This window comes from Pseudomonas xionganensis, from assembly GCF_009763245.1.
Taxonomy (GTDB): domain Bacteria; phylum Pseudomonadota; class Gammaproteobacteria; order Pseudomonadales; family Pseudomonadaceae; genus Aquipseudomonas; species Aquipseudomonas xionganensis.
In genome coordinates this window covers 383251-439270 of record NZ_WKJZ01000002.1, presented here as the reverse complement: position 1 = coordinate 439270, position 56020 = coordinate 383251, and the positions used below count along the sequence as shown (strand labels likewise).

52 protein-coding genes, 1 tRNA gene and 1 riboswitch (1 of these 54 cut by a window edge) are annotated in these 56020 nt (G+C 63.3%); of the genes, 29 read left to right on the top strand and 24 right to left on the bottom strand.

Annotation, left to right across the window (positions count from 1 at the left end):
• Both GJV18_RS14645 and yaaA read right to left on the bottom strand, forming a co-directional pair.
• Positions 1-365, bottom strand: the 5' portion of a protein-coding gene (locus GJV18_RS14645; protein WP_160346862.1) for a multidrug transporter. The gene continues 100 nt to the left of window position 1, outside the view; the window shows 365 of its 465 coding nt (coding positions 1-365); its start codon is at positions 363-365; its stop codon lies off the left edge, out of view.
• Between the two features lie 3 nt (positions 366-368).
• The gene (gene yaaA / locus GJV18_RS14640) at positions 369-1148 is read right to left on the bottom strand and encodes a peroxide stress protein YaaA (RefSeq protein WP_160346860.1); all 780 of its coding nucleotides are present in this window, start codon (positions 1146-1148) and stop codon (positions 369-371) included.
• A gap of 141 nt (positions 1149-1289) precedes the next feature.
• Between yaaA and dmeF the strand changes: the two genes are divergently transcribed.
• From dmeF to moaE, 5 genes are all read left to right on the top strand, one after another.
• Positions 1290-2258, top strand: a complete 969-nt coding sequence (gene dmeF / locus GJV18_RS14635; protein ID WP_160346859.1) for a CDF family Co(II)/Ni(II) efflux transporter DmeF — start codon at positions 1290-1292, stop codon at positions 2256-2258.
• 299 nt (positions 2259-2557) lie between these two features.
• Entirely contained in the window at positions 2558-3949 is a 1392-nt protein-coding gene (locus tag GJV18_RS14630) for a PhoH family protein (RefSeq protein WP_160346857.1), read from the top strand.
• Between the two features lie 148 nt (positions 3950-4097).
• Positions 4098-4574, top strand: coding sequence for a cyclic pyranopterin monophosphate synthase MoaC (moaC, locus tag GJV18_RS14625; protein WP_160346855.1), 477 nt, complete (start codon positions 4098-4100; stop codon positions 4572-4574).
• Positions 4571-4813 (top strand): MoaD/ThiS family protein, encoded by a 243-nt coding sequence (locus GJV18_RS14620; protein WP_160346853.1) that lies wholly within the window; start codon positions 4571-4573, stop codon positions 4811-4813. The genes moaC and GJV18_RS14620 overlap by 4 nt, the downstream gene beginning before the upstream one ends.
• A 2-nt stretch (positions 4814-4815) precedes the next feature.
• On the top strand, positions 4816-5274 hold the full coding sequence (gene moaE, locus GJV18_RS14615; RefSeq protein ID WP_160346851.1) for a molybdopterin synthase catalytic subunit MoaE: 459 nt from the start codon (positions 4816-4818) through the stop codon (positions 5272-5274).
• A 227-nt stretch (positions 5275-5501) separates the two neighbouring features.
• On the opposite strand, the gene GJV18_RS14610 is transcribed toward moaE, so the two are convergent.
• Together GJV18_RS14610 and upp are read right to left on the bottom strand one after the other, a co-directional pair.
• Positions 5502-6767, bottom strand: a complete 1266-nt coding sequence (locus tag GJV18_RS14610; protein WP_160346849.1) for a uracil-xanthine permease family protein — start codon at positions 6765-6767, stop codon at positions 5502-5504.
• Between the two features lies 1 nt (position 6768).
• Positions 6769-7407, bottom strand: coding sequence for a uracil phosphoribosyltransferase (gene upp / locus GJV18_RS14605; RefSeq protein WP_160346847.1), 639 nt, complete (start codon positions 7405-7407; stop codon positions 6769-6771).
• Positions 7408-7655: 248 nt separating this feature from the next.
• On the opposite strand from upp, the gene GJV18_RS14600 reads away from it, so the two are divergent.
• Positions 7656-8213 (top strand): hypoxanthine-guanine phosphoribosyltransferase, encoded by a 558-nt coding sequence (locus GJV18_RS14600; RefSeq protein ID WP_160346845.1) that lies wholly within the window; start codon positions 7656-7658, stop codon positions 8211-8213.
• A 140-nt stretch (positions 8214-8353) separates the two neighbouring features.
• Here the strand turns inward: GJV18_RS14600 and dauA are convergent, their stop codons facing one another.
• Complete coding sequence (gene dauA / locus GJV18_RS14595; RefSeq protein WP_160346843.1) at positions 8354-10063, bottom strand: C4-dicarboxylic acid transporter DauA; 1710 nt, start codon at positions 10061-10063, stop codon at positions 8354-8356.
• A gap of 181 nt (positions 10064-10244) precedes the next feature.
• On the opposite strand from dauA, the gene GJV18_RS14590 reads away from it, so the two are divergent.
• The 3 genes from GJV18_RS14590 to GJV18_RS14580 all read left to right on the top strand — a co-directional run bounded on the left by GJV18_RS14590 (position 10245) and on the right by GJV18_RS14580 (position 12744).
• Positions 10245-10532, top strand: a complete 288-nt coding sequence (locus GJV18_RS14590; RefSeq protein ID WP_160346841.1) for a PA4642 family protein — start codon at positions 10245-10247, stop codon at positions 10530-10532.
• Between the two features lie 313 nt (positions 10533-10845).
• On the top strand, positions 10846-11439 hold the full coding sequence (locus GJV18_RS14585; RefSeq protein WP_178113457.1) for a TetR/AcrR family transcriptional regulator: 594 nt from the start codon (positions 10846-10848) through the stop codon (positions 11437-11439).
• 195 nt (positions 11440-11634) lie between these two features.
• The gene (locus tag GJV18_RS14580) at positions 11635-12744 is read left to right on the top strand and encodes an NADH:flavin oxidoreductase (RefSeq protein ID WP_160346839.1); all 1110 of its coding nucleotides are present in this window, start codon (positions 11635-11637) and stop codon (positions 12742-12744) included.
• A gap of 133 nt (positions 12745-12877) precedes the next feature.
• On the opposite strand, the gene GJV18_RS14575 is transcribed toward GJV18_RS14580, so the two are convergent.
• A complete protein-coding gene (locus GJV18_RS14575) occupies positions 12878-13324 on the bottom strand; it encodes a PAS domain-containing protein (RefSeq protein ID WP_160346838.1) in 447 nt (148 codons plus the stop codon).
• Between the two features lie 107 nt (positions 13325-13431).
• Between GJV18_RS14575 and GJV18_RS14570 the strand changes: the two genes are divergently transcribed.
• The 13 genes from GJV18_RS14570 (at position 13432) to GJV18_RS14510 (ending at position 26460) form a co-directional block, all read left to right on the top strand.
• Positions 13432-13884: a flavodoxin gene (locus tag GJV18_RS14570; protein WP_160346836.1), complete on the top strand. Its 453-nt coding sequence runs from the start codon at positions 13432-13434 to the stop codon at positions 13882-13884.
• Complete coding sequence (locus GJV18_RS14565) at positions 13884-14351, top strand: cupin domain-containing protein (protein WP_160346834.1); 468 nt, start codon at positions 13884-13886, stop codon at positions 14349-14351. The genes GJV18_RS14570 and GJV18_RS14565 overlap by 1 nt, the downstream gene beginning before the upstream one ends.
• Before the next feature lie 100 nt (positions 14352-14451).
• Entirely contained in the window at positions 14452-15234 is a 783-nt protein-coding gene (locus GJV18_RS14560; RefSeq protein WP_160346832.1) for a class II aldolase/adducin family protein, read from the top strand.
• The gene (locus GJV18_RS14555) at positions 15231-16115 is read left to right on the top strand and encodes an alpha/beta fold hydrolase (protein WP_160346831.1); all 885 of its coding nucleotides are present in this window, start codon (positions 15231-15233) and stop codon (positions 16113-16115) included. The genes GJV18_RS14560 and GJV18_RS14555 overlap by 4 nt, the downstream gene beginning before the upstream one ends.
• Positions 16115-16645, top strand: coding sequence for a DUF1569 domain-containing protein (locus GJV18_RS14550; protein ID WP_160346829.1), 531 nt, complete (start codon positions 16115-16117; stop codon positions 16643-16645). Before GJV18_RS14555 ends, GJV18_RS14550 begins: the two co-directional genes overlap by 1 nt.
• Before the next feature lie 108 nt (positions 16646-16753).
• Positions 16754-17665 carry an SDR family oxidoreductase gene (locus GJV18_RS14545; protein ID WP_160346827.1) on the top strand — a complete coding sequence of 304 codons (912 nt, stop codon included), beginning with the start codon at positions 16754-16756 and terminating at the stop codon, positions 17663-17665.
• A 527-nt stretch (positions 17666-18192) separates the two neighbouring features.
• Positions 18193-18699, top strand: a complete 507-nt coding sequence (locus GJV18_RS14540; protein ID WP_160346825.1) for a TRAP transporter small permease subunit — start codon at positions 18193-18195, stop codon at positions 18697-18699.
• A complete protein-coding gene (locus GJV18_RS14535; RefSeq protein WP_160346823.1) occupies positions 18699-20024 on the top strand; it encodes a TRAP transporter large permease in 1326 nt (441 codons plus the stop codon). The genes GJV18_RS14540 and GJV18_RS14535 overlap by 1 nt, the downstream gene beginning before the upstream one ends.
• Positions 20025-20388: 364 nt before the next feature.
• Positions 20389-21435 (top strand): TRAP transporter substrate-binding protein, encoded by a 1047-nt coding sequence (locus GJV18_RS14530; protein ID WP_160346821.1) that lies wholly within the window; start codon positions 20389-20391, stop codon positions 21433-21435.
• Positions 21436-21611: 176 nt separating this feature from the next.
• Entirely contained in the window at positions 21612-22145 is a 534-nt protein-coding gene (locus GJV18_RS14525; protein ID WP_160346819.1) for a cytochrome b, read from the top strand.
• A gap of 229 nt (positions 22146-22374) precedes the next feature.
• Positions 22375-23748, top strand: coding sequence for a glutamine synthetase family protein (locus GJV18_RS14520; protein ID WP_160346817.1), 1374 nt, complete (start codon positions 22375-22377; stop codon positions 23746-23748).
• Between the two features lie 145 nt (positions 23749-23893).
• Positions 23894-25282, top strand: a complete 1389-nt coding sequence (locus GJV18_RS14515) for an aldehyde dehydrogenase family protein (protein WP_160346815.1) — start codon at positions 23894-23896, stop codon at positions 25280-25282.
• A gap of 8 nt (positions 25283-25290) precedes the next feature.
• The gene (locus GJV18_RS14510; RefSeq protein WP_160346813.1) at positions 25291-26460 is read left to right on the top strand and encodes an iron-containing alcohol dehydrogenase; all 1170 of its coding nucleotides are present in this window, start codon (positions 25291-25293) and stop codon (positions 26458-26460) included.
• 239 nt (positions 26461-26699) lie between these two features.
• Here GJV18_RS14510 and GJV18_RS14505 read toward each other — a convergent pair whose 3' ends face one another.
• Together GJV18_RS14505 and GJV18_RS14500 are read right to left on the bottom strand one after the other, a co-directional pair.
• Positions 26700-28235 (bottom strand): sigma-54-dependent transcriptional regulator, encoded by a 1536-nt coding sequence (locus tag GJV18_RS14505; protein ID WP_160346811.1) that lies wholly within the window; start codon positions 28233-28235, stop codon positions 26700-26702.
• 62 nt (positions 28236-28297) lie between these two features.
• Positions 28298-28594, bottom strand: a complete 297-nt coding sequence (locus GJV18_RS14500) for an I78 family peptidase inhibitor (protein ID WP_160346809.1) — start codon at positions 28592-28594, stop codon at positions 28298-28300.
• A gap of 247 nt (positions 28595-28841) precedes the next feature.
• Here GJV18_RS14500 and GJV18_RS14495 point away from each other — a divergent pair, with 247 nt between their 5' ends.
• On the top strand, positions 28842-29771 hold the full coding sequence (locus GJV18_RS14495) for an ABC transporter ATP-binding protein (RefSeq protein WP_160346807.1): 930 nt from the start codon (positions 28842-28844) through the stop codon (positions 29769-29771).
• The gene (locus tag GJV18_RS14490) at positions 29768-30529 is read left to right on the top strand and encodes an ABC transporter permease (protein WP_160346805.1); all 762 of its coding nucleotides are present in this window, start codon (positions 29768-29770) and stop codon (positions 30527-30529) included. The genes GJV18_RS14495 and GJV18_RS14490 overlap by 4 nt, the downstream gene beginning before the upstream one ends.
• Before the next feature lie 62 nt (positions 30530-30591).
• Here the strand turns inward: GJV18_RS14490 and GJV18_RS14485 are convergent.
• From GJV18_RS14485 to GJV18_RS14430, 12 genes are all read right to left on the bottom strand, one after another.
• Positions 30592-30665 (bottom strand) — tRNA-Gly (locus tag GJV18_RS14485).
• 85 nt (positions 30666-30750) lie between these two features.
• Entirely contained in the window at positions 30751-31635 is an 885-nt protein-coding gene (locus tag GJV18_RS14480) for an alpha/beta fold hydrolase (protein WP_160346803.1), read from the bottom strand.
• Between the two features lie 396 nt (positions 31636-32031).
• Entirely contained in the window at positions 32032-32724 is a 693-nt protein-coding gene (locus GJV18_RS14475; protein ID WP_160346801.1) for a pseudouridine synthase, read from the bottom strand.
• 2 nt (positions 32725-32726) lie between these two features.
• Positions 32727-32939, bottom strand: coding sequence for a cysteine-rich CWC family protein (locus GJV18_RS14470; protein WP_160346799.1), 213 nt, complete (start codon positions 32937-32939; stop codon positions 32727-32729).
• On the bottom strand, positions 32936-34408 hold the full coding sequence (locus tag GJV18_RS14465) for a sensor domain-containing diguanylate cyclase (protein WP_160346797.1): 1473 nt from the start codon (positions 34406-34408) through the stop codon (positions 32936-32938). Before GJV18_RS14465 ends, GJV18_RS14470 begins: the two co-directional genes overlap by 4 nt.
• 228 nt (positions 34409-34636) lie before the next feature.
• The gene (gene atzF, locus GJV18_RS14460; protein WP_160346795.1) at positions 34637-36451 is read right to left on the bottom strand and encodes an allophanate hydrolase; all 1815 of its coding nucleotides are present in this window, start codon (positions 36449-36451) and stop codon (positions 34637-34639) included.
• Positions 36452-36627: 176 nt separating this feature from the next.
• Positions 36628-40311: an urea carboxylase gene (uca, locus tag GJV18_RS14455; RefSeq protein ID WP_160346793.1), complete on the bottom strand. Its 3684-nt coding sequence runs from the start codon at positions 40309-40311 to the stop codon at positions 36628-36630.
• Positions 40312-40467: 156 nt separating this feature from the next.
• Positions 40468-41103 carry an urea amidolyase associated protein UAAP2 gene (locus GJV18_RS14450; protein ID WP_160346791.1) on the bottom strand — a complete coding sequence of 212 codons (636 nt, stop codon included), beginning with the start codon at positions 41101-41103 and terminating at the stop codon, positions 40468-40470.
• An 11-nt stretch (positions 41104-41114) separates the two neighbouring features.
• Positions 41115-41843 carry an urea amidolyase associated protein UAAP1 gene (locus GJV18_RS14445; RefSeq protein WP_160346789.1) on the bottom strand — a complete coding sequence of 243 codons (729 nt, stop codon included), beginning with the start codon at positions 41841-41843 and terminating at the stop codon, positions 41115-41117.
• Between the two features lie 10 nt (positions 41844-41853).
• Positions 41854-42648, bottom strand: a complete 795-nt coding sequence (locus tag GJV18_RS14440) for an ABC transporter ATP-binding protein (RefSeq protein WP_160346787.1) — start codon at positions 42646-42648, stop codon at positions 41854-41856.
• Positions 42645-43460: an ABC transporter permease gene (locus GJV18_RS14435; protein WP_160346785.1), complete on the bottom strand. Its 816-nt coding sequence runs from the start codon at positions 43458-43460 to the stop codon at positions 42645-42647. Before GJV18_RS14435 ends, GJV18_RS14440 begins: the two co-directional genes overlap by 4 nt.
• A gap of 133 nt (positions 43461-43593) precedes the next feature.
• Complete coding sequence (locus GJV18_RS14430) at positions 43594-44661, bottom strand: putative urea ABC transporter substrate-binding protein (RefSeq protein ID WP_160346784.1); 1068 nt, start codon at positions 44659-44661, stop codon at positions 43594-43596.
• Between the two features lie 67 nt (positions 44662-44728).
• Positions 44729-44838, bottom strand: a riboswitch (guanidine-I (ykkC/yxkD leader).
• Between the two features lie 309 nt (positions 44839-45147).
• On the opposite strand from GJV18_RS14430, the gene GJV18_RS14425 reads away from it, so the two are divergent.
• Positions 45148-45597 carry a hypothetical protein gene (locus GJV18_RS14425; RefSeq protein ID WP_160346782.1) on the top strand — a complete coding sequence of 150 codons (450 nt, stop codon included), beginning with the start codon at positions 45148-45150 and terminating at the stop codon, positions 45595-45597.
• Here the strand turns inward: GJV18_RS14425 and GJV18_RS14420 are convergent.
• The gene (locus GJV18_RS14420) at positions 45594-46517 is read right to left on the bottom strand and encodes a LysR family transcriptional regulator (RefSeq protein ID WP_160346780.1); all 924 of its coding nucleotides are present in this window, start codon (positions 46515-46517) and stop codon (positions 45594-45596) included. The genes GJV18_RS14425 and GJV18_RS14420 overlap by 4 nt on opposite strands.
• 97 nt (positions 46518-46614) lie before the next feature.
• Here GJV18_RS14420 and GJV18_RS14415 point away from each other — a divergent pair, with 97 nt between their 5' ends.
• Both GJV18_RS14415 and GJV18_RS14410 read left to right on the top strand, forming a co-directional pair.
• Positions 46615-48402: an alkyl/aryl-sulfatase gene (locus tag GJV18_RS14415; protein WP_160346778.1), complete on the top strand. Its 1788-nt coding sequence runs from the start codon at positions 46615-46617 to the stop codon at positions 48400-48402.
• Between the two features lie 175 nt (positions 48403-48577).
• A complete protein-coding gene (locus GJV18_RS14410; protein ID WP_160346776.1) occupies positions 48578-48832 on the top strand; it encodes a DUF1145 domain-containing protein in 255 nt (84 codons plus the stop codon).
• 110 nt (positions 48833-48942) lie between these two features.
• On the opposite strand, the gene GJV18_RS18780 is transcribed toward GJV18_RS14410, so the two are convergent.
• Positions 48943-49581 carry an ion channel gene (locus GJV18_RS18780; protein ID WP_178113456.1) on the bottom strand — a complete coding sequence of 213 codons (639 nt, stop codon included), beginning with the start codon at positions 49579-49581 and terminating at the stop codon, positions 48943-48945.
• A gap of 151 nt (positions 49582-49732) precedes the next feature.
• Between GJV18_RS18780 and lapG the strand changes: the two genes are divergently transcribed.
• Both lapG and lapD read left to right on the top strand, forming a co-directional pair.
• Positions 49733-50386 (top strand): cysteine protease LapG, encoded by a 654-nt coding sequence (gene lapG, locus GJV18_RS14400; protein WP_233280194.1) that lies wholly within the window; start codon positions 49733-49735, stop codon positions 50384-50386.
• 22 nt (positions 50387-50408) lie between these two features.
• Positions 50409-52343: a cyclic di-GMP receptor LapD gene (lapD, locus tag GJV18_RS14395; protein WP_160346774.1), complete on the top strand. Its 1935-nt coding sequence runs from the start codon at positions 50409-50411 to the stop codon at positions 52341-52343.
• Positions 52344-52622: 279 nt separating this feature from the next.
• On the opposite strand, the gene GJV18_RS14390 is transcribed toward lapD, so the two are convergent.
• Both GJV18_RS14390 and GJV18_RS18740 read right to left on the bottom strand, forming a co-directional pair.
• On the bottom strand, positions 52623-52961 hold the full coding sequence (locus GJV18_RS14390; RefSeq protein WP_160346773.1) for a tryptophan synthase subunit beta: 339 nt from the start codon (positions 52959-52961) through the stop codon (positions 52623-52625).
• Positions 52962-53026: 65 nt separating this feature from the next.
• The coding region (locus GJV18_RS18740; protein WP_160346771.1) for a cadherin-like domain-containing protein at positions 53027-56020 on the bottom strand (2994 nt) is incomplete at its 5' end.

Below are 56020 nucleotides of genomic sequence, written 5' to 3'. Positions count from 1 at the left end.
TGGGCGCCGGGCAGCAACTCGCTGGGACCGCTGTAGCGTGGCGACTCGTACAGGCGTTCGGCCAGGTTGGTGCTGTCGCCTGGGCGGTAGGCGGCGATCTGCCAGCGCAGCTCCAGCAGGGCGGCGCTGCTGCCGTTGGTCAGGTTCAAGGCCAGAGGGCGGTCGGCCGGACAGCTGTCCGGGGCGTACTCTAGGCGCAGCTCTAGATGGGCCAGATGACGGTTTTCCCGGCTTTCCTCCCAGAGCACCCAGCTGGCCACCAGCCCCAGGCCGACCAGCGCACCGAGGGAGATGGGCAGGGCCTTGCTCGGGTAGCGAATCAGCAGGACCAGCCAGCTCAGTACCAGGATTGCGCCAATCAGCATCACTCAGGCCTCGGGGTCGTCACGCAGGAACACCAGACTATCAGGCTTGGAGTGCTCGGCCGAATAACGATAGCCCTGGTAGTTGAAGTCCTTGAGGCCAGCCGGGTCGGTCAGGCGCTCCTTGATCACATAGCGGGCCATCAGGCCACGGGCCTTCTTGGCGTAGAAACTGATGATCTTGTACTGGCCGTTCTTCAGGTCCTTGAACTCGGTGTCGATCACCCGGGCGTTCAGCGCCTTGCGTTTGACTGCGCTGAAGTATTCGTTGGAGGCCAGATTAAGCAGCACCTCATCACCCTGGGCAGCCAGGGCTTCGTTGAGCCAGCCGCTGATGCGCTCGCCCCAGAAGTCGTAGAGGTTGTTGCCGCGGGCATTGGCCAGCTTGGTGCCCATTTCCAGGCGATAGGGCTGCATCAGGTCCAGCGGGCGCAGCAGGCCATAGAGGCCGGAGAGCATGCGCAGATGATCCTGGGCAAAGTCGAAGTCGGCTTCGGAAAAATCCTCGGCATTCAGCCCGGTGTACACGTCGCCCTTGAACGCCAGCAGCGCCTGCTTGGCGTTGGAAGGGTTGAAGGGCCGCGCCCAGCTGCCAAAGCGCGCAGCGTTGAGACCGGCGAGCTTGTCCGACAGGTGCATCAGCTCGGCGATCTGTGCCGGGCTGAAGCCCTGCAGCTGCTCGATCAGCGCCTGGGCGTGATCCAGGTGCTCGGGCTGGGTAAAGCGTGGGGTCACCGGCGGGGTGTCGTAATCGAGGGTCTTGGCCGGGGAAATCACCATCAACATAAACTGTGCTCCTTAAAGTATGGGGGCGATTCTAGAAGCACGGGGGCGGGGGAGGCTACCTATGGGGTCGATTGATGCGCTTGACCCGGGGGCGGCCCCGGGGTTGTAGTTTGCCCAGGTACTCGATGCCAAGGAGCTGTTATGACTGCCTGCAACCATTCGCGCTGGGAGCCTTCCCACGATTACCGTCCGCTGGAAACCACCGCCGAGCGTCAGGCCTGGCGTGTGGTGGCGCTGACCGGGGCGACCATGCTGGTGGAGATCAGCGCCGGCTACGCCTTCAACTCCATGGCCCTGCTGGCCGATGGCTGGCATATGGCCTCGCATATGCTCGCCATCGGCCTGACCGCCCTGGCCTATCTGCTGGCGCGCCGCTATGCCAATGATCCGCGTTTTGCCTTCGGCACCTGGAAGATCGAGGTGCTGGCCGGCTTTGCCAGTTCCCTGATGCTGATGGTGGTGGTGGCCATGCTGGCCTTCGAGTCGTTGTGGCGCCTCTGGCAGCCTCAGGTGATTGCCTTCGAGATGGCCTTGTGGGTGGCGGTGATCGGTTTGCTGGTCAACCTGGCGTCGGCCTGGCTGCTGCGCGATCAGCATGGACATCACGGCCATGCTCATGGCGATCACGATCACGATCACGATCACGATCACCCACACCCGACCGCACCCGGCAAGGATCTAAATCGCCATGCCGCCTTTGTCCATGTGCTGGCCGATGCCCTGACCTCGGTGGCGGCCATTGTCGCCCTGCTCGGCGGCCTATGGCTGGGCTGGAGCTGGCTCGACCCGCTGATGGGCGTGATCGGCGCCGTGATCATCGCGGTATGGGCCAAGGGCCTGTTGCTGGAAACCGCCAGGGTGCTGCTGGATCGGGAGATGGACAGCCCCATTGTCGCGCAGGTGCGCACCGCGCTGGCGCAGGAAGCGGACACCGAAGTGGCGGATCTGCATCTGTGGCGGGTGGGGCGCAGCCAGTACGCCTGCATTGTCAGTGTGGTGACCCATGGCGACGCCTCAGCGGATCGCTACAAGGCCCATCTGGCGGGGATTTCGGCGCTGGTGCATGTGACCGTGGAGGTCAACCGCTGTGCTGTTGCGGCAGGCGTCTGAGGCGAATTTTCGAGGGTTTTGCGCCCGGCTGGACTTCCGACTTTAACGGTGGCCGGGCAGGGCGCCAAGGGCTTTTTGTCGCACCGACAAATAAACCTGCAAAGCGGTAAAAAAACGTTTTTCTGTCATCTCTTTTGCGCTAATACAGAAGACAAGACCGCCGAACCCTGCAGACAGGTGGCGGCCATTGGCCCTCACCTTGCTTGTATCTTCTCGGCCCTGCACCGAGAAGTCGGCGGCCCCCTCCGCGGCGCAGCTCGCCCTTGCGCCGCTTGGCTACTAGAAGAAGGTGACCGAGTATGGATGACCACGGACGCGCCAAGCCCACCGCTCCAACCCTGTATGCCCTCGACACCAATGTGCTGATCCACGATCCCAATGCGCTGCTGAATTTTCAGGAGCACCATGTCGCCATCCCGATGACCGTACTGGAGGAACTGGACAAGCTGAAGACCGGCAAACAGGGCGTGGCGGCCGAGTGCCGGCAGGCCATCCGTCTGATCGACAAGATCCTCGGCGGCGCCACCCCGGATGAGGTGGAGCACGGTGTGCCGATCCAGCGCGAGAAGAGCGGCCCCTGCGGTTTCCTCTCGATTCTGATGAGCAAGAGTGCCTCGCCCATCACCTGGCTGCCGGAAGACCTCAACGACAACAAGATCATCAATCAGCTGGTGGAGCTGAAGACCCGTCGTCCTGGCCTGGATGTGGTGCTGGTGACCAAGGACATCAACATGCGCCTAAAGGCGCGGGCCTGCGGCATCGAGTCGGAGGACTACCACACCGACCAGCTGGTGGACGATGTGTCGTTGCTGTCCCAGGGCTACCACGACATGGGCGGCTCCTTCTGGGATCGGGTGAGCAAGGTGGAAACCCGCCAGGATCATGGCCGCACCTGGCACCGCGTGCAGCTCACCGACAACCTGCCGGCGGTGCACGTCAACGAATTCCTGCTGGATGAACAGGGCTTTGTCGGCTGGATCAAGGCGATCAAGGACGACGAGCTGGTGATCCTCGACCTGCACCAGGAGCCGCTGCTGCACCAGGAAGCCTGGGGCCTGCGCCCGCGGGATATCCACCAGGCCCTGGCGCTCTATGCCCTGCTCGACCCGGATATCCACCTGGTCAACCTGTCCGGCGCCGCCGGTTCCGGCAAGACCATCCTGGCCCTGGCTGCGGCCATCGAGCAGACCATGGTCAGCAAGCGCTACCGACGCATCATCGCCACCCGCAGCGTGCAGGGGCTGGATCAGGAAATCGGCTTTCTGCCCGGCACCGAGGCGGAGAAGATGGAACCTTGGCTCGGCGCCATCACCGACAACCTGGAAGCCCTGCATATGGACGATGAAAGTACCCATGGCAGCGTCGACTACATCCTGCAGAAGGTGCCGCTGCAATTTAAATCGCTCAACTACATTCGCGGGCGCAGCTTCCAGCAGAGCCTGATCCTCATCGACGAGTGCCAGAACCTCACCCCGCATCAGATGAAAACCATCATCACCCGCGCCGGCAACGGCTCCAAGGTGGTCTGCCTGGGCAATCTGGCGCAGATCGACACCCCCTACCTGTCGGCGCCCAGTTCGGGCCTGACCTACCTCACCGAACGCTTCAAGGACTTTGCCCACGGCGTGCATATCACCCTGCAGGGCGTGCCGCGCTCTATCCTCGCCGAGTACGCGGAAACCCATATGTAGCAGGCCTCGCAACCCTCTCCCGGATGCGGGAGAGGGACATTGATCAACCAGAGTCCCAACGCCCCGGCTTATGCTCGGGGCATTTTTATGCCTGCCATATCCTGACCTGCGGGTTTACAATCGGGCCATCCCTTTCTGGAGTCAGCCCGTGCTTACCCATCTCGATGCCCAGGGCCATGCCCATATGGTCGATGTCACCGACAAGGCCAATACCTTCCGCGAAGCCAGTGCCGAAGCCCGGGTGCGCATGCGCCCGCAGACCCTGCAGATGATCGTTCAGGGCGAACACCCCAAGGGCGATGTGTTCGCCGTGGCGCGTATCGCCGGTATCCAGGCGGCGAAGAAGACCAGCGATCTGATTCCGCTCTGTCATCCGCTGCTGTTGACCGGGGTCAAGGTCGAACTCAGCGCGCAAGGCGAGGATGCCGTGCATATCCGCGCCACCTGCAAGCTGGCCGGGCAGACCGGGGTGGAAATGGAGGCCCTGACCGCCGCCAGTGTGGCCGCCCTGACCATCTACGACATGTGCAAGGCGGTGGACCGCGCCATGGTCATCGAGCAGGTGCGCCTGCTGGAGAAACTCGGCGGCAAGAGCGGCCACTACAAGCTGGAGGACGAGGCATGATCCGCGTGCAGTATTTCGCCCGTTATCGCGAGGCCCTGGGCCTGGATGGCGAGCAGTTGAACGGCGAATTCGCCAGCCTCGATGAGCTGCGCCAGCACCTGCTGGGCCGTGGTGGGGTGTGGGATGTGCTGGCCGAGCAGAACCTGATGTGTGCACGCAATCAGGAGCTCTGCAGCCTCGACGAGCCCTTGCAGGCCGGCGATGAAGTGGCGTTTTTTCCAACAGTAACAGGCGGTTAAAGATGGGCATTCGTGTGCAGTCCGCGCCCTTTGATCCGGGCCTGGCCCTTAATGCCCTGCATGCCGCCAACTTAGGCATCGGTGCGGTGGTCAGCTTTGTCGGCTATGTGCGCGACTTCAATGAAGGCCGCGAGGTGGGCGGCATGTTTCTCGAACACTTCCCCGGCATGACCGAGAAATCCCTAGGCAAGATCGCCGAGGAGGCGGCCCAGCGCTGGCCGCTGCTGAATATCGAGATCATCCACCGGGTCGGTCGTCTGGAGCCGGGCGAGCCCATCGTCTTTGTCGGCACCAGCAGCGCCCATCGCCAGGCCGCCTTCGATGCCTGCATCTTCATCATGGATTACCTGAAAACCCGCGCACCCTTCTGGAAAAAGGAAGACACCGCCGACGGCCCGCGCTGGGTTGACGGCCGTTGCAGCGACCAGGCCGCCGCCGAACGCTGGCAGGACAAGGGCTAAGCCGTCAGGCTTTTGAGCGCGGGGCTTAGAAGGCTCCGTCGTTCGGGCGCCGCGCTATCGCGCAACAAACTCTGTAGGAGCCAGCTTGCTGGCGATGCTTCTGATCTGCCGGGATCGCCAGCAAGCTGGCTCCTACAAGGCATTGCTGCATGCAACAGACCCTAGACACAGCCATAAAAAATGCCGCCTGAGGTCACCCCCAGGCGGCATTTTTGTTGCCGGACGGCTTAACCCTGTTCGGTGTCCAGGTTGCGGTTGCTCCAGCCCTTGCCGCCGGGCAGCAGCAGGTTGAGCAGGATGGCGACGATGCCGCACAGGGAGATGCCCTTGAGGCTGACGTCGCCGGCGCCGATCACCATGCCGCCGATGCCGAACACCAGGGTTACCGCGACAATCACCAGGTTGCGTGCCTCGGACAGGTCCACCTGATGGCGGATCAGGGTATTCAGGCCCACCACCGCGATGGAGCCGAACAGCAGGCAGAGAATACCGCCCATCACCGGCACCGGGATGCTCTGCAGTATCGCCCCGAACTTGCCGATAAAGGCCAGCACAATGGCGATCAGCGCCGCCCAGAGCATGACCTTGGGGTTGAAATTCTTGGTCAGCATCACCGCCCCGGTGACTTCCGAGTAGGTGGTGTTGGGCGGCCCGCCGAGCAGGCCTGCGGCCGAGGTGGCCAGGCCGTCGCCGAGCAGGGTGCGGTGCAGGCCCGGCTGTTTCAGGTAGTTCTTGCCGGTCACCGTGCCAATCGCCAGTACATCGCCGATATGCTCGATGGCCGGGGCGATGGCCACCGGCAGGATAAACAGGATGGCGCCCCAGTGCAGTTCCGGGGCGACGAAGTTGGGCACCGCCAGCCAGGGCGCTGCGCTCACTGCGCTGAAATCCACCACGCCGAAGAAGATGGCCAGGCCATAGCCCACGGCGATGCCGCAGAGAATCGGCACCAGGCGGAAGATGCCGCGGCCGATCACCGCCACGATCAGGGTGGTGATCAGGGCTGGCAGGGAGATCATCAGTGCCACGTCGCCGGGCACCAGCTGCACGCTGGCGTCACCGGCCTTGCCCATGGCCATATTGGCCGCCACCGGGGCCAGGCCCAGGCCGATCGCCATGATCACCGGGCCGATCACCACCGGCGGCAGCAGGCGGTCGATAAAACCGGTGCCCTTGAGCTTCACCGCGCCGGCCAGAAGCATATAGGCAAAGCCGGCGGCGACCAGGCCGCCGAGGGTGGCGGGCAGGCCGAAGTCGGCCTTGGCCGCCATGATCGGGGCGATAAAGGCAAAGCTGGAGGCGAGAAACACCGGCACCTGGTTCTTGGTCACCAGGTGGAAGATCAGGGTGCCGATACCGGCGGTGAACAGCGCCACGTTCGGGTCCATGCCGGTGATCAGCGGCATCAGCACCAGGGCGCCGAAGGCCACGAAGAGCATCTGCGAACCGGCCAGGGCCTGGCGCCAGGTGGCGTCCTGCATATGGTCCTGCATATCAGGCTTCCTTCTGTTTGGTGCCGAAGATCTTGTCCCCAGCATCGCCCAGGCCGGGAATGATGTAGCCGTGCTCGTTCAGGCGCTGGTCGATGGAGGCGGTGAAAATGGTCACGTCCGGGTGGGCGTCGTTGACCACCTTGATGCCTTCGGGGGCGGCGACCAGAACCATGGCGCGGATTTCCTTGCAGCCGGCCTTTTTCAGCAGGTCGATAGTGGCGACCATGGAGCCGCCAGTGGCCAGCATGGGGTCGATGATCAGGGCCAGGCGCTCGTCGATTTCCGGGGCGAGCTTTTCCAGATAAGTGTGGGCCTGCAGGGTTTCCTCGTTGCGCGCCACGCCCACGGCACTGACCTTGGCCCCGGGGATCAGGCTGAGCACACCGTCGAGCATGCCGATACCGGCGCGCAGGATCGGTACCACGGTGATCTTCTTGCCGGCGATCTTCTCCACTTGCACGGTGCCGGCCCAGCCCTGGATTTCGTAGTTTTCCAGAGGCAGGTCCTGGGTCGCTTCATAGGTCAGCAGGGCGCCAACCTCCTGGGCCAGTTCGCGAAAGTTTTTCGTGCTGATATCGGCACGGCGCATCAGGCCGAGCTTGTGGCGGATCAGCGGGTGGCGGATCTCATGGACGGGCATGGGGCGTCTCCAGCGGTGGGCGTCAAAAATCGCGTTAGAGTAAAGCATTGGCCATGCCAATAAACCTCTGTGCGCGTGGAGATTGGCAAATTTAGCGGCTAAATTTCCTCCGCTGGCAGACTTTTCTGCACTTTGTCCGCCAGGGGTTGCTCCGCGCCCTGCGGATGCGTACCTTTGCCGGCTTTTATTTTGACGCATCGATCAGGTTTGCTGGTTTGTGCGCAGCCGCTCATCCAGGAGAACACAGCATGTCCGTCGATCTCGCGCATATCCGCCAAGTCATGGCCGAAGCCGATTGCCTGTACACCGAAGCCCAGGTGGAGGCTGCCATCGACCAGCTCGCCGAGGTGATCAATGGCCAGCTGGCCGAGAGCAACCCGGTGGTGTTCTGCGTGATGAACGGCGGTTTGATCTTCTCCGGCAAGCTGCTGCCCAAGCTCAACTTCCCTCTGGAGCTGTCCTACCTGCACGCCACCCGCTACCGCAACGAAACCAGCGGCGGCGAGCTGTTCTGGAAGGCCAAGCCGGAAATCTCCTTTATCGATCGTGATGTGCTGATCATCGATGACATCCTCGATGAGGGGCACACCCTGGGCGCCATCATCGACTTCTGCCGCCATGCCGGTGCCCGTGCCGTGCATACCGCCGTGCTGATCGACAAGGACCATGACCGCAAGGCCCGCCCGGACCTGAAGGCGGATTTTGTCGGCCTGCCCTGCATCGACCGTTATATCTTCGGCTACGGCATGGACTACAAGGGCTACTGGCGCAACGCGCCGGGCATCTACGCGGTCAAGGGGCTGTAAGCGTTCTGAACGTTGGGGTGGATGGGCCTTAGACCTGTCCACCGCACTAGCCTCTGGTGGATAAGCTTCGCGTTATCCACCCTACGGATTACCGGCCTGTGCAGGGTGGAAAACCGCGTAGCGTTTTCCACCAGGACGCATCAGGGCCCCAGCCAGCGCAGGGCCTTTTCCCGGGCCTGCTGCAAGTCGCGCACATAGGCCAGCTCGCCGTCGCGGCGCTGGATGCCGGCGCGGCGTAGTTGCAGGCGCACCTGGGGCGTCGGCCCGCTCAGAATCAGCCCCACGCCCTGCTCGCGGTAGTCGCGCAGCACATTGTCCAGGGCCGCCAGGGCGGTCATGTCCAGCAGCGGTACGGCGCTGATATCGACGATCACCACCCTTACCCCCGGGGTAAAGCGGCGCAGTACGCTCAGGGCTTTTTCCGCCGCGCCGAAAAACAGCGGGCCACGGATGGCGTAGGCCAGCACATGCTCGGGCAGATCCGCCAGGGCCTGGTGAAAGCCCTTGGTCAGCGGCTCGGTATCGGTCAGGTCGCTCATGCGCTTGATAAACAGGCCGGCGGCCAGCAGCAGGCCGACGCCCACCGCCAGCACCATATCGAACAGCACGGTCAGGACCAGGCAGGTCAGCAGCACCAGCACATCGCTGCGCGGGGCGATGCGCAGGGTGTGGCCCACATGCCGCACCTCGCTCATGTTCCAGGCCACCATCAGCAGCAGGGCGGCCAGGGCGGCCATGGGCAGGTAGCTGAACAGCGGGGCGAGAAACAGAATGGCGATCAACACCACGCCGGCATGGATGATCGCCGCCAGGGGCGAGAAGGCCCCGGCGCGCACATTGGCCGCGGTACGGGCGATGGCGGCGGTGGCGGTGATGCCGGCGAAGAAGGGCGCCAGCAGATTGCCGATGCCCTGGCCGAGCAGTTCGGCATTGGGGTCGTGCTTGCTGCCGGTCATGCCATCGGCCACCACCGCGCACAGCAGCGATTCGATGGCGCCGAGCATGGCGATGGCGAAAGCCGGGGCGAGCAGCTGGCGCAACAATTCGAAGCTCAGCAGCAACGGCTGACCATCGGGCCCCGGCAGCTGCCAGGGCAGCAGCGGGCTGGGCAGAAAGGGCGGGATGCCGGGATGCTCGATGCCGTCCAGGCTGTAGCTGAAACGCTCGCCCAGGGTCGCCACCGGCACACCGCCGGCCTCCAGCAACAGCGCGAGCAGGGCGCCGACGGCCAGTGCTGCCAGATGCCCGGGCACTTTCGGCACCCAGCGCGGCCAGATCAGCAGCACCGCCAGGCACACCAGGGCCACCAGGCAGTCCCCCGGTTGCAGGCTGGGCAGGGCCTGCCACAGGGCGCTCCAGTGCTGCAGATAGTGGGCGGGCTGGCTGCTCAGGCTCAGGCCGAGCAGGTCCTTGAGCTGCAGGGTGGCGATGACGATGCCGATGCCGGCGGTAAAGCCCAGGGTCACCGGGTAGGGAACAAACTCGATCAGGCGTCCGGCGCGCATCAGCCCCAGGCAGATCAGGATCAGTCCGGCTAGCAGGGTGCACAGCAGCAGGCCGCCCAGGCCGAATTGCTGGGTGATCGGCAGCAGAATCACCACAAAGGCCGCCGTGGGGCCGGACACGTTAAAGCGCGAGCCGCCACACAGGGCGATCAGGCTGCCGGCCACCAGCACCGTATACAGTCCGTGCTGCGGCGCCACGCCCACGGCTATCGCCAGGGCCATGGCCAGGGGAATGGCAATAATGCCCACCGTCAGCCCGGCCGTCAGGTCGCCGCGCAGGCGCTGCCAGGTAAAGCCGGCGCGCAGGCTTTGCCGCCAGGCGGCGAACAGTGGGGGTAGGGGCATGGCGACTCCAGGCTGGATGCCTTGAGTATAGAGCGGCCCGCGCCGCCCTGGACTGGACCTAAGTCGCCTGGGGCAGGCCCCCGGGCCGTGCTACAAGACAGGGTTGTACGGCATGCGTTGAGCCCCGGGGTGGCCAGGGGTAAACTGCCGGCCCCACCGAGCCCGCAAGCTGGAGTAGATGATGCGCAAAGACAAGAAACAGGTGATTGGCGAAGAGATCAGCGACGAGTCGATCAAGCTGTTCCTGGCCGTGGAGCCGGCCGACGACACCCCGCCGTCCCTGCACAAGCTGGTCAAGGCCTACCGTGGCCTGCGCATCGACGACTTCGAGCGGTTTGTCGGCTTCTTCAAGGCCGCCGGCTATGACCTGAATACCAAGGACGCCAAAGGCAACGACTTTATCGCCCTGATCCAGGATCAGCGCTTTGCCGAGCCCTATATCGACGTGATCAAGGCCGCCCGCGGCTGATTGGCGCTCTTTATCGCGGGCATGATCGTTCCCATGCTCTGCGTGGGAACGCAGCTCGGTAGGCTGGACATGGCGAAGCCATGTCCAGCAGCGCGCTCTGGGGTGGTGGACAAACCTTCGGTATGTCCACCCTACGACTTCGTTTCCTTGCCTGCTTTTGCCTCTGATGGTTCCCACGCTGGAGCGTAGGAACCATCATTGAGCCGCGAGTTGATCGCGGCCAAGCCTCTCTAAACCTGCTCCACTTCTTATCGATAATCACCCAGATCAATAGTGCTGGGCGGGGGAGACGACCGGTCATATCCTGCCCGGCATGAACTCCAGTATCCGACTCGACAAGCGTGACCTGATCCTCGCCAAAGGCGCCGAGGTAATGACCCGGCGTGGTTATCACGGTGCCGGTGTGCAGGAGATCGTGCAGGCGGCGGGGGTGCCCAAGGGCTCCTTCTACCACTACTTCGCCAGCAAGGAAGACTTCGCCCTGCAGGCCCTGCAGCAGGTCTACCAGCCGCGCCTGGCCCGCTATGCCGAGGCACTGGGCAATCCTGCACTGAGTCCGCGCGAGCGCATCCTCGCCTATTACGGCGAGCTGGTGCAGCACTTCGCCCGCCAGGAGCGCCTGGAATACCACTGCTTTATCGGCAGCCTGAGCTTCGAGATGGCCGAGCTGTCGCCGGCCCTGGGGGTCGAGGTGGACGCCATCCTGCAGCGCTCGGCGGATATCCTCCAGGCCTGCCTGGAGCAGGCCCAGGCCGCCGGCGAGCTGCCGGCGCATGAGGACTGCCGCAACCTGGCCGGTTTTATCGCCAACGCCTGGCAGGGCGCCCTGACCCGGCTCAAGGTGGCCAGCAATACCCGCGTACTCGATGACTTTATCCAGCGTCTGCAGCTGTTGCTGCGGGCCTGATTTTTTAAAACACCAGAACCTGTTCAAAGCCTAGCGAGCTAGAGCCAGGCAAGGCGAAAACGGGCGAAGAAGCGCAGTTTACTGAAGTAAATGAGCATTCTGAGCCCGGTTTCAACGCAGCATGGCCGACGCGCAGCAGGCTTTGCTCAGGTTCTTAACGAGACGACCGGTCAACTTACCGGCAGAGGAATGACGATGAGCGATCCTGTAAAAGCCCTGTTCCAGCCTTTCAACCTGGGCACCCTGGAATTGCCGACCCGTGTGGTGATGGCGCCCATGACCCGTTCCTTCTCCCCGGGTGGCGTACCCAACAGCAAGGTGGTCGAGTACTACCGTCGCCGCGCCGCCGCTGGCGTTGGCCTGATCGTCACCGAAGGCACCACCGTCGGCCACAAGGCCAGCAACGGTTACCCCAATGTGCCGCGCTTCTACGGTGAAGATGCCCTGGCTGGCTGGAAGAAGGTGGTCGAGGCAGTGCACGCCGAAGGCGGCAAGATCGTTCCGCAGCTGTGGCACGTGGGCAATGTGCGCAAGCTGGGCACCGAGCCGGACGCCAGCGTGCCGGGCTACGGCCCGAGCGAGAAGGTCAAGGACGGCAATGTGGTGGTCCATGGCATGACCCAGGACGACATCAAGGAGGTCATCGCCGCCTTCGCCCAGGCCGCCAAGGATGCCCAGGCCATCGGCATGGACGGTGTGGAAATCCACGGCGCCCATGGCTACCTGATCGACCAGTTCTTCTGGGAAGGCAGCAACAAGCGCACCGACGAATACGGTGGCGACCTGGCAAGCCGTTCGCGCTTTGCCATCGAGCTGATCCAGGCCGTGCGCGCCGCCGTTGGCCCGGACTTCCCGATCATCTTCCGCTTTTCCCAGTGGAAGCAGCAGGATTACAGCGCCCGCCTGGTGCAGACCCCGGAAGAGCTGGGGGCCTTCCTCAAGCCGCTGTCCGATGCCGGTGTGGATATCTTCCACTGCTCGACCCGCCGCTTCTGGGAGCCGGAGTTCGAGGGCTCGGACCTCAACCTGGCCGGCTGGACCCGCCAGCTCACCGGCAAGCCCACCATCACCGTCGGCAGCGTCGGCCTGGATGGCGAGTTCCTGCAGTTTATGGTCAACACCGACAAGGTGGCCGAGCCGGCCAGCCTGGAGAACCTGCTGGAGCGTCTGAACAAGCAGGAGTTCGATCTGGTGGCCGTGGGCCGCGCCCTGCTGGTGGACCCGGACTGGGCGGTGAAGGTGCGCGACGGCCGCGAGCAGGACATCCTGCCCTTTAGCCGCGAAGCCCTGACGACCCTGGTCTGATCCCCGCGTTTCCAGGCGCGCCGCAAAACGGCGCGCCTTCCCTCAGGCCCCGGCACATCGGGGCTTTTTTTCGTGTGGGCGAAGTTTGTTGCCACTCGTGGTATTACTTTTATCCCTCATAGCTAATCGCCAACTAGGATTTGAGCGCCGCCAGCTCGGCCTTGAGGGCGGCCACCTCGGCTTCCAGCTCCTTGACCCGCTCCTGGGCCTCGACCTGTTCGGTGACGTTCTTCTGAATGCCGATGTAGTAGGTCAGCTGGTCGGCATCGTTGACCACCGGGGTGATCGACAGTTCGTTCCAGAACGGGCTGCCATCCTTGCGGTAGTTGCGGATGATCTGCCGGCACGGGCGATGAGCCTTGACCGCCTCGCGGATGGCGGCCAGGCCCGGCTGGTCGCGGTCGCCGGCCTGGAGGAAGCGGCAATCCTGATAGAGGATGTCTTCGCTGGCATAGCCAGTGAGCTTTTCAAAGGCCGGGTTGGCATAGATAAGGATGTTGTCGTCGCCTTCCTGTTCGGCCACGACGATGCCGTCGTTGGAGGCGTTGATCACCAGTTGCAGCAGTTTGGCACTGATCATGAGCAAGTTTCCCGGTCTATGTCCGCTGCATTCTAAAACATCCGGGCTGCCTGTCCACTTGCGGCATAATGCCGAGCCTGTGTGATTTCTGTTTTGGGAGCAGTTTTATGAAAGTTGCCATCCTGTCCGGCTCGGTTTATGGCACGGCCGAGGAAGTGGCTCGGCACGCCGAGCGCCTGTTGAACGCCGCCGGTCATCAGGCCTGGCATCAGCCCCGGGCCACCCTGGAGGCGCTGCAGGCCTTCGCCCCCGAAGCCTTTTTGACCGTGACCTCGACCACTGGCATGGGTGAGCTGCCGGATAATCTGCAGCCGCTGTACTACGCCATCCGCGATCATCTGCCGGCCTGGAGCGGCCTGCCTGGCGGGGTGATCGCCCTGGGCGACTCCAGCTATGGCGATACCTTCTGCGCCGGCGGCGAGCAGGTGCGCGAACTCTATGCCGAGCTCGGGATAGTCGAGGTGCTGCCGATGCTGCGCCTGGATGCCAGCGAAAGCGTCACCCCGGAGAGCGATGCCGAGCCCTGGCTGGCCGATTTCACGCAGGCGCTGAACGGCTGATGCATCCGCGCGCGCAAGAGCTGATCGAGGCGCTGCAGCTTGAGGCCCACCCCGAGGGTGGCTACTACCGCCGCCTGTATCAGTCGTCCGCGCACCTGGAAGGCGGCCGGCCCTGTGCCACGGCTATCGTCTTTCTGTTGCCGGCGGGGCAGGTCAGCCGTTGGCATCGGATTGACGCCGATGAGCTCTGGCATTTCTACGAGGGCGCGCCTTTGCAGTTGCTGGTGGCCGAGCAGCCCGATGCGCTACGCACCCCGCGTCTGGGCCCGGTGGCGCTGGGCCAGTTGCCGCAGCAGCTGGTGCCGGCCCAGGCCTGGCAGGCCGCGCGCAGCACCGGGGCCTTCAGTCTGGTGGGCTGTTCGGTGAGTCCAGGCTTCGATTTCGCCGGCTTTAGCCTGCTGGCCGATGATGCCCAGGCGCAACGTGACTGGCCCATGCTGGCGCAGCTGTATCCCGAGCTGCTTTGACCCGCAAGGCCAGCAGCCTGGCCGCCACGGCAACTTCGCTTTTGTGCAAGCCTCGCTAGACTCTGGCTACGCCATAACAACAAAAGCCGAGGAGCCCTGCATGACCGTTGCCCATGACCTGCCTGTTGTCAGCCTCAAGGATCAGGTGTCTGCCGCCGAATGGCAGGCCCGCGTCGACCTGGCCGCCTGCTACCGCTTGATCGCCCTGTATGGCTGGGATGACCTGATCTTCACCCATATCTCGGCAAAAATTCCCGGCAGCGAAGACTTTCTGATCAACCCCTACGGCCTGATGTTCCACGAGATCACCGCTTCCAGCCTGGTGAAGATCGACCTGGCCGGCAACAAGCTGATGGACAGCCCCTTCGACATCAACCCGGCCGGCTACACCATCCACAGCGCCGTGCACGAGGTGCGCCACGACGTCGGCTGCGTGCTGCATATCCACACCCCGGCCGGTATCGCCGTGTCGGCGCAGAAGCAGGGCTTGTTGCCGCTGTCGCAGCAGTCGCTGTTCGTCCTCGCCAGCCTGGCCTACCACGGCTATGAGGGCGTGGCCCTGAACCATGACGAGAAGGCCCGCCTGCAGGCCGACCTGGGCGACAAGAACTTTATGATCCTGCCCAACCACGGCCTGCTCACCGCCTTCGGCACTATCGCCGATGCCTTCCTCGGCATGTTCACCCTGCAGCGCGCCTGCGAGATCCAGGTGATGGCGCAAAGCGGTGGCGCTGAGCTGATCCATATCCCGCAGCAGGTGCTCGACGGCGCGGCGGCGATGATCGCCGGGGTGATGAAAAGCCCCCAGGGCATGGGCGGCGCGCTGCCCTGGCCAGCCCTGTTGCGCAAGCTCGATCAGCAGATGCCGGGTTACGCGGCATGAGCGGCCTGCCGGGCATTGCCCTGGCCGATTGGCGCAGCGCGGGCCAGGATTTGCGCTTTAACGGCCATGCCATCCGCTACTGGACGGCGGGGCAGGGCGAACCGCTGCTGCTGATCCACGGCTTTCCCACCGCCAGTTGGGACTGGCATTACCTGTGGCAGCCGCTGGCGCAGAAGTACCGGGTGATCGCCTGCGATATGCTCGGCTTTGGCGACTCGGCCAAGCCGCGCGGGCATGCCTACAGCCTGCTGCAGCAGGCCGATCTGCAACAGGCGCTGCTGGCGCATTTGGGTATTGGTGAGCCGGTGCATGTGCTGGCCCATGACTATGGCGACAGCGTGGCCCAGGAGTTGATTGCGCGGCATCAGGAGGGGCGCGTACAGCTCGCCAGTTGCGTGTTTCTCAATGGCGGGCTGTTTCCGGAAACCCACCATCCGGTGCTGGTGCAGAAGCTGCTGCTCAGCCCCATTGGCCCACTGATCGGTCGGCTGTTTAGCCGGCAGAAGCTGGCGCAGAACTTTGCCAAGGTATTTGGTCCGCAGACCCAGCCCAGCGCGCAGGAACTCGACGACTTCTGGAACCTGATCGCTGCGGGTAACGGCCCTGCGGTGATGCATCGCCTGATCCGCTATATGCCCGAGCGCCGCGTCAACCGCGATCGCTGGGTGGCGGCGATGCAGGCCACGGCGCTGCCACTGCGGGTGATCGACGGCGCCGTCGATCCGATTTCCGGGGCGCATATGGTGGCCCGTTATCGCGAGCTGATTGCCAAGCCCGACACCGTGCTTCTCGATGGTATCGGCCACTATCCACAGACCGAGGCACCGGAGCAGGTGCTGGCGCACTACCTGGAGTTTCGTCAACGCCTGGAGGCCGAGTGATGCAGCGACGTACCGTCTTGAAGGGCGCCGCCCTGGGCAGCCTGGCGGCCCTGGGCGCGGGCTACTGGGCATTGCCCACCGGGCCGGCGCCGGCGGCCCTGAGCCTTGAGGGGGCGCAGCAGGTGCTGGCCGAGCTGGTCGATAAAAAGCTGGTCAGCCTCAAGGGCTGGAGCCCGACCGAGGTGTTCAACCACTGCGCGCAGAGCATCGAGTACTCCATCAGCGGTTATCCCGAGCTCAAGCCTGCCTGGTTTCGTGGCAGTGTCGGGCCGCTGGCCTTTAGCGTTTTTGCCGCCCGCGGAGCCATGCGCCATCCGCTGGATGAAGCCATCCCCGGCGCCGCGCCCTTGAACCAGCCGGGCAGCCAGGCCCAGGCACTGCAACGTCTGCAGCAGGCCTTTGCCGATTTTGCCGCCTACCAGGGCGAGCTGCAGCCGCACTTTGCCTATGGCGCGCTCAGCCATGCCGATTATGCCCAGGCCCATGTGCTGCATCTCTACAACCATCTCAGCCTTATTCGGCCAGCCTGACTATCCCGCTGCTTTATCGCGCACCATTCAGCACGACTCGTATCTATTGTGACCAGGGCGCGCCTGCTGGACACTCGGAGCATTGTTAATCTGCCGAGGTAATGCAGCATGAGCGACGCCATCCGTTTTCAAGATCAGGTTGTAATCGTCACCGGGGCCGGCGGCGGCCTGGGTCGTGCCCATGCCCTGCTGTTCGCCAAGCATGGTGCCAAGGTGGTGGTCAACGACCTGGGCGGCAGCACCCACGGCGAAGGGGCCAACGCCTCGGCGGCGGACAAGGTGGTGGCGGAAATCCGTGAGGCGGGCGGCACCGCGGTGGCCAACCATGACTCGGTGACCGATGGCGAGAAGATCGTGCAATGCGCCCTGGACACCTTCGGCCGCATCGATGTGGTGGTGAACAACGCCGGCATCCTGCGCGACAAGACCTTCCACAAGATGGAAGACGCCGACTGGGACCTGGTTTACAAGGTCCACGTCGAAGGCGCCTACAAGGTCACCCGCGCTGCCTGGCCGCATATGCGTGAGCAGGGTTATGGGCGGGTGATCTTTACCGCGTCCACCTCGGGTATCTATGGCAACTTCGGCCAGTCCAACTACGGCATGGCCAAGCTCGGCCTGTATGGTCTGACCCGCACTCTGGCCCTCGAAGGGCGCAAGAACAATATCCTGGTCAACGCCATCGCCCCCACCGGCGGCACGCGCATGACCGAAGGGCTGATCCCGCCGCATGTGTTCGAGCAGCTTAAGCCCGAGCTGGTCAGCCCGCTGGTGGTGTACCTGGCCAGCAATGCCTGCGAAGAAACCTCTGGCCTGTTTGAAGTCGGCGGCGGCTGGATGGGCAAGGTGCGTTGGGAGCGCAGCCTGGGTCTGGGTTTTGATCCGCGTGCCGGCTTTAGCCCGGAAGATGTTGCGGCCAACTTCGCGCAGATCTGCGACTTCGAGGGCGCCGCTCACCCGAAGGACAATATCGAAGCGATGAAAGAGATGATGGCCAACCTGCAGAAGTTTGCGCTCTGACCTGAGCCACCCCACGGGGGCCATGATCTGCCCAGGATCAAGGGTGGAAAACCATGTAGCGTTTTCCACTGGCACTGGCACTGGCACTGGCACTGGCCCTGGGATGCTGGTGTGTCCGGTGGATGTACAAAGCGACATCCACCCTACGGGTGCTGATCGCCCCTTCGTGAGTAACCCAGCTGTCGATGTCGCTCACCTGATCCGGTGGACGGCATTGTGCCCAGGGTAGCCCGGACAAGCGTCAGCGCAGTCCGAGATGGGTTCTCCTTGAACGGTTCCCCTCCCCGCAGTGCATCCGGGTTAAGCCCTGTCCCATGCCCATGCGCACCACCACGGTGCCGGCGCGCTTTCTGATCGACCAGTCAGCCAGCTATGGCGCCTGGCGTCTGTCCCCAACCCCTTGTTTTACAAGGCTGCCCCACGCTCCAGGCGGGTTGGCGCGATTTCTGCTGTAGCCGGAGCGGCCGATTGGAAATATCCGATTTTGGTCTAGGCTCTCGGAATAACAATTATTCGGCAGGTGCGCTATGCCCAAGGCCATCAGGGGTTTTGTCCGTGCAGTGGAAGCCTTCAACCGTGTGGTTGGCCGCTTCGCCATGTACCTGATCTTCGCCATTCTCGGCGTGCTGCTCTACTCCTCCATCAGCAAGACCTTCTTCGTCCCCGCAGCCTGGACCCTGGAGTCGGCGCAGTTTCTGATGGTCGCCTACTTCCTGCTGGGCGGCGCCTACTCCATGCAGCTCGATGCCCATGTGCGCATGGACCTGTTCTACAGCCGCTGGTCGCCACGCAGTCGCGCCGTGATGGACGCCATCACCATCGGCTTTCTGATTTTCTACCTGGTGCTGCTGCTCTACGGCGGCATTTCCTCTACCCAGTACGCCCTGGAATACAAGGAAACCAGCTACTCGGCCTGGTCGCCGCCCATGGCGCCAATCAAGATCATCATGTGCATCGGCATCGCCCTGATGCTGCTGCAGGCCATTGTCACGTTATTCAAGGATATCGCCGCGGCTCGGGGGGAAACGCTGTAATGGAATACGAGCTGATTGCGGTACTGATGTTCTCCTCGATGATGTTGCTGTTGCTCACCGGCAAGCGGGTGTTCGGCGCCATCGGTTTCGTTGCAGTGGTCGCCGCCCTGCTGCTATGGGGCGATGGTGGCTCGGAAATGGCCTTCAGCGCGGCCATGAAACTGATGAAGTGGTACCCGCTGCTGACCCTGCCGCTGTTCGTCTACATGGGCTATATGCTCTCCGAGTCGGGTATCGCGGAAGATCTCTACCGCATGTTCCATGTGTGGATGGGCCCGCTGCACGGCGGCCTGGCCATCGGCACCATCGCCCTGATGGTGGCGATCTCGGCCATGAACGGCCTGAGTGTGGCGGGCATGGCCATCGGCGCCAGCATCGCCCTGCCGGAGCTACTGCGTCGCGGCTACGACAAGATCATGATCACCGGGGTGATTCAGGCCGGCAGCTCCCTGGGGATTCTGATTCCGCCCAGCGTGGTGCTGGTGCTCTACGGCATGATCGCCCGCCAGCCGGTGGGTCAGCTGTGGCTGGCCGGGGCCATTCCGGGGCTGCTGATGGCCGGTCTGTTTATCCTCTATATCGCCATCCGCTGCCGCCTGCAGCCCGACCTTGGGCCGGCCCTGAGTCGTGAGGAACGCGAGCAGATCAGCTGGGGCGAGAAACTGTGCCTGCTCAGTGCCGGGTTGGTGCCGCTGTTTATCTTCTTCAGCATGACCGGGCTGTTTCTAATGGGCTTTACCAGCCTGGTGGAAAGCTCGGCGGTGGGCGCGGCGGCGGCCACTCTCGCAGCGTTGGCCAAGCGCCGCCTGAACCGCAAGGTGATGGAGGAAACCCTGCGCAAGACCCTGGCCATCAGCTGCATGTTTATGTGGATCATCCTTGCTGCTCTGTGTTTCGGCGCGGTGTTCGACGGCCTCGGCGCGGTCAAGGCGATCGAGAATTTCTTCCTCGAACAGCTAGGTTTGGGACCCTGGCAGGTGCTGATCCTGATGCAGCTGTCGTTCATTCTGATGGGCATGTTCCTCGACGACACCGCCATGCTGGTGATAGTCGCGCCCCTGTATATCCCCCTGGTCGGCGCCCTGGGCTTTGACCTGATCTGGTATGGCGTGCTCTACACCATCACCTGCCAGATCGCCTATATGACCCCGCCGTTTGGCTACAACCTGTTCCTGATGCGCGCCATGGCGCCGCCGGAGGTAACGCTGCGGGATATCTATGTGTCGGTGACCCCCTTTGTCCTGATCATGATCCTGGCTTTGGTGCTGATCATGGTCTTTCCGCAGATTGCCCTGTGGTTACCACAGTGGCACTACGGACGTTAACAGGCCGTTGAGAAACTACCTGCGTTGGCAATACGGCGTTAAAAACAGGCTCGGCAAGCCGCTTGCGGCTAACGCGCTTTAGCGCGACCCGGAGGGCGAGTGAAATGAGTCATGCTCATTTACACCAGTAAACTCCGCTTCCTCGCCGTTTTGACCAGCCGGAGGCTGTTACTACGTAGCGCCTTGTCTTGCCAGCCTCGGCTACGTTTTCAACAACCTGTTTAAAAAGAGCTTTCAGGAGTCGGTACGCGCGGTCGAGGTGGCAGGATAGCGCCGCCCCAGGTAGCCCCTCTGAAAACCCTGCCGGGCTTGGTCCGGCAGTGCGGTTGTATGCCATCTGAATCGACAAGACTGGAGAAACAGCATGAGTACGAGACGCAGTTTTCTGAAGACCGCCGCCGTCGGCGCTGCCGGCGCCACGGCCCTGGGTTCGGCGCATATCTATGCCAGCGAGCCGAAGAAGATCACCTGGCGCCTGCAGACCTACGCCGGCCCGGCATTGGGCGAGCATGTGATCAAACCTTCCATCGATGCCTTCAACAAGGCCGCCAACGGCGAGATGGAAATCCAGCTGTACTACGCCGACCAACTGGTGCCCACCGGCGAGCTGTTCCGCGCCATGCAGCGTGGCACCATCGACGCGGTACAGAGCGACGATGATTCCATCGCTGCGCCAGTGGATATCTCGGTGTTCGGCGGTTACTTCCCCTTCGCCACCCGCTACAGCCTGGATGTGCCGGTGCTGTTCGAGCAGTACGGGCTCAACGAGATCTGGGCCGAGGCCTATGGCGAGGTCAAGGGCGTCACCTGGCTCGGTGCCGGCGCCTGGGACCCCTGCCACTTCGCCACGGTCGAGCCCATCACCAAGCTCGAACACCTCAAGGGCAAGCGCATCTTCACCTTTCCCACCGCCGGCAAGTTCCTCTCGCGCTTCGGTGTGATCCCGGTGACCCTGCCCTGGGAAGATGTCGAAGTGGCCATGCAGACCGGCGAGCTGGACGGCATCGCCTGGTCTGGCATCACCGAGGACTACACCGTGGGCTGGGCCGATGTGACCAAGTACTTCCTCACCAACAATATCTCCGGCGCCTGGTGCGGCTCGTATTTTGCCAACTCGGACAAGTGGGCCGAGGTGCCCGAACACCTCAAGACCCTGTTCAAGCTGTGCATGGACAGCTCCAACTACTACCGCCAGCACTGGTACTGGGGCGGCGAGGCGCAGTTGCGGGTGGAAGGCGGCAAGCTGCAATTGACCTCCATCCCGGCCGAGGAGTGGGCCACGGTGGAAGCCGAGGCGTTGAAGTTCTGGGATGAAATCGCCAAGACCAGCCCGCGCTGCGCCAAGGTGGTGGAGATCTTCAAGAAGTACAACGCGCTGATGGCCAAGGCCGGCGCGCCTTATCGCGGCTAGTCTCTCGTCGTGGTAACAGCTGACGCCCGCGCCATTTGGCGCGGGCGTTATTGTCTGGGGTTCGACAAACAGCCCGGCCTGGGCTGTCTAGTGCTGTAACACGCGTTGCCAGCCGGTCTGTGCCCCAGGTTTTAGCATGCGCCATTTATCCAACTGACTGCTTCGAGATACGCACCATGAACCCCATCTACACCGATACGCCGCAACGTTATGGCCTGATCAGCCGCGCCCTGCACTGGGCGATGGCCCTGGTGCTGGGCTGGCAGTTCCTCACTGCGCTGACGCATGTACTGCTGGAGGACTCGGCGCTGGACGAATTTATGTGGAGCACGCACAAGGCCGCCGGCGTGCTGCTGATGCTGCTGATCCTGCTGCGCCTGGGTTGGGCTTTGCACAACCGCCGGCAACGCCCGCCATCCGTTAGCCGTGCCGCGCGGGCGGGGCATGTGCTGTTGTATCTGCTGATGCTGGGCATTCCCTTTTTCGCCCTGCTGCGTCAGTACGGCTCGGGCCGTGAACTCACTGTCTTCGGCCTGCAGCTGATGCCGGGCTTTGCCGGCGAGAAAATCGAATGGCTGATGCTACCGGCCAACCTCTTCCATGCCTGGGCCGGCTGGTTGCTGCTGGTGCTGATCATCGGCCATGTGCTGATGGTCTTCGTCCATCGCCGCCAGGGCCAGGATGTGCTGCCACGGATGCTGGGTAAATAAGCCAACCCCTTGTCAGCCTGGTGGGACAGATTTTTTTCCTAACCAACCCGCCAAGTTGCCAATCCTGTACCACACTCAATGGGTTTTCACCGGGCATTTGGCCAGGCAGGGGTGTGCAGTTGTAGAGCGCGGTTGGGATTTTGCCAGGAGGCAGGTCTTAGGCAGTGCTTTGTGGTCGCCTGGAGCAATGACACCGGAAGTCAAATAACAACAAGAGACAGGGGTGTTTATGCTCAATCCGCGGGATGTCAAAACCGTCGAGGATGCCAAGCGCATCGTCGAGGAGCGCGGCCTCAGCCATATCAAGGTGGGGGTGTTCGATAACGATGGGGTGATGCGCGGCAAGTACCTGAGCCGCAGCAAGTTCTTCTCCGCCCTGGAGCACGGCTTCGCCTTCTGCGATGTGGTGCTGGGCTGGGACGTCAAGGATCAGCTTTACGACAATGCCCAGTACACCGGCTGGCACACCGGCTACCCGGACGCGCCGGTGCGGGTGCTGCCGCGTACCTGCCGCGAGTTGCCGTTCGAGAACGGCATGCTGCTGTTTATCTGCGAGTTCGCCGGGGCCGCCGAGCAGGTCTGCCCGCGGGGCACCCTGCGCCGGGTGGTGGAGCGCTGCCGGGAGATGGGCTTCGATGCCTTCGCCGCCCTGGAATATGAATTCTTTATGTTCGACGAGACGCCGGAGTCGGCGCGGGAGAAGGGCTTTCGCAACCTCAAGCCCTTTACCCCGGACTGGTTCGGCTACTCGATGATCCGTAACTCGGTGCATGCCGAGCTGTATCACGAAATCCTCGCCATGGCCGAGGCCATGGACTTTCCCATCGAGGGTCTGCACACCGAAACCGGTCCCGGCGTGCTGGAGGCGGCCATCGCCTATGACCAGGCCGAGTCGGCGGCGGACAAGGGCGCATTGTTCAAGACCTTTATGAAGGTGCTCGCCCAGCGCAACGGCCTGATGGCCACCTTTATGGCCAAGTGGTCGGGCAAGTACCCGGGGCAGAGCGGGCATATCCATGTCTCCCTGCGCGACAAGGCCAGCGGCAAGTCGGCTTTCTATGACCCGAGCCAGGCGCACAACATGAGCAAGATCCAGCGCCACTTCCTCGCTGGTCAGCAGCGCCTGATGCCGGAGTTTCTGTGCATGGTGGCGCCGACCCTGAACAGCTACCGTCGCCTGATCCCCGGTTTCTGGGCGCCCACCGATGCCACCTGGGGCGTGGAGAATCGCACCGCAGCGCTGCGGGTGATCCCCGGCACGGACAAGTCCCAGCGCCAGGAATATCGCCTGGGCGCCGCCGACGGCAATCCCTTCCTGGCCCTCTCGGTGGCCATTGGTTCGGGCCTGTACGGGGTGATGCAGCAGTGGGAGCCCACCGCGCCGGTCACCGGCAACGCCTATGCCCAGCAGCACCCGGAAGAGCTGGCCCTGCCGCACACCCTGTGGGATGCGGCGCAGCGCCTGAAGGCTTCGACGGCCGCCCGTGAGCTGTTTGGCGATGCCTTTGTCGAGCATTTTGCCGCCAGCCGCGAATGGGAAGAGCGCGAATACCGCCGGCATGTCAGCGACTGGGAGCTGGATCGCTATTTCGAAATCATCTGATCGCTCCCCTCTCCCGCTTGCGGGGGAGGGGCCGGGGGAGGGGGCATGCATTCCCCTCTCCCCAGCCCTCTCCCCAGAGGGGCGAGGGAGCCGACCGCGTCACGCCTTGTTCGGCGTAGCCGCGTCTCCACCTACGGAGCCTGTTATGAGCAAACTGCAATGCATTTCCCCCATCGACGGCTCGGTCTATGTCGAGCGTCATCTGGCCTCCAACCCCGAGGTGCTGGCCGCTCTGGCCAAGGCCGAGGTGGCCCGGGAGCCCTGGAAGCACACCCCGGTGGCCGAGCGAGTGGCCCTGGTGCGCAAGGCCATCGCCGCCTTTGCCGCCAGAGAAGGCCAGCTGGCCGAGGAGCTGTGCTGGATGATGGGCCGGCCGATCCGTTATGCCGCCGGCGAGATTCGCGGCTTTGTCGAGCGCGCCAGCTATATGGCCGATATCGCCGAGAGCGCCCTGGCCGATATCAGGGTTGAGGACAAACCCGGATTTATCCGCTTTATCCGCCGCGAGCCCCTGGGCGTGGCCCTGGTGATCGCGCCCTGGAACTACCCCTACCTGACCGCCGTCAACGCCGTGGTGCCGGCGCTGCTGGCGGGTAACCCGGTGCTGCTCAAACACTCGGCGCAGACGCCGCTGTGCGCCGAACGCATGGTCGAGGCCTTCACCGAAGCCGGCCTGCCCGAAGGGGTGTTCCAGTACCTGCACCTGAGCCATGTGGCCACCGAACATCTGATCCACTCGCCGAGCATTGCCCATGTCGCCTTTACCGGCTCGGTGCCGGGCGGGCAGATGGTCGAGCAGGCCATCGCCGGGCGTTTTATCAGCGCCGGCCTGGAACTGGGCGGCAAGGACCCGGCCTATGTGCGCTTTGACGCCGATCTCAAGCACGCGGTGGAAACCACGATTGACGGCGCCTTCTTCAACTCCGGGCAGTCCTGCTGCGGCATCGAGCGCATCTATGTGCACGAGTCGCTGTACGACGCCTTTGTCGAGCAGGCCGTGGCCCTGGTCAAGCAATACAAGCTGGGCCGCTCGGATGACCCGGCCACCACCCTGGGGCCGCTGGTGCGCGCGGAGGCGGCGGATTTCGTCCGCGGGCAGATCCACGAGGCGGTGGAGCAGGGCGCTACCGCCCATCTGGTGCCGGCCGACTTTCCCATGGATCACCCTGGAACGCCTTACCTGGCGCCCCAGGTGCTGACCCATGTGCACCACGGCATGCGGGTGATGACCGAAGAATCCTTCGGCCCGGTGGTGGGCATTCAGAAGGTGCGCGATGACGCCGAAGCCCTGGCGCTGATGAACGACAGCGAATTCGGCCTGACCGCCGCCATCTTCAGCCAGGACGTGGACGCGGCCATGACCCTGGCCGACCGGGTCGAGGCCGGCACGGTGTTTCTCAACCGCTGCGACTACCTGGACCCGGCCCTGGCCTGGACCGGGGTGAAGAACTCCGGGCGTGGCTGCACCCTGTCCCGCGTCGGCTTCGAGCACCTGACCCGGCCGAAATCCTTCCACTTCAAGACTCAGCTGTGAGGCGCGCCATGGACCTTAAGCATTACCAGATGAACTGGAACTACCCGACCTCGATCCGCGTCGGCGCCGGTCGTATCCAGGAGCTGCCCCAGGGCTGCCGCGCCCTGGGCATGCAGGCGCCGCTGCTGGTCACCGACCCCGGCCTGGCAGCCCTGTCGATCATCGACCGGGCCCTGCTGCACTGCCGCGACGACGGCCTCAAGGCCGGCCTGTTCCATGGCATCAAGGGCAACCCCACGGGGCAGAACGTGATGGACGGGGTGGCCGCCTTCAAGGCTGGCGGCCATGACGGTGTGATCGCCTTCGGCGGCGGCTCGGCCCTGGATGCCGGCAAGGCCATCGCCCTGATGGTCGGCCAGGATCGGCCACTGTGGGATTTCGAGGACATCGGCGACAACTGCAACCGGGTCAATGTGGCCGGTATGGCCCCGGTGGTGGCGGTGCCCACCACCGCCGGCACCGGCTCGGAAGTGGGCCGCGCCTCGGTGATCACCGATGAGGCTGCGCATATCAAACGCATCATCTTCCACGCGCGCATGCTCCCGGCTGTGGTGATTCTCGACCCGGAACTGTGCATCGGCCTGCCGGCCAAGATCACCGCCGCCACCGGTATGGACGCCCTGTCCCACAGCCTGGAGGCCTACTGCTCGCCGCTGTTCCACCCCATGGCCGAAGGCATTGCCCTGGAGGGCATGCGCCTGGTACAGCAGTACCTGCCGCGGGCGGTGGCCAAGGGCACGGATGTCGAGGCACGGTTGCAGATGCTGGTGGCCTCCAGCATGGGCGCCACCGCCTTCCAGCGCGGCCTGGGCGCCATGCATGCCCTGGCCCATCCACTCGGCGCGCTGTATGACGCCCACCACGGCCTGCTCAACGCGGTGCTGATGCCCTATGTGCTGGTGGCCAACCGTGGCGTGATCGAGGCGCAGATGGAACGCATGGCGCGCTACCTGAATCTGGCCCAGCCGGGATTCGCCGGGGTGCTGGACTGGGTGCTGCAGCTGCGCAGCGAAGTGGGCATCCCCCATAGCCTGGGCGAGATCGGCATCGACGACGCCCGTATCGAACAGGTCGGGCTGATGGCCGAGGTCGACCCCTCCGCCGGCACCAACCCCATCGCCTTTAGCGCCGCGCAGTACAGCGCGCTGTTCGAGAAGGCGCTCAAGGGCGAGCTGTAGGGTGCGTGGCGCTTTACCTATTCTCCCTGCGCTGTTGATGGTGGATGAAAAGAACGTCATCCACCCTACGGCTGCGTAATGGTGGATCGATAAAGCGTGATCCACCCTACGGGCTGTCGAATCAGTGGAAGGGGGAGGCCACGAGTAGGGTGGATGGCGCCTTACCCATCCACCATGGCCTTGGGCCTGCTGGCACTGATGGAAAGCGCTGCGCGTTTTTCCACCCTGCGGATGTACCGCTAGCTTTTGCCCGGAATCCCGTACTTGCGCAAACGCATGGCGATGGCGCTATGGGAGGTGTGCAGGCGGCTGGCCAGCTGGCGGGTGGAGGGGTAGCTGGGGTAGAGGTCTTCCAGCAGGGCCTTTTCGAAACGCCCCACGGCCGCTTCCAGGCTATCGATCTGCGCCTCGCCCTGGGCGGCCACGGCGGTGCCGGCGATATCCAGATCATCAATCTGCACCAGGCTGCTGTCGCAGATGGCGGCGGCGCGGAAGATCACGTTCTGCAGCTGGCGCACATTGCCCGGCCAGCGGTTGCCCAGCAGCGCCGGGTAGGTGTCGGGCGCCAGGCGGCAGGGCGGGCGCTGGATCTGCGCGCAGGCCTGCTGCATAAAGTGTCGTGCCAGCAGCAGGATGTCCTGGCCGCGCTCGCGCAAGGGCGGCACTTCCAGATTGAGCACGTTAAGGCGGTAGAACAGATCCTCACGGAAGCTGCCTTCGCCGACCATCTTCTCCAGGTCGCGGTGGGTGGCGCTGAGGATGCGCACATTGACCCGGATTTCCCGCTCGCCGCCCACCCGGCGGAAGCTTCCATCGCTTAAAAAGCGCAGCAGCTTGGCCTGCAGGTAGGGCGACATTTCGCCGATCTCGTCGAGAAACACCGTGCCCTGGTGGGCCAGTTCCAGCAGCCCCGGTTTGCCGCCGCGCTGGGCGCCGGTAAAGGCGCCGGGGGCGTAGCCGAACAGCTCGCTCTCGGCCAGGTTCTCCGGCAGCGCTGCGCAGTTAAGGGCCAGAAAGGGTGAACTGCGACGCGTGCTGATGGCATGGCAGGCGCGGGCCACCAGCTCCTTGCCGGTGCCTGTCTCGCCCTGGATCAGCAGTGGGGCATCCAGAGCCGCGACGCGCTGGGCGCGGCTTTTCAGGGTGCGGATCGGCGCAGAGTCACCGAGCAGCGAGTCGAAGCCTTCGGCATGGTCATGGTGCAGGGCCGCCAGGCGCTCACCAATGCGGTTCGGCGCATACAGGCTGAGCAGGCCGCCGGCCAGCTGGCGGGCGCTGCCGTCCAGGCTTTCACTGATCGGCTGGGCATCCAGCAACAGGGCCTGGCCCTTGAGGGTGACTTCGCGCATGGGCAGGCGAAAGCCCTGGTCGAGCAGTGCCTGCTCCAGGAGCGGATCGTCGAACAGCTCGCCGATGCCCAGGCCATCCAGCTCCTGGCCACACAGCTCGATCAGCGCCGGGTTGGCCAGCAGCACGCGGCCCTGGCCGTCCACTGCCAGTACCGGATCGTTCATTGCCGCCAGCAGGGCGTCCAGCTGCAGGCGCCGGCGCTGCCCGGGGAGGATGTCGACTATGGTCACCGCCTGCACCCCGCGTACCTTGAACAGCGCCTCGCGCAGTTCATCCAGCACTTCGGCGCTCAGGGTCGGCGCGTCGATATAGACGTTGGGCGGCACCATCTCCACCGCGTCCAGGTTGAGATTGCGCCCGCCGAGCAGGGCCAGCACTTCCTGGGTGATGCCGACACGGTCGATAAAGGTGACGTGGATACGCATGACGGTCGCAGCAGAGGATGGACAGGGCCGTCAGTATGCCCGGTCTGCGTGGCTTAGTTAACTCAACCGCAGCGCAGGCGCTCGATCACTTCGGCATCGTCAATATCGATATTCAGCCGCTGTGGGTTGTATTCCAGGGTGGCGGCCTCGTGCGGTGCCAGCACCCGCACCAGCTTGGCGCCGGCTTGCTGCTGCAGCTGCTCGACCAGCTCCCTGCTCAGTAACTGGCCACGGGCCTGTTGCACCGTGCTAGCGTCACACGACCGTTCGGCATCTACCGCGCCCTGGCTGCCGGGTGGGGAGCCGGCACAACCGACGAGCAGGGCGGTGGTCAGCAGGGCCAGAGAGAGCTTGAGCATAAGCGCATCCTTTTGCAGTGGAGCTTGATGTGGCGCTGCCCTGCGTATGGCCAGGGCGGGAAGGCGCCGCCGCGCGGTTACCCACTCTGCCTGCCGGTGACAGCTGTATCTATCTGCTGAGCCTCGGAAGGCACGAGCAAGCGGGTAGGGGAAGACAACGCGTCTTTTTACCATAGCAGTTCGTTGGGCTGGCTGGCGCTTGCGCCGCTCTCTACACTCTGTGGTTTTTCGCAGGCAGGATTCCAGCGTGCAACCGGTCATTTCCATCACGCAATTGAACAAGACTTACGCCAGCGGCCACCCGGCCCTGCAGAACATCGACCTGGAGATCCACCAGGGCGAGATATTTGCCTTGCTTGGCCCCAATGGCGCGGGCAAGACCACCCTGATCAGCATTATCTGCGGCATCGTCAACCCTGGCAGTGGGCGGGTTCTGGTCGGCGGTAAGGACATTATCAAGGACTACCGCGCGGCCCGGGCGCAGATCGGCCTGGTGCCCCAGGAGCTGGTCAGCGACGTGTTCGAAACCGTCTGGGCCACGGTCAAGTTCAGCCGTGGCCTGTTCGGCAAGAAGCCCGATGCGGCCTATCTGGAGCAGCTGCTCAAGGATCTGTCGCTGTGGGACAAGCGCGACGCGAAGATTTTCGAGCTGTCCGGCGGCATGAAGCGCCGGGTGATGATCGCCAAGGCGCTCTCCCACGAGCCGCAGATCCTGTTTCTCGACGAACCCACCGCCGGGGTCGACGTGGAGCTGCGCCGCGATATGTGGAATATGGTGCGGCGTCTGCGCGAGCGTGGGGTGACCATTATCCTCACCACCCATTACATCGAGGAGGCCGAGGAGATGGCCGACCGCATCGGCGTGATCAGCAAGGGCCGGATCATTCTGGTGGAGGACAAGCAGGTGCTGATGCACAAGCTGGGCAAGAAGCAGCTGACCCTGCAACTGCAGCAGCCGTTGTCCTGCGTGCCCGCCGAATTGGCCCGCTATCCGCTGGAACTCACCGATGAGGGCCACGCCCTGGTGTTTACCTTCGATACCCAGAGCGAGCACACCGGCATCGCCGAGCTGCTCAAGGACCTGGCCCAGCACGGCATCGACTTCAAGGACCTGCAGTCCAGCCAGAGTTCGCTGGAGGAAATCTTCGTGTCCTTGGTCAAGGAGTCGCGCGCATGAACCTCTATGCCATCAAGGCCATCTACCTGTTCGAACTGGCGCGCACCTGGCGCACTTTGCTGCAGAGCATCGCCACCCCGGTGATCAGCACCTCGCTGTACTTCGTGGTGTTCGGTTCGGCCATCGGTTCGAGCATGACCCAGGTGCAGGGGGTGAGCTACGGCGCCTTTATCATCCCGGGGCTGATCATGCTGGCGCTGCTGACCGAGAGTATCTCCAACGCCTCCTTCGGCATCTATATGCCCAAGTATTCGGGGAGCATCTACGAACTGTTGTCGGCGCCAGTGTCCTATCTGGAAATCCTGATCGGCTATGTCGGCGCGGCGGCCACCAAGTCGGTGATCCTCGGCATCATCATCCTGCTTACCGCGCGGCTGTTCGTCGATTTCGAGATCCAGCATCCGTTGTGGATGGCGGCGTTCCTGGTGCTCACCGCCCTGACCTTCAGCCTGTTCGGTTTTATCATCGGCGTCTGGGCCGATGGCTGGGAGAAGCTGCAGATCGTCCCGGCGCTGATCGTCACGCCGCTGACCTTCCTTGGCGGCGCCTTCTACTCCATCAGCATGCTGCCACCGGTCTGGCAGACGGTGACCCTGTTCAACCCGGTGGTCTACCTGATCAGTGCCTTTCGCTGGAGTTTCTACGGCGTGTCCGATGTCAACGTGGGCCTGAGCCTGGCGATGATTTTGGGCTTTCTGTTGTTGTGTATTCTGGCGGTGGGCTGGATCTTCAAGAGCGGCTATCGGCTGAAAAGCTGATGCGATTTGTCTCGCCCGAAAACAAGAAAGCCCTGCATAAGCAGGGCTTTTTTGTAGAGAACTGGAGCGGGCGATGGGAATCGAACCCACGGCTCTAGCTTGGGAAGCTAGGGTATTACCATTATACGACGCCCGCAGCGGGTGCCTTTATACCGGAACTTGCGCGGGAAATGAAGCCTGCACCGCGATGCGATAGCGCGGCGGTGCAGGGGGACGCTGTTTCATACCGCGATCGCCTGCACGGTTTCCAGCTGGGGACGGTAGCCGCGCTGGCGCCGGGGTTGTTCCGCAAGGAAGCCGAGCAGGGCGCTTTGGCACTGCAGCCAGGCGGCCTTGTGTTCCATATCGAGGAAGTGTCCGGCGTTGTCGATGGTGACGAAGCGACTGTCCAGCAGGTGATGGGCAAACAGTTGCACATCGGCCGGCGAGGTGTAGGCATCGTGCTCGCCGTTGACGAACAGCACCGGGATATCGATGGCGGCCAGGCACTGCATCTGGCAGTGGCTGTCGAGGTGCAGCACCTGGTGCACATGGGCATGCATCTGCCGGTATTCATGGTGATCCAGGCTGCTGATATGGCGCTGGTTGTAGCGCTTGAACAGCGACGGCAGGTAACGCCCGATGCTGCTGTTGACCAGCTGGCCCAGGCGCTCGCCATCCAGGGCGGCCAGGTGCAGCAGACCTTCTTCCAGGTAGTCGACCATGGCCTCGTTGAGCAGCGGCGAGAAGGAGCAGATCACCGCCTTTTCGATCCGCGCCGGGCGCTGGGCCAGGGCCAGCATGGCGGCCACGCCACCCCAGGAGAAGGACAGCAGATGGTCGGCGCGAAAGTGCTCGATCAGCTCCAGCAGGATGCTCGCTTCGTCTTCCTTGCGCAGCGGCTGGCTGTGGTCGTTGTGCGCCTTGGACTGGCCGGCATAGGGCTGGTCGTAGAGCACCACATTGAACTGGCTGCTGAGGTACTTGACCGTCTGGGCGAAGGCGGCAGTGGTGGAAAGCGAGCCGTTGACCAGGATGATGGTCTTGCGTGCGCTCGGGTTGGCGTAGAACTCGGTGTGGACGCGGTAGATTCCTTGTACGTCGACGACAGCGGTGGCTGGCTTCATGTCGTTTCCTCCTGGCGCAAGTGTGGGCAGCTTGATGTGGGTGGCATCAGGCGGGCTATACGGCAGTAGGAAAACGCCTGGACGTGACAAACCGATGTCAGGCTTTTGATTTTTATAATTTCTTTATTTTCAATCAGTTAGGGCTGAAATAGGGCGTCTGCTGCAGCCTTGGAGAAAGGTGCAGGAGGGCGTCTATAACCTGGGCAGGAACCCTTTTGCGCAGCGCGCAAGCAACCGACGAAACGCTTGGATGGCTATTGGTGACCGATTAGTCACGTTAAGACCTTATGGTTCGATTTAAGCAGTCTGGTTCTAGCCGGTGCAAGTGAATATTCCGATTACCGATGACCGTTGGTCGGTTAGCTAGCTAAGCATGTGACTCGGCGGCTGGAAGGTTCAGATGCAGGCGATTTCTGCCGGGGTCAGGGCGCGGTACTGGCCGGGGGCCAGTTGCGGGTCCAGTTCGATGCCGCCCAGGCTCAGGCGGTGCAGGCCGACCACCTTGTTGCGGAACTGGCCGAACATGCGCTTGACCTGGTGGTAGCGGCCCTCGTGCAGGGTCAGCAGGGCCTGGCGCGGGGCGAGGATGCGCAGCTCGGCCGGAAGGGTGGTCAGGTTTTCGTAGGCGAAGTACAGGCCGCGGGCGAAGGCCTCGATACAGGCCGGGTCGATGTCATCTTCGGTGTCGACCCGGTAGACCTTGGCCTTGTGCTGGCTGGGCAGGGTGGCGCGGCGCGACCACTGGCCATCGTTGGTCAGCAGGAGCAAGCCGCTGGTGTTGAGGTCCAGGCGCCCGGCCAGGTGCAGCTGGTCGCGGTCGGGTTCGTCGAGCAGATCGATCACTGTGCGGTGTTCGGGGTGCTGGGTGGCGCTGACCACGCCGATGGGCTTGTGCAGCATCCAGAAGCGCCGCGGCTGACCCTGCTGCAGGTTTTCCTCGTCCAGCTGCACCTGGCTAAAGACGCTCACTTCGGCGATGGCGTCGCGGCATGGCTGGCCGTCCAGGCACACGCGGCCGCTGGCCAGCCAGTGCAGGGCCGTGCGTCTGTTGCTGTGGGGCAGGTTGGCGAGAAAGCGGTCCAGGCGCATGGTCAGTCGTGTGCGTCTGCTGCAGGCCTTGCCAGGCCCATGGCGCAGCGCGGGCAGAGGCAGGCTTGCGCAAGCGGGTCCTGGGGCAGGGGCGGCAGCACTGCCGGGTCTATGGTGGCGGTAAAGCACCAGCACTGCTCAACCGGCTGCTCACGCCCTGCCTGGGCGCACTGGTTGGCGGCGCCGCAACGCGGGCAGCGTTCGCCCGGTGTCATGCGGTTTCTTCGCACAGGCGGTTGCGCCCGGCCTGCTTGGCCCGGTACAGAGCACGGTCGGCGCGGGCGATCAGCTGGTCCAGGCTGTCGTCTCTGTGCAGCTGGGCCAGGCCGATGCTGGTGGTGATGGCCAGATCCTGGCCCTGATGGCTGAAGCCGCTTTGCTCGACCTGTTGGCGCAGTTTTTCCCCCAGATCCCGGGCCTGGGCCGCACTTGTGTCCTTGAGCAGCAGGATAAATTCCTCACCGCCCCAGCGGCAGATAATGTCGGCCTGGCGCAGGTTGTCGCGCAGGCGCTGGGCAAAGCCGCGCAGTACCTCGTCGCCGGCCAGGTGGCCGTGGCTGTCGTTGAGCTGCTTGAAGTTGTCGATATCCAGCAGCAGGGCGCACAGCGGGCTGGCATTGCGCCGCGCTTCCTGCAGGGCCTGGCTGGCCAGCAGATCGAAGCCGCGGCGGTTAAGCAGGTCGGTCAGCAGGTCGGTGGTGGCCATGGCGCTGATGCGGCGCTGGTAGCGGTGCAGGGCGACGCTGACCAGGGCGATCACGATCAGGGTCACCAGCAGGCAGATCAGCAGATTCAGGTACAGCGACTGACGGATATTGGCCAGGGCGCTGTTCTCGTGCTTGTCGACGAACAGGTACCAGTTCAGCTCGGGGATAAAGCGCACGTTGAGAAAGTGATCGCGACCCTCTTCGCGGTATTCGAAGCTGCCGCTCTTGGGTGTGGCCAGTTGCTCGCGCAGGCTTTCCAGGGCCGGCAGTTCCAGCAGGGTCTGGCCACTGCGGGCGCCCATGGGGCCGCCTTCGGCGCCGGTGAGGACAATACGGCCATTGCGGTCGACAAAGAACACGCTGCGCTGGTAACGCTGCTGGTAGGTGTCGATCAGCTGCACCACGGTATCCACGGTCAGGCCCACGCCGGCGGCGCCAATAAAGTTGCCCTGATAGTCGAGTACCTTGTAGTTGATGAATACGGTCAGGCGATCCTGGTTGGCCATGTCCACATCGACATTGATTTCGTAGGGCTCGGCCATCTCGCGTACGCGGAAGTACCAGCTATCGCGCGGCTCATCTTCCTTGACCTGCTTGAGTACGCCCTTGGCCTGGTAATAGGTGTGGGTCTTGTCCGACACGAAGAAGCTGGTGACGGTGCCATAGTGCGCCTGCACTTCCTGCAGGTAGCGAATGATCGGCAAGGCCTCCTGTTCGCCGGCCAGCACCCAGTCACGCAGAAAGGTGTCGCGGGCCATCATCGACGAAATCAGGATGGGGCGTACCAGGTCCTTCTGGATTTCCGAGTAGACGTTGTCCGAGGTCAGCGGCAGTTCGGTGTGGATGATGCCCGCGCGGATCGAATTAAAGGCGCTGTAGTAGCTGACCAGGGAGGTGGCGAGAAAACCGCAGCCCAGCAGTACCAGAAGGAACAGCAGCAGTACGCGCTGACGGGTAGGCGGGGCAGTACGGGCCATGGAGGACTCGCTGGCGAAGTGATGGCGCTATTGTAGCCGTGGCCTGCCGGCTTGTGCCGGCGAATGCTCAGGGCTTTTCCGCCATTTTATGACTGTTGCCCCCTGCACCTGGGGGCTGTTGCCCTTTCTCGCGGCAACGCGCCTCGCGATAAAACGGCAACAGACCCTGGCAGGCTGCACCACTTGCCTGCCCAGGGGCGCGCTCAGCTGCGCGCCCTGGCACAGGGCTTATGCCTGAGGCTGCAGGCTGCGTAGATAGGCGCGCCAACCGCCAAAGTGGCTGATCGGGGTGGCGCCTTCCAGGCCATAGGGTTCGCAGATAAAACCGCTTTCCCAGCTGCCATCGGCCAGCTGCACCTTGCCCAGGCCCAGGGGCGCCGGGATACCGGTGAGAAAGGAGCCCAGTTCGCTGCTCGGTAGCTCCCAGACTTCCACGGCGATGGCCACGCCGCCTTCGCCGACTCGGACCATCCCAGGCCGCAGCGGTGGGCCACCGGCCAGGGCGTAGAGCTGATAGTGGGGGGCGCTCTGGGTGGCAGCGACCAGCCGGCCGCCACGCTGCTTGAACTGCCAGTTAAGCGGCAAACCATCCAGATGGGCGCCACACACCACCAGGCGCGCCTTGTCATGGCGGGCGAGGTTGCTTGGCTCGTTCAGATCCAGGCGGCGTTCGCCGGCCAGGGGCAGGTTGTGCTGGCGCTGCAAGGCGTCGGCCAGGCTGAGCAGGTACTGATCGGTCAAGGCGCGGCCGAACAGGGTCACGCCCCAGGGCAGGCCGTTGTGCATAAAGCCCGCCGGCACCGCCACGGCGGCATAGTCGAGCATGTTCATAAAATTGGTGTAATGACCCAGGTCCGAGTTGCGCGCCACCGGCTCGGCCTGCAGTTCGGCCAGGCTCACCGGGCGCGGGTAGGCCGGGGTCAGCACGCAGTCCAGCTCGGCGAGCATCCGGTCGCACTTGGCCTTGAGCGCCTGCAGACGGTACTGGGCGCGGAAGGTGTCGACGCCGCTGACGCTCGGCGCCTTTTCCAGCACGGCCTTGATCACCGGCAGCACGGCATCCGGCTGCTGCTCGATCAGGGCGCCTGCGATGCTGTAGCGCTCGGCCACCCAGGGCCCTGCATAGAGCAGGCGGGCGGCTTCAAGGAACGGCGCGAAGTCGATTTCGATGGCTTCGCCGCCGAGGGCCTTGAGCTGTTCGATAGTCGCGGCGAACAGCGCCGGGCTTTCGGCGCAGCCGAGAAACTCCAGCTGTTTTGGCACACCAAAGCGAAAGCCCGGGCGGGGGGCGCCGAAGGCACAGGCATCATTCCACAGTGGATTGCGGCGACTGTATTCATCGCGCCCATCCAGCCCGGCGGTCAGGGCCAGCAGCTGGCTGGCCTCGCGCGCCGTGGCGGTGAAGTAGGTGACGCAGTCCAGGCTGCGGCACGCCGGTACCACGCCGGCGGTGGAGAGCAGGCCCTTGCTCGCCTTGAGGCCAACCAGGTTGTTCAACGCCGCCGGCACCCGGCCGCTGCCGGCGGTGTCGGTGCCCAGGGCAAAGCTGGCCAGCCCCAGGGCCACCGCCAGGGATGACCCGGAACTGGAGCCGCCGGCCGGGTAGGCCGGGTGCACCGAGTTGCGGCAGGCTCCATAGGGCGAGCGGGTGCCGTTGAGGCCGGTAGCAAACTGGTCGAGGTTGGTCTTGCCCAGGGGAATCGCACCCAGGGCCAGCAGCTGTTCGACCAGGGTGGCGCTGCGCTCGGGCACATAGGCAAAAGCCGGGCAGGCAGCGGTGGTGGGGATACCGGCCAGGTCGATATTGTCCTTGATGGCAAAGGGCACGCCGTAGAGCGGCAGCTCACTCGGCGACTTGCCATCCAGCGCGGCCAGATAGGGCTCCAGCTCCGCTGCGCTCAGCAGATGGATAAACAGATTGAACTCGGGGTTAAGCGCCGTGGCCTTGTCGCGCAGGGCGGCGATCAGCTGGCGCGGGGTCAGGCTGCCGCTCTGATAGGTGGTTTTCAGGGCGCCGAGGCGTAGATCGAATAGGTGTGGCATATGTCGCGTCCTCTGTAGGGTGGATGGCGCTTTATCCATCCACCGTTGATGCCGTGGCATCGCAAATTTGGGCGGCCGGCGGCCGCTTGGTGGATCGGTGAAGCGTGATCCACCCTGCGCTTGGCGTTCAGTTCGTGGGGTGGATGACGTTTTTCCATCCACCACTCGGGTCAGCTTCAGGCCTCTTCCAGCACCACCACCCGCTGCCCGGCGCGCACCGGCGAGCCGGGTTGCACGCGCACCTCGCGCACCACGCCATCGCGGGGGGCCAGCAGGGGGATTTCCATCTTCATCGACTCCAGAATCACCAGCATATCGCCGGCCTTGACCCGGTCGCCTGCACTCACCTGGACTTGCCAGAGGTTGCCGGCGATATGGCTTTCGATGCTATGCAGGCCGGCACCGAGTGGGGCGTCTTCGCCGATATCGGCGGCCACTTCCTCGCTGTCGAAGTGGGCCTGGCTGGATTCGATCCAGCGCTGGCGCTCGGCGTCGAAGGCTGCGCGCTGCTGGCTGCGGAAGGCCTCGATGCCCGCAGCCTCCTGGTCGAGAAAGGCCTGGTAGTCGGCCAGGGCCAGTTCGCTGTGCTCGATACGCAGCTCATAGCGGCCCAGGGGGAAGTCGCGGCGGATACGCAGCAGCTCCTCCGCCGACACCGGGTAGAAGCGGATCTGGTCGAAAAAGCGCAGCAGCCAGGGCTTGCCATCGAAGGCGGCCACTTCGCGGTAGCGGTTCCACATCTGCAGGGTGCGGCCGACGAACTGGTAGCCACCGGGGCCTTCCATGCCGTACACGCACATATAGGCGCCGCCGATGCCCACCGAGTTCTCGGCAGTCCAGGTGCGCGCCGGGTTGTACTTGGTGGTGACCAGGCGGTGGCGTGGGTCCAGCGGGGTGGCCACCGGCGCGCCCAGATACACATCGCCCAGGCCCATCACCAGATAGCTGGCGTCGAACACCGTGCGATGCACCTCATCCAGATTGGGCAGGTCGTTGATGCGGCGAATAAATTCCAGGTTGCTTGGGCACCAGGGCGCGTCCTTGCGCACCGTGGTCATATATTTCTCGATCGCCAGCTGACAGGCTGGGTCGTCCCAGGACAGCGGCAGATGAACGATGCGCGACGGCACGCGCAGGTCTTGGGTGGCGCAGACGGCGTCCCATTCGCCGGCGACGATATCGAGCAGCGTCTGCAGGGGCAGGGTTTCCGGTTGGTAGTGCACCTGCAGCGAGCGAATGCCCGGCGTCAGGTCGATCACGCCGTTGAGGCTCAGTGCTTCCAGTGCCTGCATCAGTGCATGGCCACGGAAACGCAGCACCAGATCCAGCTCCGCCGCGCCGATTTCCAGCAGCAGGTGGGTGTCGCCGGAGAGGCGCGCCACCAGGCGTTTATCGTCTGCGCCGATATCGAGGACGATGGGGGAAGCTAACATCGAACTGCTCCCTCTCCCATTTATGGGAGAGGGTTGGGGAGAGGGGCTTTGGGTGTTTTCAAGAGCCCTCTCCCCCGGCCCCTCTCCCGCAAGCGGGAGAGGGGAGACAAGCGCGAGATCCTGAACTTCTTCATTGCGTGCCTTGGCCAATTGCCTCGCGCTGGCGATATCCACCGGGGCAAAGCGCACCTTGTCGCCGGCCTTAAGCTGCCCCAGCTGCCACAGGTCGGCCTCGATAATGGTCACCGGGCAGACAAAACCGCCCAGGCTGGGGCCGTCCGGGCCGAGGATCACTGGCATATCGCCGGTAAAGTCCACTGCACCGATGGCATAGGGATTGTCGTGGATATTCGAGGGGTGCAGGCCGGCTTCGCCGCCGCTGTCGCGCACCCACTCGGGCTTCGGGCCGATAAGCCTTACGCCAGTGCGGCTGGAGTTGAAGTGCACTTCCCAGTCGGTGGCGAAGAAGGTCTCGATATAGGCCGGGGTAAAGTATTCCGGCGCGCCGTGGGGGCCGTAGATCACGCGGATTTCCCGCACGGCAGGCAGGGCGCTGCACAGCTCATCAGGTAGTTGCGCATCGGCTTGGCGGTCGGTCAGAGCCGGGATATGCAGCACATCACCGGCGCGCAGGGCGCGGCCGCCGTGGCCGCCGAACTGGCCAAGGGTAAAGGTGCTTTTACTGTCGAGATAATCCGGCACCTGCACACCGCCACGCAGGCACAGATAGCTGCGTGCCCCCGCGCCGGCAATGGTGCCCAGGCTTAGGGTACTGCCGGCCTTGATCAGCAGGGCGGTATTCAGTGGCTGCTCGATACCATCGACGCTAAGCGGAATAGACGCACCAGTGACCGCCACCACTGCATCGGTGTTAAAGCGCAGGGTCGGGCCGCTCATGGTGACTTCCAGGCCGGCAGCGCCTTCTGCATTACCCAGCAGACGATTGCCCAGGCGCAGGGCGCGGCTGTCCATCGGCCCAGAGGGCGGTACGCCGACGGCCCAGTAGCCGAGGCGACCGGGGAAGTCCTGCACGGTGGTCTGGGTGCCGGCGCTTAGCACCTCGAAGGTGTTGGCCTGGTAGACCAGGCCTTCCAGGCAGCGGGTCCAGGGGTTACCACTGGCAAAGGGCGCGTCGGTAAGGATCTGGCGCAGGTACTGGCTATTGGTTTCCACGCCATAGAGCAGGGTATCGGCCAGAGCCTGATTCAGGGCGGCGCTGGCGGCTTCGCGGTTATCGGCCCAGGTAATGACCTTGGCGATCATCGGGTCAAAGTAGGGCGGGATCTCGCAGCCGGCTTCGACCCAGGTGTCGATGCGCAGCGCCTGGCCATCGGCCTTGGGAAACTCCACGGCGGTCAGCAGACCGGGGCTGGGCTGGAAGTCGCGGCCCGGGTCTTCGGCATACAGCCGCGCCTGGATGGCATGGCCGCTGGGCTTTAGGGTTTTCGCCAGTTCGCTTAATGGTGGTAGATCGCCGGCCGCCAGTTCGATCATCCAGCGCACCAGGTCGACGCCCCAGACCTGTTCGGTGACTCCATGTTCGACCTGCAGGCGGGTATTCACTTCCAGGAAGTAGAAGCGCGCCGCCTCGCTGTCGTAGACAAATTCCACGGTGCCGGCGCTGCGGTAGCTGACCGCCTTGGCCAGCTTGATCGCCGCCGCGCACAGTTCCTCGGCCATGCCGGCCGGCAGGTTCGGCGCTGGGGTTTCTTCCAGCACCTTCTGGTTACGGCGCTGCACCGAGCAGTCGCGCACGCCCAGGGCTATGACTTCCCCGCAACCATCGCCAAATACCTGCACTTCCAGATGGCGGGCGCGCTGGATGTATTTCTCGATAAATACGCCGCTGTCGCTGAAGTTGTTCTGCCCCAGGCGCTTGACTGCCTCGAAGGCCTCGGAGAGCTCGGCGGCCGAGTGGCATACGCGCATACCGATACCGCCACCGCCGGCGGTGCTTTTTAGCATCACCGGGTAGCCGACCTGCTCGCCTGCGAGCAATGCAGCATCGAGGTTTTCCAGCAGTTCGGTGCCTTCCAGCATCGGCACGCCATGCTGCTTGGCCAGGGCGCGGGCGGTGTGTTTCAGGCCGAATACCCGCAGTTGCTCCGGCGTCGGGCCGACAAAGGCGATGCCGGCGGCCTCGCAGGCTTCGGCAAAGGCGGCGTTCTCCGAGAGAAAGCCGTAGCCGGGGTGGATGGCTTTGGCGTCGGCCTGCTTGGCGACGGCGAGAATCTTCTCGACCACCAGGTAGGTGCCGGCGGCCGGGCCTTCGCCGAGGCTGAAGGCTTCATCGGCCTGCTGGATATGCAGGCTGGCGGCGTCGGCTTCGGAGTAGACGGCCACGCCCTTGACGTCGAGCTGACGAAGGGTGCGCAGGATGCGGCAGGCAATGGCGCCACGGTTGGCGATCAGCAGTTTGTCGAACATTCGAGGTGTCCTCGAAAGAGGCGGGCCGTCCCGCCGGTAGTGATGCGCCCTATGGTCGTCCATAGGTTGTAGGAGCGGGCCATGCCCGCGAAGAGCGTTCGCGGGCATGGCCCGCTCCTACAGGTCTGGTTGCAAGCTTTTCGTTTTTTAACCTGCTCAATCCCATACCAGCACCTCGGCCGGGGTCGGGTTGTAGCCGTTGCAGGGGTTGTTCAGCTGCGGGCAGTTGGAGATCAATACGATCACATCCATATGCGCCTTGAGCTCGACGTACTTGCCGGCGGCGGAGATGCCGTCTTCGAAGGTCAGGCCGCCTTCGGGGGTGACCGGCACGTTCATAAAGAAATTGATATTGGCGCCGATGTCGCGCTTCTCCAGGCGACCATCGTGCAGGCTCGCGCGAAGAAAGTTGTCGCGGCAGCTGTGCATATAGCGCTTGTCCAGGGCGTAGCGCACCGTGTTGCTTTCCTGGGCGCAGGCGCCACCGAGGGTGTCGTGGCGGCCACAGGTGTCGGCGGTGATGCTCAGCATCGGCCGGCCCAGGTTGGAATACAGCACGCTGTCGGTGCTCAGGTACACGCGGTTCTGTTTGCGCAGGGTGCGCTGCGCGTCATAGCGCTCGCGCGGGTTCTGCGCACTGTAGAACAGGGTATCGACCGCCTGGTTGCCTTCCAGGTCGAGCAGGCGCAGGGTCTGGCCGGCTTTAACTTCACAGAGAAAGGGCTCGCCGGCGCCGATGGTGGCGCGGTACACCGCCGCTTCCGGATGCTTGTCGCTTGAGATAAGAGTCATGCTGGCAGGCCTCACAGATACAGACGTTCGGTGTTATGGAAGCCGCGGGCGTTTTCCGCGCGTGAGGTGCGGCACAGCACGCTGATGCCGTCGCTTTCGACCTTGTGCCAGGACAGTTGCAGCGGCTTGGGCGAGTAAACCGGGTTGGGGTCCATGGGGTGTTGCAGGGCGGTGAGCGCCACCAGGCAGTCCATCGGTGCGAACAGCTCGATATGGTCGCCGGCCTTGGAATTGCCCGGTTGGAAGTGGAAGCAGCCATCGCTGTCCACCGTGACTTTGCTAAACAGGTTCAGGCACATCAGCAGGTCGGCAAGGCCCAGATTCCACTTGCCCATTTCCACCAGCAGGTTGTCCACGCCGTTGCGAAAGAAACCGTTGCGCAGCTGCTGATAGCTGCCCTGGCCGTATTTCTCGGCCACTTCCTCGGCATTCAGTACGCCGCCAAAGCTGTCATGCCAGCCGCAGGTGTCCGTGGTAATGGCGGCCAGCACCCGCCCCATATCCGAATACAGGCAGTGGCCGGCAGTCAGCTTGGCGGTGTGCTGGCACTTCAAGGTGTCGGGCAGGTTCAGCCGTTCGCTTTTCTCCGCCGCATTGAGCAGCAGCAGGCTGGCATTGGCGCCGCCTTCGATATCGGTGATGCGCAGCAGCTGGCCGCGCTTGAGGACAAAGGAGGTGTGGCCGCCACCGGGTATGAGTTCCTCGTACAGGGTGGGGCGCAGGGTCAGTGCAGCGGTCATGGCGAGCTCCTTACAGGGCCGGTTGCAGCTTGCCGGCGATATGCGCGGGCAAGCCTTCGACGGCGGCGCGCTGGGCGCGGCGGTCGCTGTTCAGGGGAATGTCATAGGTGATGCGCGCACCGAAGGCGTTCGGCGCATGGGGATCGAGGCGGGTCTTGTCGAACACCAGCAGGCGGGTGCCGAGGCTAAAGCCCTCGCTGAGATCGTGAGTGACCATAAACACGGTCAGCTTGGTCTCGTGCCACAGCTCCAGCAGCAGGGCGTGCATGTCCTTGCGAATGCCCGGATCGAGAGCGCCGAAGGGCTCATCGAGCAGCAGCACACGCGGTTGCATGGTCAGCGCCTGGGCAATCGCCAGGCGTTGCTGCATGCCACCGGACAGGGCGCTGGGGTACTTGTCCAGGGCATGGCCAAGGCCGACTTTGTGCAGGATCACCGCAGCCTGTTCGCGGGCCTCGCGCTTGGCGGCGCCAAACAGCCGACCGAGCAGCTTGGATCGTGGCAGCTCCAGACCGATGGCGACGTTATCCAGCACGCTTAGATGCGGAAACACCGAGTAGCGTTGAAACACCACGCCACGGCTGCTATCGGGTTCGCCGGCCAGGGGCTCGCCCGCGAGCAGGATCTCGCCGCGGCTGGCGCGCTCCTGACCCAGCAGCAGGCGCAGAAAGGTCGACTTGCCGCAGCCGGAGGCGCCAACCAGGGTGCAGAACTCGCCTTCGTTGATGCTTAGGTTCAAGCGCTCAAGCACGACTTGATCGCCATACTCCTGCCACACATTCCGGACTTCGATAAAGGCGCTCATGATTTGGCCCCTTCATACCAGGGAAAGCACAGACGGGCGGTCTGGCGCAGGCCCAGGTCCATCAGCCAGGCGAGCAGGGTGATCCACACCACATAGGGCAGGATGACGTCCATGGCCATATAGCGGCGCACCAGAAAGATCCGATAGCCCAGGCCGTCGGTACTGGCGATGGCCTCGGCGGCGATCAGAAACAGCCAGGCCGAGCCGAGCACCAGGCGCAGAGCGATCAGCAGGCGCGGCAGCAATTGCGGCAGCACCACGCGCAGGATCAGGGTCCAGGTACTGGCGCCCAGGGTCTGCGCCTTGATCAGGATTTCCTGGGGGATTTCCCGAGCGCGCTGCTCCAAGTCACGGGCCAGGATCGGGGTGATGCCGATGACGATCAGCATCACCTTGGACAGCTCGCCCAGGCCAAAGACGATAAACAGGATCGGCAATATCGCCAGCGGCGGCACCATCGACAGCACGGTGAGCAGCGGCGACAGCGGCGCGCCAAACAGCGGGATGATCCCGGCGGCGATGCCCAGACACAGCCCGGCTATTGCCGCAATGCCGATGCCCATGGCCAGCCGCTTGAGGCTGGCGGCGCTGTCCTGCCAGAACAGGTAGTGGCCGCTGCGCTTGTCCTCGGTAAAGGCCAGGCGATCGATGGCCGCGACCATCTGGTTGGCGCTGGGCAGCAGCTTGTCGTTGGCGTTGTCTGCCAGCCGCGCGCTGGAGGCGCTGAAGTAGACAAGCAACAGCAGCACAAAGGGCAGCAGCATCAGCAGCAGGCGGCCGCCGCGCTGCGGGTGTCGGTTGATCAGGCGCATAGTGATCTCGTCGTGCGTAGGGTGGATCGGGGCGCGTAGCTGGCGCTTTTTTCATCCACCATGGAGGCGCGAGGTGGTGGATGGGTGAAGCGTCATCCACCCTACGAGGTGCCGTTTACGCAAGGGCGTTTGCTTACAGCGTGCCGTCAGCCGCCATCTGCATAAACGAAGGATCGAAGCGCAGCTTGAGATTGCCGCTGTCGCCGGTGATCACGTCCTTGGCGAAGCTCATGCCGATGGCGTCGCTGCTTTGCGCGCCCTCACCCAGCAGGCCGTGACTGAAGGAGAACTCGGCCACCTTGGTCATGGTCGCCGGCAGTTTCGGGCTGGTGGCGAAGGCCACGGCATCGCTGGCCGAGTAGAACATCTTGGTCGCCGCCAGCTGCGCCTCGTAGCCGGCCAGGTCGGTGCCGGAGGCCTTGGCCATATGCTCGCGGGCGGCAAGGCCCTCGGCCGAATCGCTGCCCATGGTGGCCATGATTTCGTACCAGGCACCGGTCAGCGCCTTGCCGAAGGCCGGGTTGTCCTTGAGGGTGTCGCTGTTGACCACCATCAGGTCGATGATCTCGCCGGGGATCTGGCTGGAGTCGAACACCTTGGTCACTCCGGGGGTGGCTTCGATCTCGGCCAGTAGCGGGTTCCAGGTGGCCACTGCCTGTACGCCGTCGGTGGCGAAGGCGGCGACCAGGTCAGCGTCGGAGGTGTTGACCACCTTGAGGTCACGCTCGCTCAGCTGGGCGCGCTCCAGGCCACGGGCCAGCAGGTAATGGGAAACCGACAGTTCCACCAGGTTGACCTCCATGCCCTTGAGGTCGGCCAGGGTCTTGCCTTCGCCCTTGAGCACGATGCCGTCGTTGCCGTTGGAGAAGTCGCCGATGATCAGGGCGGTGGAGTCGATGCCGCCGGCTGCCGGGATGGTCAGGGCGTCCATATTGGTCATGGTGCAGCCGTCGAACTGGCCGGCACTGTACTGGTTGATCGACTCGACGTAGTCGTTGATCTGCACCACATCGATGCTGATGTCGTACTTCTTCGCCCACTTGTCGACGATGCCGGAGGCGGCGCCGTACTCCCAGGGCATCCAGCCGGCGTAGATGGTCCAGCAGACGCTGAAATCGCTTTTCGGCGCGGCCTGGGCGCTGCAGCTGAGCGAGACGGCCAGGGCGGCGGCGAGGGTGGAGAGCAGACGGGGCTTACGCATGGTGGAACCTCCAGTTCGAAAGTGGGCGGGCAGGAGTGCGCGGCGGTTTCCCCATCACTGGGGCGCGTTCTCCCGGGCTTTTATCCCGCCGTGTAACCTCGAAGGAGGTCGCCAACTCTCGGACCAGTCAGCCGTCGATCCGCTGATCGGCAGCCCGGAACCCTAGTCGGCTATTGCAAATTGTGGTGCCGCGATCCCGCCAGGGCGGGTTGTTCCTGCACGTCTTACCCATAGCGAGCATCGTGCCAGTTATACGCAGGCCTTCTGCAACGGGGCTTAAGCGCTGTCCGTGGACGTGGGTGGGGTGTCTGTTGCGCTGTTCTGGTGCGCCATGTAGCCGGTGTGCCGCATTGCGGGGCGATTGCCGTCGGTCGGTTGCCCTGGGCGGGCTGCAAGCGAATGACAAGGGCTGTTGTCATAGCAGGTGGGAGTGATCCTGGTTGTCGACAGCCGTCGACGTCTTACCTGCGGTCGAAGGAGGCCGCCATGTTATTCAAATCCATGCTGATTGCGTTGTTGGGTCTATTTATGAGCGGCTGTGTTGCTTACGGCGGCAGTGGTCATGGCTATCGCGGCCATGATCGCCATTATTCGACCACCTACTACCAGGTGCCGCGCCAGACGCTATATGTGGTGCCGCACTACTACCGGCACGACAAGCATCGCTATGAGATGCGCCGGTATGACGGTCGACGCTATGAGGGTGACTGGCAGGCCCCTCAGCGTTACAAGTCGGCACCCGCGCCGCATCACTACCAGCCTTATCCGCACCCGCAGCGTCATATTCAGCGGCAGGCCGGTTGGGATGAGCGCAGGCATGAGCGGCCGCGTCAGTATCATCAGGATGACCGTCGGCAGCACCGGCAAGACCGCCAACGCTCTGGCGACTGGCAGCGCAGAGCCGAGCGCTCCGAGCGTGAATGGCGGCAGAACTAGGTTTTTGCGGCTTCAGACGCCAGGCTGAAGCTGCGCTCCGCTTGGTAGATCTGCTCCGTCATAGCTTGCGCTGCAGGTGACAGGCTATGCCCGGCGCGGCTGACCAGGCCATAGGCCGATTGTTCGCTGAGTAACCCGCTCTGCAGGGGCAGCACGGCCAGGCGCCCGGCCTGGATATCCTCGGCCACCACATCCCAGGGCGCCATGCTCAGTACATCGCTATCGGCTACCAGGGTTTTCAGCAGCATAAAGTTATCGCACTGAATGCCCAGCGGTTGTTCGCGGCCGCTGAGCTTGCGCAGTGTCTGCTCCACCGCCAGGGGTAGCTGGGTGCCGGCCAGGGGGTAGTCGAGCAGATCGCCCAGGCCGAGTGTGCGCTGTTGCAGCAGAGGATGGCCCGGGCGGCAGAACAGCACGCCAGCGTGGCGCTGCAGCGGCTCGATGCAGAGCAGGGGATCATCCTGCAGTTCACGGCTGTCGGCGACAAACAGTTCGATGGCGTCATTCAGCAGGCTGTCGCGCAACGCCTTCCAGTTGGCGATCTGCACCTGCACCCGCACTCCCGGATAGCGCTGGGCCAGGTTGCCGAGGGCGCGGGGAACCAACCGCGCCGCCGGGTAGGGGCCGCAGCCCAGGCGCAGCTCACCTGCTTGCAGATTGGCCAGCTGGCTGACTGCATTGCTCAGGGCGCGGCTGCCGGCCAGCAGGCGACGGGCATGCTCCAGTACCAGCCGGCCGTGGGCGGTCAGGCTGATGCCGCGGCTGTGGCGGTCGACCAGCACGCAGTCCAGGCTACTTTCCAGGGCCTGGATGCTACGGCTTAGGGCCGGTTGGCTAAGGTGCACGGCTTCGGCGGCGCGGGCGAAGTGGCCGTGTTCGGCGAGGGCGACAAAGTGGCGGAGCTGGCGCAGGTCGTTCATGCGTTACTTGCATCATTGTTGGTTTTGGAATGCATTGGAATTATCGGTCTGGATTGGCCAATCTGCCAGCACTGCCAATAACAATGAGCGCCTGCCCATGTTTTCACTCAATCGAACTGCCGCCGTGCTGCTGAGCCTGGCCTTGCCCATGGCCGGCCATGCGGCCTTGCCTGACGAGCAGATCAACGCCTCGATCCACCCGGAGCTGGCCGAGCACAGCAAACACTTCACGCAACAGGTCTACCAGGTGGCCGGCAACGTCTATTCGGCGGTGGGCTGGCAACTGGGCAACGTGGCGATGATCGAGGCGCCGGAAGGGCTGATCATCGTCGACACCGGCGAGGCGGTCAGCGAGTCGCGCAAGATCATGGCCGAGTTCCGCAAGATCAGCGACAAGCCGGTCAAGGCGGTGGTCTACACCCACTTCCACCCAGACCATATCAACGGTGTGAAGGCCTTCGTCACGGAAGAACAGGTGCGCAGCGGCGAGGTGCAGATCATTGCCCACGAAACCCTGCTGGCCAATGTGGTGGCCCAGGGCGCGCTGGTCGGGCCGATTCTTTCGGTGCGTTCCGGCTACAGCTTCGGCGCCGGCCTGCCGGACAGCGACCACGAACAGATGAATGCGGGGATCGGGCCGCTGGCAGTTGTAGAAGCCTCGACCTTTATCGCGCCGACCCTGACTTTCAAGGACAAGCTCGACACCCGCATCGCCGGGCTGGATCTGCAGTTCCTGCATGTACCCAGCGAAGCGCCGGACGAGATCACCGTCTACCTGCCGGATAACCGCGTGCTGATCAGCGCCGAGGTGGAACAGGGCCCGACCCTGCCGAATATCCACACCCTGCGCGGCACCAAGTTCCGCGACCCGGTGCAGTGGGTCGAGAGCCTGGACAGGCTGCGTGAATACCGCGCCGAGCATATGGTGCCGCTGCACGGCCGCCCGGTCAGTGGCCAGGATAAGGTCGAGGAAGTGCTGCGCATGACCCGCGACGGCATCGCCTATATCCACGACCAGAGCGTGCGCTGGATAAACAAGGGCCTGACCCCGGACGAGCTGGTGGAGAAGGTCAAGCTGCCGCCACATCTGGCCGGCTACACGCCTTACCTGCGCGAGTACTACGGCACGGTGAAACACAGCGTGCGGCAGATCTACAACGGCTACCTGGGCTGGTTCCAGGGCGACCCGGTGGCCCTCGATCCGCTGCCGCCGAAAGACAAGGCCGAACGGCTGATCGCCTTGATGGGTGGCCGGGAAAAGCTGCTGCTGGCTGCCGGTGAGGCCTACCTCAAGGGCGATCACCAGTGGGCTGCCGAACTTTCCAGCTACGCCATTCAGGTGGATAACGAGGACAAGCTGGCCCGCGATATCAAGGCGCGCAGTTTCCGCAAGCTGGGTTACGCCAGCATGAATATCAACTGGCGCAACTGGTACCTGATGAGCGCCATGGAACTGGAGGGCCAGTTCGACGGTGACGAGGTGCAGCAGCTGGCCCAGGACATGCGCAGTGCGTTTCTCTCCCCGGACATGCTGAAGAACTTCCCGGCGCGGATCTTTTTGCAGAACTGGATTACCCGAGTCGACCCGGAAAAAGCCCATGATGTCGAGCTGACCCTGGGCTTTGACTTCCCGGATATCGGCGAGCAATGGGCTCTAGAGGTGCGCCGTGGCGTGGTGCAATTGCATAAGGGCATCCCCGAGGGCACCAGGCTTAAACTGACCCTCGACAAGACCTATCTGGACACCGTGATGAGTGGCGAGAATGGCCTGCTCAAGGGCGCGCTGCTGGGTGATGTCAAGGTTGACGGCAATCTGCTGGAGCTCAGGACCTTTCTCGGCTGCTTCGATTTCGAGGATGCACCGATTGCCCTGACGCTGCGCTAGGTGCACGGCAGCCCGTTTGGCGGGTGCGTACGGCGCACCCTACGGACTGCGAGTTGCGGCTGTAGGGTGCGCCGTGATTAACCTGTAGCGGCCGTGCGCTCAACCAAAGTCCAGCGGCTCTTGGGGCGTGAGCGCGGCAGACTCGGTGGTGCCATTCAATAACGGAGACCCCGCTATGCATCTGCTGAGTTTTGCCAAGGGCGCGCTGGCCATGTTCTGGCTGCTGGCGCTGGCCAATCTGTTCGTGCCCCTGGGCGAGGCCTGGTTCTGGCCGCTCAGCCTGGCCGCCGCCGCGGTGTTGCTGGCCCATATCGGCGAGGTGCTGCTGTTTCGCCGGCGCCTGCAGAGCCGTCCGCAACCCTGGCTGGAGCGCCTGCAGGTACTGCTGTTTGGCGTGCTGCATATTCAGGGGTTGCCGCCCAGGCGCTGAGTCAGGCTCAGGTCAGGTGATGTGCCGCGGGTCCTTTTAGGGGCTTGAGCCGCGATTTTCGTGGATAAATCCGTTCCTACGAAGTGTTAGCCGTTAATTAAGCGATCACCTCAAATATCTTCCTCGCGGTCGCTGATCAGCATCAGGCTGCGCGCCACTGCAATGGCGATAAACATCACCCCGGCCACTGCCTCGGCGCCCGCCAGCAGGCGTGCGGCCGGGGCCAGGGCATGGATATCGCCGTAGCCCACGGTGGTCAGGGTGACCAGGCTGTAGTAGACGAAATCATCCAGCTGCAGGGCGCCGCGGTCACTCCCGAAGGCCTCCGGTACCAGGCCGTTGATGATCTGATAGGCCATGGCAAAGGCCAGCGCCAATTGCAGATAAAAAGCCAGCAGGCCGTAGATCAGCTCGCCCGTGACCGGGCGCTCATGAATGACCCGGTGAAACAGCGAAGCCACCATCGCCAGGTAAAAGACAAACAAGCCCAGGCCATGACTCAGGTTGGCGGGGAGTCCGATCAGCTGTTCCAGCGCCAGTAGCAGTAGGTTGGTCAGGCCCAGGATCAGCACCAGGCTGAAGAACAGCCTTTTATGGCGCAATGTATTGATGGCGGTTATCACCAGCAGCAACAGCGCCGTCCATTGCAGCCACAGCGGTGGCTCTGGCCAGCCCATTACGGCAGTCAGCAACACGCTTGCGCCAAACAGCAGGCGCAGGCGAAAACGCATGAGGAAATGTTCGATCACAGGCAGGCTCTCCGCTTTGCTCGGCGCAGTCTGAACAGGGCGGCCCGGGCCTGTCCAGCCCGTGATTGCCTTTTGCCAGTCAGGCCCGCACCATGGCGCCCGTCTTGTGAGGGAAGTCTGGTGTGCAGTGGGGAGTCGCGAAGTCGTGCGGATGATGCCCGGCAAGGTCGGGGTGGCGTTATTGCTGCTTGCCCTGACGCTGGGCGGGTTGCAGGCCGCCTGGGATTTCAGCCAGATCAGTCGCCGCGCCGAGCAGCTCTACGGTCCCCTGGGCCAAGGGCGCGAACGCATCGAGTCGTGGCAGCGCCTCCTGCAGGAGCAGGGCGGTGCCGAGGAGCTGGCGCAGCTCAAGGCCGTCAATCGCTTCTTCAACCTGCGTGTGCGCTTTCGTGACGATAGCGAGGTGTGGCGCGTGCAGGACTACTGGGCCACCCCGGTGGAGGCGCTGTGGCGCGGTGCCGGTGATTGTGAAGACTACGCCATCGCCAAGTACATCAGCCTGCGTCAGCTCGGCGTGGCCAGCGACAAGCTGCGCATAACCTACGTCAAGGCGCTGCGCCTCAACCAGGCGCATATGGTGTTGACCTATTACGCCCATCCCCAGGCCGAGCCGCTGGTGCTGGACAACCTGATCGACGCCATCGAGCCGGCCAGCCGGCGCCCCGACCTGCAGCCGGTATATGCCTTCAATGCCGAGGGTGTATGGGTGCCGGGCGCGGGTAATGGCCGGCAAGTGGGTAACAGCAAGCAGCTGTCGCGCTGGCAGGACCTGTTGAAGAAAATGCGCGCCGAGGGTTTCCCTTGAGCGGGCCTGTTAGGAGTCATTGATGTCATTGTTCAAGCAGCTGTTTATCGCCATCTGCGTGCTGCTGCTGGTGAATTTCACCGGCAGCTTTCTGGTCAGCGTGGAGAGCTCCCGCGAGCAGCAGGTCAACCAGTTGCGCGCCCATGCCCAGGATGCGGCCACGGCCCTGGGCCTGTCCCTGAGCCCCCATGTGAATGATGTGGCGATGATCGAGCTGATGGTCAGCTCGATCTTCGACAGTGGCTACTTCGAGAGCATCCGCGTGCTCGATCCAAACAGCGGCGCGCTGCTGGTGGAGCGCAGCGGTGTGCCGGTGACGAGTGAGGCGCCGCAGTGGTTTGCCGATCTGGTGGACCTGGCGCCGGCCCGTGGCGATGCCATCGTCAGTGACGGCTGGCGCCAGGCCGCCCATGTGCAGGTCACCAGCCATCCGCTGTTCGCCATCGGCAAACTGTGGCAGAGCGCCCTGGGCAACCTGCTCTGGCTGGCCCTGAGCAGCCTGCTCTGCGTGGCGCTCGGTGTGTTGCTGCTCAAGCGCCAGCTGCGCCCGCTGGACTATATGGTCGAACAGTCCAATGCCATCGCCCGCCGTGAGTTTCTCAGCCTGGCCGAGCTGCCCAAGACGCCGGAGTTTCGCCGGGTGGTCAACGCCATGAACCAGATGGTCGGCAAGCTCAAGGCGCTGTTCGCCGAGGAGGCGGCGCGCAGCGAGGTGCTGCGGGCCGAGGCCTACCAGGACAGCCTCACCGGCCTGGCCAACCGGCGCTATTTCGATCTGCAGCTGCATGCCCGCCTGAATGTCGACGAGCAGGCCTGCAATGGCTACTTGTTGTTATTGCGGGTCAACGACCTGGCCGGACTCAACCAGCGCCTGGGCGGCGCGCGCACCGATCAGCTGCTGCAAGCCATTGCCGAGCAGCTGCGTCTGCTGAGCCATGGGCGCTTTGTCCTGGCGCGCAATCGGGGCGGCGAATTCGCCCTGCTGGCGCCGGGGCTGGCCCATGACGAAGCCGTGCAGCTGGCCGAGCAGCTGGAGCAGGCCCTGTTCAGCCTGCAGCAAACCGGCGCCAGCGATTGCACGCCCGTGGCCCATATGGGGCTGGGGGCATTCTCTCCGGGTGAATCGGCTGACGAACTCTACCGCCTGCTGGATGCGGCCCTGGCCCAGGCTGCCACGCAGGCCCAGTCATGCTGGGCGCTGGCAGGCCAGCCAGGGCTGTCGGCGCCGGTGGATGAGCGCCATACTTGGTATCAGCTACTTGATCAGGCTCTGGAGCAGGGCGCTCTGCAGCTGTTCGCCCAGCCTGTGGTGCACACCGATCAGCCACAACAGGCTCTGCATCAGAAGATTCTTGCCCGCCTGCGTGATGAACAGGGCACGTTGATTCCGGCCGGCCGCTTTCTGCCCTGGGTGGAACGCTTCGGTTGGGCGGCACGTCTGGACCTGGCCATGCTTGAACAGGTGCTGCAGCGTATGAGTCACCAAGAGGGCCAGCTGGCTCTGAGCCTGTCCGGCGCCACCGTGCGTCAGCCCCAGGCCCTGGCCCAGCTCTACAGCTTGCTGCAGCAGTACCCGCAGTGCGGCCCGCGCCTGACCCTGGAGCTGGACGAAGACCAGTTGCCCGAACAGGATGCCCTGGAGGCCCTGACCCAGCGCCTGCGCAGCCTGGGTTTTGCCCTTGGTCTGCAACACTTCGGCGGCCGTTTCAGCATGATCGGCAACCTGGCCAAGCTGGGCCTGGCCTACCTCAAGGTGGACGGCAGTTATATCCGCGCCATCGACCAGGAAGGCGACAAGCGCCTGTTTATCGAAGCCATGCAGCGCGCCGCCAACAGCATCGACCTACCGCTGATCGCCGAGCGGGTGGAAAGCGAAGGGGAGTGGCAGGTGCTGCGCAGCATGGGCATCGAGGCCGTGCAGGGCCGTCTGTTTGGCGAACCGGGGCCCTGGGCTTAATCCGGGCCCAAACGAGTAGGAGCCAGCAAGCTGGCTCCTACAGGGTGATTCGCTGTGCCGAGGTTTTTAGAGCCTTTTTACGATCTCGCGAGCTAGAGCCCTGCAAGGCGCTACGCCAGTAACAACCATCGGCTGGTCAAAACGGCGAGGAAGCGGAGTGTACGAGCTGTACATGAGCATTACTCGTTTCACTCGCCCTTCGGGCCAGCCTGCGGCTGTTACTCCTGTTGGTCGTTGCTACGCAGCAGGGCCGACGCGCAGCAGATTGTAAACAGGTTCTTAGATCAGCTCCGACTCATCATCATTTATCAACCGATGCAACCCGCCCAAGGCATCCCGCGCCTTGCTGCGGCCCACCAGCTTGCTCTGCGCCGCCTCCGGCAGGTCGGTGATACGTACCACCCCCTTGCGGATCAGCACCGTGATCAAGTCTTCCAGGACCCGGATCATATCCAGGTCGCTCTGTTTCAACTGGAGCAGGCTGCTTTCGGCCGTCTGGTTGGCAAACCAGGCCTGAGCCTCCTGGCTGTCAGCCGCCAACTCGCCATCCATGCCCTCGAAAGGCGCCGCCTCGACCTGCAGCAGGTTGCCGTAGGTATCGCGCTTTACATACAACATCGACCGCTCCTTGCCTGTTGAACCGATAAGAACCCCGCCACCTTATGGTAGCGGGGTTCTTGCCATCAGTTGTGGTCGATCTTAATCAGCGGATCGGCACCGGCGATCAGCGAGTTGACCAGATCAGCCTGGCTCAGGTTGCCAGGGTTGAAATTCAGATTGCTGCCACTGCCATTCTCCAGCCTGATGGTTACATCAGCATTACTGCCGCTGGCGTTGAGCACCCCCGTACTGCTGATCAACAGTGTGGATGTTGCAGTGTCCACGCGCAGGTAATTGAGAATATTGCCGTCATTCTCGCCTTGCAGCAGATCGTGCAAATCAATGCGGTCACCTTCGCTGGCGTTGAAGTCCCGGACAATATCCCGACCACCCGCAGTGTTCAGATCACCGCGTTGCCAGAGGAACAGATCCTTACCTGTACTGCCAGTCAGCGTGTCGTTACCGAGGCCACCGCGCAGAATGTCGTCTCCGGCTCCGCCATTGAGAATATCGTTGCCGGACTCACCATTGAGGAAGTCATTCCCTGCATCGCCATTCAAGGTATCGTTGCCAATCCCGCCGTAAAGATGATCGTTCCCGGCACCGCCGTTGAGTGTGTCATTACCGACGCCGCCGTAGATCAGGTCATTACCACTACCGCCGTTAAGGGTGTCATCGCCGTTGTAACCCCGAATCAGGTCATTGTTCGCAGTTCCGGTAAGCGTATCGTTGCCAGCGGTCGCGTTGGTCAGTGTATTGCTGGTTTCATTGATGGTGATGCTGAACGATTGCGAACTGTTAGCAGTGTGGTTATTGGTTGTTTCTGTAGCAGTGCCGGTCAGCGTCAGGTTCAGCGTTCCGGTGTAGCCAGCAGGTGGTAGCAGATGCAGGTTGTTCAGGTCGCTGGCGCTTAGCGTCCAGCTGCCGTCGCCATTGTTGGTCCCCGCGCTCAGGCTAGCGCCAGTCGGAAGTCCCGACAGGACGAGGCTCAGAGACTCTGAACCATCCTTGTCGACCAGTTGTGCTGCAAGTGATAACGCAATAGGCGCGCCGTAAAGCGTTGTGCTTCCACTCTGGGTGAAGTTGGTATTGGTAAGCGACAGAGACGAGTCTTTGAGGCCGTCGCGACCATTGAGTACCAGCCAGCTGAAGCTGTAGTTGCCACTTTGAGTCGCGGTATAACTGAATGTCCCGTTACTGGTGAAGTTCGGAAACTTAGACTCTGATGAGTCCACCAGGAAGGCATTACGATTACCTGCCGGGTCTGTCACGAGCAACACGACCAAGTCGTTGTAACCACCCTGTACTTCGCTGGCGAGGTTCTCGCCATTAGTGAATGAGTAGTTCCAGTTAACTGTTGTGCCGTTGACCAAGTTGTAGTCGGCATAGGTGGCTTTACCGTCTATTACGTCAACGTTGCCTGTGTCATTAACGTTCGGCCCGGTCGGGTTGAAGCGGTTGTCCAAGTAGCCTGCAGCCAGACCAAGCTCTGCCTCCAGATTGGCTTGCGAAATACCATCGCCTGCGTTGAGAGCCGCTGTGTTGATCGGTGTATCGGTGTTGCCCGTTGAAATGACAGTGGCTCCAGGGTTGAGCACAAAGATGTTCGACACTGGCGAGATCAATGGTGCATCGGCTTGAGGTGTGACAGTCACGCTTAGTTGGGCGCTGGAGGTACCGCCTTTGCCATCACTGATGCTGTACTGAATCAGTGCTGTGCCACTGAAATTGCTGGCCGGCGTAAAGCTCAGGGTGTTATCGGCGTTGACCACCACAGTACCGTTACTGGCTGTTGCCCCTGTAACGATCAGGTTGTCGCCATCGACGTCAGTATCATTAGCCAGCACATTGATGGTAACGGGTGTGTCTTCATTGGTTGTAGCGCTATCGGCAACTGCCGCAGGTGCATCGTTGACCGCTTTGACGCCGACCGTCACCGTTGCAGTGGACAGACCACCCAGGCCATCACTCACGGTGTAAGTAAAGGTGGCCGCACCGTTGTAGTTGGCGTCAGGGGTAAACACCACGTTGCCGCCAATCAGCGCGACGTTGCCATGCGTCGCTCCTTGCACGCTGATGATGCTGATCGGGTTGCCATCCGGATCCGTATCATTACCCAGCAGAGTCGCTGGGCTGATGGTAAGAGCCTGATCTTCGTTGGTGACCAGGGCTGGGATTTCATTTTGCAGCGCACTGCCTCCCAGTACGCTGTAGGAGCCGCCTTGCGGGCGAAGTTCAATAGTCAGTTGAGCCGCGCCACCCTGATCCCAGTAGACGATTTCGATTTGCTGAGCCCCACCCTGTGGAACGGTAAAGGTCAGAGACTCTCTAGCGGTCGCACCTTGGTTGCCGTTGTATTCGGCAACAGTCTGACCGTTGATGCGGATGCTGTAACCATCATCTGCAGTGACGCGGAACTGATAAGTACCAGCGGCCAGGTTAACGATACCGTTGAGTTTGAGGATGGCATCGGAGGTATTTGCCGGATCAGTTGACAAACTGCCAGCATCAGCTTTGAGGAAGGTTTGCAGGCTGGTGCCGTTACCCAAGCCGTCATTGCTCACCGGCCCGTAGTTCAGGTTGGTGGCTGTGAAGGTGGCAGTAGGTGCGCGGCCATTGATGAAAGTTTCAACCTGGCTGAGGTTGGTCAGGTTGGCGCCGTTAGTCCCTTCGTTGTAGCCAAAGTACTGACCAACCAGCCCGGAAACCAGGTAGTTGTCGTTACTGGCAATTGGGTCACTATTGAGGTTCAGGCTGCCAGCACCACCTGCATTGCCGGCCAAATCGGTATAGCTACCTGCAGGTAGGCTGACGCTCGGCGAACCGCCTCCTGTTGAGGTGAAAGTCGCCGTCCAGACGGCAGGGTTACCTGTCGACTGCACGAGATTACTGATCGTGCCGCCTGTAGGAACGATGTCACCTGCTGTAAAGCCAGTGACCGATTCGCTGAACGTAAAGGTCAGTGTTGTGGCCTCCCCTGCCGACAGGTTGCTGTCGTTGGTGCTGATTACAACGCTTGGGCCGCTGGTGTCGATGGTGACTTCACCGCTGGTGATATCGGTGGCGGTGTTGCTGGC

What these genes read in the sequence shown, in the direction of transcription:
- dmeF (WP_160346859.1), top strand. Translation starts at nt 1,290, where the DNA reads ATGACTGCCTGCAACCATTCGCGCTGGGAGCCTTCCCACGATTACCGT.
- GJV18_RS14445 (WP_160346789.1), bottom strand. Translation starts at nt 41,843, where the DNA reads ATGACCGCTGCACTGACCCTGCGCCCCACCCTGTACGAGGAACTCATA.
- GJV18_RS14440 (WP_160346787.1), bottom strand. Translation starts at nt 42,648, where the DNA reads ATGAGCGCCTTTATCGAAGTCCGGAATGTGTGGCAGGAGTATGGCGAT.
- GJV18_RS14630 (WP_160346857.1), top strand. Translation starts at nt 2,558, where the DNA reads ATGGATGACCACGGACGCGCCAAGCCCACCGCTCCAACCCTGTATGCC.
- GJV18_RS14430 (WP_160346784.1), bottom strand. Translation starts at nt 44,661, where the DNA reads ATGCGTAAGCCCCGTCTGCTCTCCACCCTCGCCGCCGCCCTGGCCGTC.
- dauA (WP_160346843.1), bottom strand. Translation starts at nt 10,063, where the DNA reads ATGCCCCTACCCCCACTGTTCGCCGCCTGGCGGCAAAGCCTGCGCGCC.
- GJV18_RS14580 (WP_160346839.1), top strand. Translation starts at nt 11,635, where the DNA reads ATGAGCGATCCTGTAAAAGCCCTGTTCCAGCCTTTCAACCTGGGCACC.
- atzF (WP_160346795.1), bottom strand. Translation starts at nt 36,451, where the DNA reads ATGCCACACCTATTCGATCTACGCCTCGGCGCCCTGAAAACCACCTAT.
- GJV18_RS14510 (WP_160346813.1), top strand. Translation starts at nt 25,291, where the DNA reads ATGGACCTTAAGCATTACCAGATGAACTGGAACTACCCGACCTCGATC.
- GJV18_RS14415 (WP_160346778.1), top strand. Translation starts at nt 46,615, where the DNA reads ATGTTTTCACTCAATCGAACTGCCGCCGTGCTGCTGAGCCTGGCCTTG.
- GJV18_RS14575 (WP_160346838.1), bottom strand. Translation starts at nt 13,324, where the DNA reads ATGATCAGTGCCAAACTGCTGCAACTGGTGATCAACGCCTCCAACGAC.
- GJV18_RS14470 (WP_160346799.1), bottom strand. Translation starts at nt 32,939, where the DNA reads ATGACACCGGGCGAACGCTGCCCGCGTTGCGGCGCCGCCAACCAGTGC.
- GJV18_RS14505 (WP_160346811.1), bottom strand. Translation starts at nt 28,235, where the DNA reads ATGCGTATCCACGTCACCTTTATCGACCGTGTCGGCATCACCCAGGAA.
- yaaA (WP_160346860.1), bottom strand. Translation starts at nt 1,148, where the DNA reads ATGTTGATGGTGATTTCCCCGGCCAAGACCCTCGATTACGACACCCCG.
- GJV18_RS14465 (WP_160346797.1), bottom strand. Translation starts at nt 34,408, where the DNA reads ATGGCCCGTACTGCCCCGCCTACCCGTCAGCGCGTACTGCTGCTGTTC.
- GJV18_RS14555 (WP_160346831.1), top strand. Translation starts at nt 15,231, where the DNA reads ATGAGCGGCCTGCCGGGCATTGCCCTGGCCGATTGGCGCAGCGCGGGC.
- lapG (WP_233280194.1), top strand. Translation starts at nt 49,733, where the DNA reads ATGATGCCCGGCAAGGTCGGGGTGGCGTTATTGCTGCTTGCCCTGACG.
- GJV18_RS14480 (WP_160346803.1), bottom strand. Translation starts at nt 31,635, where the DNA reads ATGAAGCCAGCCACCGCTGTCGTCGACGTACAAGGAATCTACCGCGTC.
- GJV18_RS14420 (WP_160346780.1), bottom strand. Translation starts at nt 46,517, where the DNA reads ATGAACGACCTGCGCCAGCTCCGCCACTTTGTCGCCCTCGCCGAACAC.
- GJV18_RS14600 (WP_160346845.1), top strand. Translation starts at nt 7,656, where the DNA reads ATGTCCGTCGATCTCGCGCATATCCGCCAAGTCATGGCCGAAGCCGAT.
- GJV18_RS14570 (WP_160346836.1), top strand. Translation starts at nt 13,432, where the DNA reads ATGAAAGTTGCCATCCTGTCCGGCTCGGTTTATGGCACGGCCGAGGAA.
- upp (WP_160346847.1), bottom strand. Translation starts at nt 7,407, where the DNA reads ATGCCCGTCCATGAGATCCGCCACCCGCTGATCCGCCACAAGCTCGGC.
- GJV18_RS14410 (WP_160346776.1), top strand. Translation starts at nt 48,578, where the DNA reads ATGCATCTGCTGAGTTTTGCCAAGGGCGCGCTGGCCATGTTCTGGCTG.
- GJV18_RS14530 (WP_160346821.1), top strand. Translation starts at nt 20,389, where the DNA reads ATGAGTACGAGACGCAGTTTTCTGAAGACCGCCGCCGTCGGCGCTGCC.
- GJV18_RS14500 (WP_160346809.1), bottom strand. Translation starts at nt 28,594, where the DNA reads ATGCTCAAGCTCTCTCTGGCCCTGCTGACCACCGCCCTGCTCGTCGGT.
- GJV18_RS14525 (WP_160346819.1), top strand. Translation starts at nt 21,612, where the DNA reads ATGAACCCCATCTACACCGATACGCCGCAACGTTATGGCCTGATCAGC.
- moaE (WP_160346851.1), top strand. Translation starts at nt 4,816, where the DNA reads ATGGGCATTCGTGTGCAGTCCGCGCCCTTTGATCCGGGCCTGGCCCTT.
- uca (WP_160346793.1), bottom strand. Translation starts at nt 40,311, where the DNA reads ATGTTCGACAAACTGCTGATCGCCAACCGTGGCGCCATTGCCTGCCGC.
- GJV18_RS14560 (WP_160346832.1), top strand. Translation starts at nt 14,452, where the DNA reads ATGACCGTTGCCCATGACCTGCCTGTTGTCAGCCTCAAGGATCAGGTG.
- GJV18_RS14585 (WP_178113457.1), top strand. Translation starts at nt 10,846, where the DNA reads ATGAACTCCAGTATCCGACTCGACAAGCGTGACCTGATCCTCGCCAAA.
- GJV18_RS14435 (WP_160346785.1), bottom strand. Translation starts at nt 43,460, where the DNA reads ATGCGCCTGATCAACCGACACCCGCAGCGCGGCGGCCGCCTGCTGCTG.
- GJV18_RS14535 (WP_160346823.1), top strand. Translation starts at nt 18,699, where the DNA reads ATGGAATACGAGCTGATTGCGGTACTGATGTTCTCCTCGATGATGTTG.
- GJV18_RS14540 (WP_160346825.1), top strand. Translation starts at nt 18,193, where the DNA reads ATGCCCAAGGCCATCAGGGGTTTTGTCCGTGCAGTGGAAGCCTTCAAC.
- GJV18_RS14610 (WP_160346849.1), bottom strand. Translation starts at nt 6,767, where the DNA reads ATGCAGGACCATATGCAGGACGCCACCTGGCGCCAGGCCCTGGCCGGT.
- GJV18_RS14490 (WP_160346805.1), top strand. Translation starts at nt 29,768, where the DNA reads ATGAACCTCTATGCCATCAAGGCCATCTACCTGTTCGAACTGGCGCGC.
- lapD (WP_160346774.1), top strand. Translation starts at nt 50,409, where the DNA reads ATGTCATTGTTCAAGCAGCTGTTTATCGCCATCTGCGTGCTGCTGCTG.
- GJV18_RS14475 (WP_160346801.1), bottom strand. Translation starts at nt 32,724, where the DNA reads ATGCGCCTGGACCGCTTTCTCGCCAACCTGCCCCACAGCAACAGACGC.
- GJV18_RS14450 (WP_160346791.1), bottom strand. Translation starts at nt 41,103, where the DNA reads ATGACTCTTATCTCAAGCGACAAGCATCCGGAAGCGGCGGTGTACCGC.
- GJV18_RS14620 (WP_160346853.1), top strand. Translation starts at nt 4,571, where the DNA reads ATGATCCGCGTGCAGTATTTCGCCCGTTATCGCGAGGCCCTGGGCCTG.
- GJV18_RS14565 (WP_160346834.1), top strand. Translation starts at nt 13,884, where the DNA reads ATGCATCCGCGCGCGCAAGAGCTGATCGAGGCGCTGCAGCTTGAGGCC.
- GJV18_RS14425 (WP_160346782.1), top strand. Translation starts at nt 45,148, where the DNA reads ATGTTATTCAAATCCATGCTGATTGCGTTGTTGGGTCTATTTATGAGC.
- GJV18_RS14515 (WP_160346815.1), top strand. Translation starts at nt 23,894, where the DNA reads ATGAGCAAACTGCAATGCATTTCCCCCATCGACGGCTCGGTCTATGTC.
- GJV18_RS14520 (WP_160346817.1), top strand. Translation starts at nt 22,375, where the DNA reads ATGCTCAATCCGCGGGATGTCAAAACCGTCGAGGATGCCAAGCGCATC.
- GJV18_RS14590 (WP_160346841.1), top strand. Translation starts at nt 10,245, where the DNA reads ATGCGCAAAGACAAGAAACAGGTGATTGGCGAAGAGATCAGCGACGAG.
- GJV18_RS14545 (WP_160346827.1), top strand. Translation starts at nt 16,754, where the DNA reads ATGAGCGACGCCATCCGTTTTCAAGATCAGGTTGTAATCGTCACCGGG.
- GJV18_RS14390 (WP_160346773.1), bottom strand. Translation starts at nt 52,961, where the DNA reads ATGTTGTATGTAAAGCGCGATACCTACGGCAACCTGCTGCAGGTCGAG.
- GJV18_RS14550 (WP_160346829.1), top strand. Translation starts at nt 16,115, where the DNA reads ATGCAGCGACGTACCGTCTTGAAGGGCGCCGCCCTGGGCAGCCTGGCG.